Source organism: Olsenella urininfantis (assembly GCF_900155635.1).
GTDB lineage: Bacteria > Actinomycetota > Coriobacteriia > Coriobacteriales > Atopobiaceae > Olsenella_G > Olsenella_G urininfantis.
Genome location: NZ_LT732540.1, coordinates 1,067,733 through 1,122,333, shown reverse-complemented (window position 1 = coordinate 1,122,333; position 54,601 = coordinate 1,067,733). Strand labels below are relative to the sequence as shown.

Annotated in this window: 56 protein-coding genes and 1 pseudogene (2 of these 57 only partly in view); 38 read left to right on the top strand and 19 right to left on the bottom strand. The window is 66.1% G+C overall.

Annotated elements, in window-relative coordinates; genetic code table 11:
* The 9 genes from CZ375_RS05220 to CZ375_RS05180 all read left to right on the top strand — a co-directional run.
* On the top strand, positions 1-44 hold the 3' portion of the coding sequence (locus CZ375_RS05220) for an SGNH/GDSL hydrolase family protein (RefSeq protein WP_077598217.1). 775 nt of this gene lie to the left of the window's left edge; 44 of the gene's 819 nt are visible here — the last part of the coding sequence; its start codon lies off the left edge, out of view; its stop codon occupies positions 42-44.
* 521 nt (positions 45-565) lie between these two features.
* Positions 566-1,525, top strand: coding sequence for an endonuclease domain-containing protein (locus tag CZ375_RS05215; RefSeq protein ID WP_159438374.1), 960 nt, complete (start codon positions 566-568; stop codon positions 1,523-1,525).
* A 362-nt stretch (positions 1,526-1,887) separates the two neighbouring features.
* Entirely contained in the window at positions 1,888-2,685 is a 798-nt protein-coding gene (locus tag CZ375_RS05210; protein ID WP_077598215.1) for a YebC/PmpR family DNA-binding transcriptional regulator, read from the top strand.
* 73 nt (positions 2,686-2,758) lie between these two features.
* Positions 2,759-3,775 carry a J domain-containing protein gene (locus CZ375_RS05205; RefSeq protein ID WP_234966889.1) on the top strand — a complete coding sequence of 339 codons (1,017 nt, stop codon included), beginning with the start codon at positions 2,759-2,761 and terminating at the stop codon, positions 3,773-3,775.
* 126 nt (positions 3,776-3,901) lie between these two features.
* Positions 3,902-4,618 carry an alkaline shock response membrane anchor protein AmaP gene (gene amaP / locus CZ375_RS05200; RefSeq protein ID WP_077598214.1) on the top strand — a complete coding sequence of 239 codons (717 nt, stop codon included), beginning with the start codon at positions 3,902-3,904 and terminating at the stop codon, positions 4,616-4,618.
* 2 nt (positions 4,619-4,620) lie between these two features.
* A complete protein-coding gene (locus CZ375_RS05195; protein ID WP_077598213.1) occupies positions 4,621-4,980 on the top strand; it encodes a DUF2273 domain-containing protein in 360 nt (119 codons plus the stop codon).
* Between the two features lie 63 nt (positions 4,981-5,043).
* Positions 5,044-5,628: an Asp23/Gls24 family envelope stress response protein gene (locus tag CZ375_RS05190; RefSeq protein WP_077598212.1), complete on the top strand. Its 585-nt coding sequence runs from the start codon at positions 5,044-5,046 to the stop codon at positions 5,626-5,628.
* A gap of 34 nt (positions 5,629-5,662) precedes the next feature.
* Complete coding sequence (locus CZ375_RS05185; protein WP_234966887.1) at positions 5,663-6,628, top strand: ribokinase; 966 nt, start codon at positions 5,663-5,665, stop codon at positions 6,626-6,628.
* The gene (locus CZ375_RS05180; RefSeq protein ID WP_077598211.1) at positions 6,621-7,715 is read left to right on the top strand and encodes an acyltransferase; all 1,095 of its coding nucleotides are present in this window, start codon (positions 6,621-6,623) and stop codon (positions 7,713-7,715) included. Before CZ375_RS05185 ends, CZ375_RS05180 begins: the two co-directional genes overlap by 8 nt.
* On the opposite strand, the gene CZ375_RS05175 is transcribed toward CZ375_RS05180, so the two are convergent.
* Entirely contained in the window at positions 7,712-8,281 is a 570-nt protein-coding gene (locus CZ375_RS05175; protein ID WP_077598210.1) for a DUF454 family protein, read from the bottom strand. The two genes, CZ375_RS05180 and CZ375_RS05175, sit on opposite strands and share 4 nt — an antisense overlap.
* A gap of 181 nt (positions 8,282-8,462) precedes the next feature.
* Between CZ375_RS05175 and CZ375_RS05170 the strand changes: the two genes are divergently transcribed.
* Both CZ375_RS05170 and CZ375_RS05165 read left to right on the top strand, forming a co-directional pair.
* Entirely contained in the window at positions 8,463-9,491 is a 1,029-nt protein-coding gene (locus tag CZ375_RS05170) for an ABC transporter substrate-binding protein (protein WP_077598209.1), read from the top strand.
* Positions 9,492-9,495: 4 nt separating this feature from the next.
* Entirely contained in the window at positions 9,496-10,917 is a 1,422-nt protein-coding gene (locus CZ375_RS05165) for an ATP-binding cassette domain-containing protein (RefSeq protein ID WP_159438373.1), read from the top strand.
* Here CZ375_RS05165 and CZ375_RS05160 read toward each other — a convergent pair.
* A complete protein-coding gene (locus CZ375_RS05160) occupies positions 10,890-11,147 on the bottom strand; it encodes a TM1266 family iron-only hydrogenase system putative regulator (protein WP_077598207.1) in 258 nt (85 codons plus the stop codon). The genes CZ375_RS05165 and CZ375_RS05160 overlap by 28 nt on opposite strands.
* Before the next feature lie 61 nt (positions 11,148-11,208).
* On the opposite strand from CZ375_RS05160, the gene CZ375_RS05155 reads away from it, so the two are divergent.
* A complete protein-coding gene (locus CZ375_RS05155; protein ID WP_077598206.1) occupies positions 11,209-11,874 on the top strand; it encodes a class I SAM-dependent methyltransferase in 666 nt (221 codons plus the stop codon).
* A 146-nt stretch (positions 11,875-12,020) separates the two neighbouring features.
* Positions 12,021-13,988 (top strand): molecular chaperone HtpG, encoded by a 1,968-nt coding sequence (gene htpG, locus CZ375_RS05150; protein WP_077598205.1) that lies wholly within the window; start codon positions 12,021-12,023, stop codon positions 13,986-13,988.
* Between the two features lie 130 nt (positions 13,989-14,118).
* On the opposite strand, the gene CZ375_RS05145 is transcribed toward htpG, so the two are convergent.
* Positions 14,119-15,087 (bottom strand): 3'-5' exonuclease, encoded by a 969-nt coding sequence (locus tag CZ375_RS05145; protein ID WP_077598204.1) that lies wholly within the window; start codon positions 15,085-15,087, stop codon positions 14,119-14,121.
* Positions 15,088-15,220: 133 nt separating this feature from the next.
* Between CZ375_RS05145 and CZ375_RS05140 the strand changes: the two genes are divergently transcribed.
* Positions 15,221-16,546, top strand: coding sequence for a M18 family aminopeptidase (locus tag CZ375_RS05140; RefSeq protein ID WP_077598203.1), 1,326 nt, complete (start codon positions 15,221-15,223; stop codon positions 16,544-16,546).
* Between the two features lie 21 nt (positions 16,547-16,567).
* On the opposite strand, the gene CZ375_RS05135 is transcribed toward CZ375_RS05140, so the two are convergent.
* A complete protein-coding gene (locus CZ375_RS05135; RefSeq protein WP_077598202.1) occupies positions 16,568-17,263 on the bottom strand; it encodes an MgtC/SapB family protein in 696 nt (231 codons plus the stop codon).
* Positions 17,264-17,741: 478 nt separating this feature from the next.
* Between CZ375_RS05135 and CZ375_RS05130 the strand changes: the two are divergent.
* The 6 genes and pseudogenes from CZ375_RS05130 to CZ375_RS05105 all read left to right on the top strand — a co-directional run.
* Positions 17,742-18,281 (top strand): annotated as a pseudogene (locus tag CZ375_RS05130) (PLP-dependent cysteine synthase family protein); the annotation flags it as partial.
* A gap of 73 nt (positions 18,282-18,354) precedes the next feature.
* A complete protein-coding gene (locus CZ375_RS05125; protein ID WP_077598760.1) occupies positions 18,355-18,906 on the top strand; it encodes a PLP-dependent cysteine synthase family protein in 552 nt (183 codons plus the stop codon).
* A gap of 38 nt (positions 18,907-18,944) precedes the next feature.
* Positions 18,945-19,523 (top strand): serine O-acetyltransferase, encoded by a 579-nt coding sequence (gene cysE / locus CZ375_RS05120; RefSeq protein ID WP_077598201.1) that lies wholly within the window; start codon positions 18,945-18,947, stop codon positions 19,521-19,523.
* A 276-nt stretch (positions 19,524-19,799) separates the two neighbouring features.
* Complete coding sequence (locus tag CZ375_RS05115) at positions 19,800-20,342, top strand: glutathione peroxidase (RefSeq protein ID WP_077598200.1); 543 nt, start codon at positions 19,800-19,802, stop codon at positions 20,340-20,342.
* A 22-nt stretch (positions 20,343-20,364) separates the two neighbouring features.
* Positions 20,365-21,141 carry a radical SAM protein gene (locus CZ375_RS05110; protein ID WP_077598199.1) on the top strand — a complete coding sequence of 259 codons (777 nt, stop codon included), beginning with the start codon at positions 20,365-20,367 and terminating at the stop codon, positions 21,139-21,141.
* A gap of 88 nt (positions 21,142-21,229) precedes the next feature.
* Positions 21,230-21,658 carry a hypothetical protein gene (locus CZ375_RS05105; RefSeq protein ID WP_077598198.1) on the top strand — a complete coding sequence of 143 codons (429 nt, stop codon included), beginning with the start codon at positions 21,230-21,232 and terminating at the stop codon, positions 21,656-21,658.
* Positions 21,659-21,688: 30 nt separating this feature from the next.
* Here CZ375_RS05105 and CZ375_RS05100 read toward each other — a convergent pair whose 3' ends face one another.
* Positions 21,689-23,101, bottom strand: coding sequence for a L,D-transpeptidase (locus CZ375_RS05100; RefSeq protein ID WP_077598197.1), 1,413 nt, complete (start codon positions 23,099-23,101; stop codon positions 21,689-21,691).
* 188 nt (positions 23,102-23,289) lie between these two features.
* On the opposite strand from CZ375_RS05100, the gene CZ375_RS05095 reads away from it, so the two are divergent.
* The 5 genes from CZ375_RS05095 to CZ375_RS05075 all read left to right on the top strand — a co-directional run bounded on the left by CZ375_RS05095 (position 23,290) and on the right by CZ375_RS05075 (position 28,877).
* Complete coding sequence (locus CZ375_RS05095; RefSeq protein ID WP_077598196.1) at positions 23,290-23,733, top strand: MarR family winged helix-turn-helix transcriptional regulator; 444 nt, start codon at positions 23,290-23,292, stop codon at positions 23,731-23,733.
* 19 nt (positions 23,734-23,752) lie between these two features.
* Positions 23,753-24,607 carry a DegV family protein gene (locus CZ375_RS05090; RefSeq protein WP_077598195.1) on the top strand — a complete coding sequence of 285 codons (855 nt, stop codon included), beginning with the start codon at positions 23,753-23,755 and terminating at the stop codon, positions 24,605-24,607.
* Between the two features lie 182 nt (positions 24,608-24,789).
* Positions 24,790-25,947: an extracellular solute-binding protein gene (locus tag CZ375_RS05085; protein WP_077598194.1), complete on the top strand. Its 1,158-nt coding sequence runs from the start codon at positions 24,790-24,792 to the stop codon at positions 25,945-25,947.
* Positions 25,948-26,078: 131 nt separating this feature from the next.
* The gene (locus tag CZ375_RS05080; RefSeq protein WP_077598193.1) at positions 26,079-27,797 is read left to right on the top strand and encodes an ABC transporter permease; all 1,719 of its coding nucleotides are present in this window, start codon (positions 26,079-26,081) and stop codon (positions 27,795-27,797) included.
* Between the two features lie 3 nt (positions 27,798-27,800).
* Entirely contained in the window at positions 27,801-28,877 is a 1,077-nt protein-coding gene (locus tag CZ375_RS05075) for an ABC transporter ATP-binding protein (protein ID WP_077598192.1), read from the top strand.
* 210 nt (positions 28,878-29,087) lie between these two features.
* On the opposite strand, the gene CZ375_RS05070 is transcribed toward CZ375_RS05075, so the two are convergent.
* Positions 29,088-30,569: a DUF1846 domain-containing protein gene (locus tag CZ375_RS05070; RefSeq protein WP_077598191.1), complete on the bottom strand. Its 1,482-nt coding sequence runs from the start codon at positions 30,567-30,569 to the stop codon at positions 29,088-29,090.
* A gap of 338 nt (positions 30,570-30,907) precedes the next feature.
* On the opposite strand from CZ375_RS05070, the gene CZ375_RS05065 reads away from it, so the two are divergent.
* The 3 genes from CZ375_RS05065 (at position 30,908) to CZ375_RS05055 (ending at position 33,468) form a co-directional block, all read left to right on the top strand.
* On the top strand, positions 30,908-31,552 hold the full coding sequence (locus CZ375_RS05065) for a GNAT family N-acetyltransferase (protein WP_077598190.1): 645 nt from the start codon (positions 30,908-30,910) through the stop codon (positions 31,550-31,552).
* Between the two features lie 95 nt (positions 31,553-31,647).
* Positions 31,648-32,214: a PTS sugar transporter subunit IIA gene (locus CZ375_RS05060; protein ID WP_077598189.1), complete on the top strand. Its 567-nt coding sequence runs from the start codon at positions 31,648-31,650 to the stop codon at positions 32,212-32,214.
* 93 nt (positions 32,215-32,307) lie between these two features.
* A complete protein-coding gene (locus CZ375_RS05055; protein WP_234966886.1) occupies positions 32,308-33,468 on the top strand; it encodes a nucleoid-associated protein in 1,161 nt (386 codons plus the stop codon).
* Positions 33,469-33,480: 12 nt separating this feature from the next.
* Here the strand turns inward: CZ375_RS05055 and CZ375_RS05050 are convergent, their stop codons facing one another.
* From CZ375_RS05050 to CZ375_RS05025, 6 genes are all read right to left on the bottom strand, one after another.
* The gene (locus CZ375_RS05050) at positions 33,481-34,260 is read right to left on the bottom strand and encodes a YaaA family protein (protein WP_077598188.1); all 780 of its coding nucleotides are present in this window, start codon (positions 34,258-34,260) and stop codon (positions 33,481-33,483) included.
* Positions 34,261-34,500: 240 nt separating this feature from the next.
* Positions 34,501-36,249: an ABC transporter ATP-binding protein gene (locus CZ375_RS05045; protein ID WP_200799696.1), complete on the bottom strand. Its 1,749-nt coding sequence runs from the start codon at positions 36,247-36,249 to the stop codon at positions 34,501-34,503.
* On the bottom strand, positions 36,242-38,041 hold the full coding sequence (locus CZ375_RS05040; RefSeq protein WP_077598187.1) for an ABC transporter ATP-binding protein: 1,800 nt from the start codon (positions 38,039-38,041) through the stop codon (positions 36,242-36,244). Before CZ375_RS05040 ends, CZ375_RS05045 begins: the two co-directional genes overlap by 8 nt.
* A 2-nt stretch (positions 38,042-38,043) precedes the next feature.
* Positions 38,044-38,667, bottom strand: a complete 624-nt coding sequence (locus CZ375_RS05035; RefSeq protein ID WP_077598186.1) for an MptD family putative ECF transporter S component — start codon at positions 38,665-38,667, stop codon at positions 38,044-38,046.
* A gap of 12 nt (positions 38,668-38,679) precedes the next feature.
* Positions 38,680-40,236, bottom strand: a complete 1,557-nt coding sequence (locus tag CZ375_RS05030; RefSeq protein WP_077598185.1) for an ABC transporter ATP-binding protein — start codon at positions 40,234-40,236, stop codon at positions 38,680-38,682.
* The gene (locus CZ375_RS05025; RefSeq protein WP_077598184.1) at positions 40,233-40,985 is read right to left on the bottom strand and encodes an energy-coupling factor transporter transmembrane component T; all 753 of its coding nucleotides are present in this window, start codon (positions 40,983-40,985) and stop codon (positions 40,233-40,235) included. The genes CZ375_RS05030 and CZ375_RS05025 overlap by 4 nt, the downstream gene beginning before the upstream one ends.
* A 185-nt stretch (positions 40,986-41,170) precedes the next feature.
* Between CZ375_RS05025 and CZ375_RS05020 the strand changes: the two genes are divergently transcribed.
* On the top strand, positions 41,171-42,217 hold the full coding sequence (locus CZ375_RS05020; RefSeq protein WP_143803079.1) for a helix-turn-helix transcriptional regulator: 1,047 nt from the start codon (positions 41,171-41,173) through the stop codon (positions 42,215-42,217).
* A 52-nt stretch (positions 42,218-42,269) separates the two neighbouring features.
* Here CZ375_RS05020 and CZ375_RS05015 read toward each other — a convergent pair whose 3' ends face one another.
* Positions 42,270-42,884 carry a class I SAM-dependent methyltransferase gene (locus CZ375_RS05015; protein WP_077598182.1) on the bottom strand — a complete coding sequence of 205 codons (615 nt, stop codon included), beginning with the start codon at positions 42,882-42,884 and terminating at the stop codon, positions 42,270-42,272.
* A 303-nt stretch (positions 42,885-43,187) separates the two neighbouring features.
* Positions 43,188-44,393 (bottom strand): iron-containing alcohol dehydrogenase, encoded by a 1,206-nt coding sequence (locus CZ375_RS05010; protein WP_077598181.1) that lies wholly within the window; start codon positions 44,391-44,393, stop codon positions 43,188-43,190.
* A gap of 234 nt (positions 44,394-44,627) precedes the next feature.
* On the opposite strand from CZ375_RS05010, the gene CZ375_RS05005 reads away from it, so the two are divergent.
* The 5 genes from CZ375_RS05005 to CZ375_RS04985 all read left to right on the top strand — a co-directional run bounded on the left by CZ375_RS05005 (position 44,628) and on the right by CZ375_RS04985 (position 48,421).
* Positions 44,628-45,191: a type IV toxin-antitoxin system AbiEi family antitoxin domain-containing protein gene (locus CZ375_RS05005; protein WP_268794216.1), complete on the top strand. Its 564-nt coding sequence runs from the start codon at positions 44,628-44,630 to the stop codon at positions 45,189-45,191.
* A gap of 298 nt (positions 45,192-45,489) precedes the next feature.
* Positions 45,490-45,831, top strand: coding sequence for a thiamine-binding protein (locus tag CZ375_RS05000; RefSeq protein ID WP_077598179.1), 342 nt, complete (start codon positions 45,490-45,492; stop codon positions 45,829-45,831).
* A gap of 21 nt (positions 45,832-45,852) precedes the next feature.
* Complete coding sequence (locus CZ375_RS04995) at positions 45,853-46,593, top strand: ABC transporter permease (protein ID WP_077598178.1); 741 nt, start codon at positions 45,853-45,855, stop codon at positions 46,591-46,593.
* Positions 46,590-47,624, top strand: a complete 1,035-nt coding sequence (locus tag CZ375_RS04990) for an ABC transporter substrate-binding protein (RefSeq protein WP_077598177.1) — start codon at positions 46,590-46,592, stop codon at positions 47,622-47,624. The genes CZ375_RS04995 and CZ375_RS04990 overlap by 4 nt, the downstream gene beginning before the upstream one ends.
* Positions 47,624-48,421 (top strand): ABC transporter ATP-binding protein, encoded by a 798-nt coding sequence (locus tag CZ375_RS04985; RefSeq protein ID WP_200799695.1) that lies wholly within the window; start codon positions 47,624-47,626, stop codon positions 48,419-48,421. The genes CZ375_RS04990 and CZ375_RS04985 overlap by 1 nt, the downstream gene beginning before the upstream one ends.
* Positions 48,422-48,581: 160 nt before the next feature.
* Here the strand turns inward: CZ375_RS04985 and CZ375_RS04980 are convergent, their stop codons facing one another.
* Positions 48,582-49,028, bottom strand: coding sequence for a hypothetical protein (locus CZ375_RS04980; protein WP_077598175.1), 447 nt, complete (start codon positions 49,026-49,028; stop codon positions 48,582-48,584).
* Between the two features lie 100 nt (positions 49,029-49,128).
* Positions 49,129-49,854 (bottom strand): hypothetical protein, encoded by a 726-nt coding sequence (locus tag CZ375_RS04975; RefSeq protein WP_077598174.1) that lies wholly within the window; start codon positions 49,852-49,854, stop codon positions 49,129-49,131.
* Between the two features lie 152 nt (positions 49,855-50,006).
* Here CZ375_RS04975 and fba point away from each other — a divergent pair, with 152 nt between their 5' ends.
* A complete protein-coding gene (gene fba, locus CZ375_RS04970) occupies positions 50,007-50,879 on the top strand; it encodes a class II fructose-1,6-bisphosphate aldolase (RefSeq protein ID WP_077598173.1) in 873 nt (290 codons plus the stop codon).
* A gap of 157 nt (positions 50,880-51,036) precedes the next feature.
* Here fba and CZ375_RS04965 read toward each other — a convergent pair whose 3' ends face one another.
* The 3 genes from CZ375_RS04965 to CZ375_RS04955 form a co-directional block, all read right to left on the bottom strand.
* Positions 51,037-51,666 carry a Crp/Fnr family transcriptional regulator gene (locus CZ375_RS04965; protein WP_234966884.1) on the bottom strand — a complete coding sequence of 210 codons (630 nt, stop codon included), beginning with the start codon at positions 51,664-51,666 and terminating at the stop codon, positions 51,037-51,039.
* A gap of 91 nt (positions 51,667-51,757) precedes the next feature.
* Complete coding sequence (locus CZ375_RS04960; RefSeq protein WP_077598171.1) at positions 51,758-52,051, bottom strand: hypothetical protein; 294 nt, start codon at positions 52,049-52,051, stop codon at positions 51,758-51,760.
* A gap of 8 nt (positions 52,052-52,059) precedes the next feature.
* Positions 52,060-52,275 (bottom strand): hypothetical protein, encoded by a 216-nt coding sequence (locus tag CZ375_RS04955; RefSeq protein WP_200799694.1) that lies wholly within the window; start codon positions 52,273-52,275, stop codon positions 52,060-52,062.
* A 196-nt stretch (positions 52,276-52,471) separates the two neighbouring features.
* Between CZ375_RS04955 and CZ375_RS04950 the strand changes: the two genes are divergently transcribed.
* From CZ375_RS04950 to CZ375_RS04940, 3 genes are all read left to right on the top strand, one after another.
* The gene (locus tag CZ375_RS04950; protein ID WP_234966931.1) at positions 52,472-53,083 is read left to right on the top strand and encodes a prepilin peptidase; all 612 of its coding nucleotides are present in this window, start codon (positions 52,472-52,474) and stop codon (positions 53,081-53,083) included.
* 111 nt (positions 53,084-53,194) lie between these two features.
* On the top strand, positions 53,195-53,986 hold the full coding sequence (locus CZ375_RS04945; protein WP_077598169.1) for a zinc ribbon domain-containing protein: 792 nt from the start codon (positions 53,195-53,197) through the stop codon (positions 53,984-53,986).
* A gap of 133 nt (positions 53,987-54,119) precedes the next feature.
* Positions 54,120-54,601: the 5' portion of a coiled-coil domain-containing protein gene (locus tag CZ375_RS04940; RefSeq protein WP_077598168.1), read on the top strand. Its footprint extends 697 nt past the window's final position; only the first 482 of its 1,179 coding nucleotides appear in the window; it begins with the start codon at positions 54,120-54,122; its stop codon lies beyond the right edge, outside the window.

Here is a 54,601-nt window from a genome sequence, read left to right as displayed (position 1 = left end):
ACAAGCTCTGGCGGGCATTTTGCGAGCGGCTCGGCCTGGTGTAGCCGAGCGGGCGCGCGGGCGGCTTGCTGTCGCATGTGGCCTCCATCTGACGACAAGATTGCCCCGAGGGGGGCGCAACAGGGCGTTCCCGGCGCCGTCCGGGTCTTGTTGTCGGAAACGGGCCGCATCTGACAACAAGTTCTCAGCTGGCGCCGCTCATCTGGTCCTCTAAGCCAGGATGGGAATCTTGTTGTCACTATCCCTGCACCAGCGACAACAAGATGTGCCAGGTCTGTACGTATCTGCACGCCAGATGTATCAAAGTCGTCTTGTTGTCACCTGCATGGGGTTTTGGTCCGCTCGGACGCCGATTCGCCCCTCTCAGGGAAGCGTCTCAGCATCGCCCTATCGGAATCGTCTTAGACGACCTGCCTCCGCGCCGTCCCTGTGCTGCTGATTCCTTGCCCCTGTGCCAGCTGGCTGTCAGCTATGCGCAACAGAGCAAGCCCAGAAGATCAGCCCATTGCCCATGTGCCCCAAGGCCAAGGATACATTTCTCGTAATCGGTCGTTTGGGAGGGCGCATGACCATCTACCTCAGCCATCACAGCGCGTATCGCTTCTGGGTGGGACGCAGCGTCCCCATCCGGCAGCTGAGGTGTCTGGGTGAGCTGAGCCTTGCCGATGCGCAGTGGTCGCGCGGCGCGCTGCGTGGGTGCGGGCTGCAGTCCGCAGGCCAGCACGTCCTGGTCCCAAGGGGCTGCGCCCAAAGCTCGAGGGAGCCTCAGCGTCATGGCTGGTCGGGATCGCTTCCCTCGGGCTCTGCGTACGAGGTTCAAGAGGGCCTTGTCGTCTGTGGGCCGGAGCTCTGCCTGGTGCAGCTGGCAGACCGCTTGACCCTCCCTCAGTTGGTCATCGCCGTCACCCGGCTTCTGAGCAGATTTCGCCTGGAGGACAGCTCGATCGGCGAGAGGGGCGTGCTGCGAGCCGACCCCATAACAGGCAGGAGGGCCATCCTTGACCTTCTCGGCCGTTGTGGGCGGCATCGGGGCGTGCGCATCCTGGAGCTAGCGCTTACCTGGGCACCCGAGCGCTGCGCCTCCCCAATGGAGGAAATCACGGGGCTGCTGCTGGGCATGCCTCTCGAGTTGGGCGGATATGGGCTTGGCCCTCTGGAGTCCAATGCCCGGATCGACTGCCGCGGCCTGGACGTCCTCCTGCTTGACCGCACCTCGCGCGGGTACTTCGAGCCTGACTTCCTCTGGAGGGAGGAGCGCGTGTGCCTCGAGTACGAGGGCGCGGTGCATGCGGAAGCAGACCAGCTCAAGCGTGACAGAAGGCGCTGCAATGCGCTGGCCTCCCTGGGGTATCGCATGCTTCGGGTCTCGTACGAGGACATCGCCTGGCATGAGGAGTGCGAGACCCTGGTAAGCCAGCTTGCCCAGCTGCTGGGCAGGGAGCTTGGGGAACCATCGGACGAGGAGTGGGCCGCGCGGAAGAGGCTACGTGACATGCTTCTGGGCCCGCATCCCTTCTCGGTGTGACAACAAAACCGGTGCTGGCTGAGAGGTGCCAGGTAACGTGGGCGGCAGGACGATCTTGTTGTCGGATACGGCCCGTTTCCGACAACAAGACCCGAACGGCGCCGGGAACGCCCTGTTGCACCCCCCCTCGGGGCGATCTTGTTGTCAGATGGGGGCCACATGCGACAGCAAGCCGCCCGCGCGCCCGAGTACGCCCAGGCTGCCGAGAGGCGCTGGCACCTTGTAGTCAGGGCGGCTGGGGAGGCGCCGGCGGCGCGCCCGTCCTGTGTCGCGCTTTTGTAATCGCGGGCTCCTCCCTTGTGCAACGGCCCTGATGACCGCTATCATTCATATGTTTTTGCCGAAGTCAGAAGGAGATCTGCATGTCCGGACACTCTAAGTGGGCTACCACCAAGCACAAGAAGGCCGCAATCGACGCAAAGCGCTCCGCGCTCTTCTCCAAGCACTCCCGCAACATCACCGTTGCCGCCCGCAACGGCGGAGACCCCAACCCGGACAACAACGCCTCCCTCGCGGCGGCCGTCGCCCGCGCCCGCATGGTCTCCATGCCCAACGCCAAGATCCAGGCCGCAATCGACAAGGCCTTTGGCACCGGCGCTGACGCCGTGGTCTACAAGGAGGTCACCTACGAGGGCTACGGCCCCGCCGGCGTAGCCGTCTACGTTGAGTGTCTGACGGACAACCTCAACCGCACCGCCGCGGACGTGCGCTCCGCCTTCTCCCACGCGGGCGGAAACCTCGGCACCACCGGCTCGGTCGCCTTCCAGTTCACCCGCAAGGGCTCCATCGCCATCGACAAGGTCATCGTCAGCGAGGAAAAGAAGGTCGCCGACAAGGAGAACGCCGTGGACGAGGACGAGTTCATGCTCGCCGTCGCCGAGGCCGAGGGCGATGACTACGAGGACGCCGGCGACCAGTGGATCGTCTACACCGCCTACGACAAGATGCAGGCCGTCGAGGCCGCCCTCAAGGAGCAGGGCATCGAGGTCAAGGGCTCCGAGCTCACCATGGTTCCCAACACCCCCAACGAGCTCGAGCTCAACGACGCCAAGAAGGTTCAGCGCCTGGTCGACCACCTTGAGGAGCTCGACGACGTGCAGAGCGTCTACACGTCCATGAGCGTCTCCGATGAGGTTGCCGAGCAGCTCGACGAGGACTAGTCCTTTCACGGTTCCAAAATCGCATGCGCATGGGCGGCGGCCTTCGGGTCGCCGCCTTTTGCAAGGAAGAGGGGTGAGCGTGAGGCAGGAGATGACGCAGGCGCAGGCGGAGGAGGTCCTGCAGCTGCCCGAGAGGTACGGCAAGGCGGAGCTGCGCAGGCAGTTCAAGGCGTTCGCGCAGGAGTACCACCCTGACAACGCGGCCAGGAACGGCATCTCCGAGAAATTCGCCCAGACGCGCATGACCGAGGTCAACAAGGCCTACGCCACCTTGAAGCCTCTGGTGGACGCCGCGGGCCCGCGCGTCAGCATACATCGCGACCTCGTGGGCGGCTCTCGGGGTCACAACGGTGTGGGCGTGCATCACAACCCCGATGGCAGCGCGTCCGTGAGGACCCAGGTGGACGACTCCCTCTTCTGGGACGAGGAGGGAAATCCCCGCAGCGCCGTGGCGGAGTCCGAGGCGAACGCTGCTGCCGACGCCCCCGGGCATGCGCTCAGGCGCTTCCTTTTGGGCCCCTGGTTCCTGCGCCTGATTCTGGTGGCGCTCTTCGCGCTCGTCTGGTGGCTCAACTTCCCGCTGCTTCCTCGGAATGCGGCTCGCTTCGACACGTCGGCCACCGCAAGCCTCTCAAGCTGGGCGTCCGTCGTCGCCTCTGCGGTCTACCCCAGCTACCTCCTGCTCTTTGAGCTCTTCGCCGGCCATATCTCCGGCGCCCTGCGCGAGGTCCTGAACGGCATCGTCTCGAACCTCACCCGCGTGCACGTGGAGGTGCGCAGGAAGGGCAGCTACCAGTCAAGCGTCTCGTCTCTCCTTGAGAAGCAGGTGTACGGCATCCTTGAGCTGCCCGTCTCGCTTGCGCTTCTGGCACGCGGCCTTGCCGAGGCGGACGCAGGCTGGCACCTGGCCTACCTGGTGCTGGCGGGAATCTTCCTGGTGGACCTGCTGATCGGCTTCTTCGGGGCGGGCATCGCAAACGGCCTGGCCCGCTGGCTTGCCGAGAGGGCCGAGAAGCGCTACGTGACGCTGCGCATGGACATGCTCAAGCGCTGCGGCCAGTGGGCCGGTGGCCGTCACGCTCGCAGCTAGCGCACCGTCCGCTCTCCGTGACGTTTGGGCTGCGTGCCGTGCGGATGGCGTTAGCGTCCGGCGTCTGCGCTATTCTCTTAAGGTGAAACCTCGTCACGGCTCTCGTCTGCCGGAAGGGACGTGCACATGGGCATGTTGAAGCGCATCTGCCTGTTCGTCTTTGGCCTGTCGGGACTTCTCGTCCTGGCAGCCCTGGCCCTGCCATGGTTTGGCCCCTGGTCGCAGGAGGCGCAGGCCCTCATGGGCGTTGACATCTACTACATGGTTGTGGAGTGCCTGATCGCCTTGGTTGTTCTGGGGCACCTGGCCTGCCTCCTGCGCTCCATCCTCACGCGCAACCGCAAGGTGGTCGTGGTGAGCAGGGTCGATGCGGACCAGATTACCGTTACCCGCTCTGCCATCTCCAGCCAGGTGACGCATGTGATCGAGGAGGACGGGCGCTTCCGTGCTCGTCGCGTGAGCGTCTCGAGCAGGACGCGAGGTCATGTGCGCGTGTACGCCCGCGTCCAGCCCACCCAGACGGTTGACGTGGTCGAGGAGGGTCGCGCCCTGCACGATCGCCTGCTCGCCGGCCTCGCCGTGGTGGTGGGGGACAACGTGGACGGCGTGGAGCTGGAGTTCCTGAACGCGGAGGAGTATCTGCCGGAGCCCGCGGAGGCATCCCAGGCGGTGGCTGAGGGGGAGCCTGACCTTGGGCCGGAGCCCGTGGCTGACGAGGCGGGCGGCACCCAGGACGCTGGTTCGGAGTCCCCGTCCCAGCGCCTCTCGCCCTCTGATACCTCAGAGATAACCGTCTCCATGGGCAAGGCGCCCCACGCCTCCGAGAGCGCAGAGGAGGAGTAGCCATGTCAGAAGCCAAGCCCAGGCTCAGCATAGAGAACGACGAGAGGGATCAGGTGCCGGCCCAGGACGGCTCGCCCGTCCCGCAGGGGGGCGAGCCAGAGGGGCCCGTCCGCAAGAGGCTCTTCTTCGCGACCCTCGGCAGCTGGCTGCACGAGAGCTTCCCAGGGCACGAGAACGCGGTCCTCGGTGGCGCCGCGGGCCTTGCGGCTGCCCTGCTGGTCTTCGCCCTGGGCCTCCTGCGCACGATCTTCGTGCTCGTCTGCGTGCTGCTCGGCACGCTAGTGGGCCAGTGGGCAGACGGCAACCCACGCATCGTCAGGCTCGTGCGCAGGCTGCTCTCAGACGGCAGCAACGAGCGCTAGCCAACCCAAACAACCACCTTCCTTGCCGGTGCGCCCGGTAAGGGCCACCCGAGAGGAGCTCGCATGACCGACAAGACCACTTCCCAGCCAGAGGAGCAGCAGACCGCGGTGGAGGACGCGTCCGTCGTGGACGTCCAGGGCCAGGTCCCTGCCGTCGAGGCGGATGCCGGGCCAGTGGCGGCCGTCGAGGACGCCCTCGCTCCCCTTGGCGCGGAGGAGGACGAGGACTCCGAGGACTCCCTCACCTTCTCGAACGGCGTCATCGAGAAGATCGTGGCCATCGCCATGCGCGAGGTCCCAGGCGTCATTGGCATGAAGGGAAGCTGGTTCAACCGCGTGCAGGACGTGCTTGGCGCCAGCGACTCGCGCAAGGGCGTGAGCGTGGAGGTGACCCCGGACGCTGCCGTGCGTGTGAACATCAGCGTGCTGATCGAGTACGGAGCCTATGCGCCCCAGGTCTTCGAGGATGTCAAGAGGACCGTGGTTAAGCAGGTCAGCGGCATGACCGGGCTGCAGGTCGCCGGCGTGAACCTGCGCATCGAGGACGTGCTCACGCCTGAGGAGTACGCCGCGGGAAAGGCCTCTAAAGACGAGCCCGAGGACGAGGGGGGCGACCTTGCCGAGGTGCTCGAGGAGACGGACGAGTAGGTTGCGCGCTGTGACATCGAGAGGAGCGTGTGCGTTGGCAGACACAGACATCAAGAAGGTCATCGTCTTCGGCAGCCTGAACATGGACATGTCCGTCGAGTGCGCGCGCGTGCCGCGCAGGGGCGAGACGGTCAGGGGCGACTCCTACGTCACCACCCCGGGTGGCAAGGGTGGCAACCAGGCGGTTGCCTGTGCTCGCATGGGCGTGGACACCTTCATGGTTGGCAAGGTGGGCAACGACGCCTTCGGCCGCGTCCTCGTCGCCAACCTCACGAGGCATGGCGTGTCCACGGCAAACGTGAGCGTCACTGCCCGAGAGGAGACCGGTGCCGCCGTCATCCTGCGGGCCGCCGGTGACGCGCGAATCGTTTTTGACCCCGGTGCCAACCAGGCCATCAGCTACGACGAGGTGCGTGCGGCGATCCACGGCTTCAAGCAGAACGGCAACATCTTCCTCACCCAGCTCGAGTGCGACCCAGAGGTCACGATGCAGGCCCTGCTCTGCGCGAAGCGCAACGGCCTCTACACCGTGCTGAACGCCGCCCCTGCCGTTCCCATTCCCGACGAGGTGGCGTCGTCCCTTGACCTGCTCTGCGTCAACTCCATCGAGTGCGAGGAGCTCAGCGGGATCTCCCTGGCTGTGGAGGACGGCGCCTTTGACTACGCCGCCATACAGAGGGCGCTGGAGCACTTCGCCTCCCGCGGCATTGGCGCCACCATCATCACCCTGGGCAAGCAGGGCTCAGTCACGCTCGGCGAGGACGGTCGCATGCTCTCGGTTGCCGCCTACGGCGTGGACGCCGTTGACTCCACGGGTGCCGGCGACGCCTATCTGGGAGGGCTCGTGGCAAGCCTTGCGCTGGGCAAGGACCGCTTCCAGGGGATGCGCGTGGGAACCGCAGCCGCCGCCCTGTGCGTCACCAGGCTTGGGGCGCAGAAGGCCATGCCCAGCTGGGATGAGGTGACGGAATTCATCGCCGACAGCGAGCGGGATGAGTAGCGACGCGAACGGCATGGACGCCGCCTCGGACGGTGCCGCGTTGGCCCAGGGTGCCCCAGGGCGCAAGACCGTCTGGTTCTACCAGTGGCTGCGCGCCCTGGGGGCCCTGGCGGTCGTCGCCCTGCACGTGGTGCGGGAGTGCGAGCTGAGCGAGCCGCTCGCCGCTGCCGCGGGAGGTCTCATCTCTGCCGAGTCGCTGCTGGCGGTGCCCCTGGCGCGCTGGGCCGTGCCCGTCTTCTTCATGGTGAGCGGTGCCCTCATGCTGGACCCTCGTCGAGATGTGGACGCAGCCAAGGTCGCCCGCCATCTGTGGCGCATCGCCTTCGTGCTCCTGACGCTGGGATACGCCTTCGCCCTCATGGAGCTGGCCTATGCCGGCTCGTTACCGCTTCCGGAGCTGCTGGCCGCCGCGCTGTCACGCGTCCTGCTCGCTCAGTCCTGGGACCATCTCTGGTACCTCTACGCCACCTTGGGCCTCTACGCGCTCACCCTGCCCCTCAGGGCGCTCCTTGGCCGGCTGGAACGGCGCGGGAAGCTGCTCCTGCTGCTTGCGCTCTGGGGATGCCTCTGCGTCCTGCCCGCCCTTGCGCCGGAGGGCCACCTGTCCGCGTGGGCGTCCTGGGGCTTTCCCCTGCCGTACTACCTGGCTGGTAACGTCCTTTCCGAGCTTCCCGCAGACGACGTGCGCACCTATCGCACCGTGCTGGCGCTCGGCGCCCTCGCGCTTGCGGCAATGCTGGCGCTGAGCTGGCAGGATGTGGTTGATGCGGCGCTCCCGGAGAGGGGCCTCGCGCTGCCCTTCGGGGCGGCTGCCTTCGTTCTGGCAAGCCGGCGCCTGGACCTTCCGGCCCAGGGCGGCCTCTCCTGGGTGGGCTGGCTTGCCGGCTACAGCTTCGGCATCTACCTGCTGCACCCCCTCTTCGCGCACCTCCTGGTGCGTGTGGGGCCGCTTGCGGGCGTCGCGGCGGGCGCGGGCGCGGCTGGCGTGCTGGCCCTGCAGCTGTTGGTGTTTGCGTTGGGGGTCCTTGGCTCCGTGGCCCTGGTCCGCCTCCTGCGCCAACTTCCTGGATTTGCCGGCAAGGTCTAGCGGCCGGGCCTGATGGTCGCCTCGGGCTCGCGCACGTAGAGGTAGAGGCAGAACCAGCTGGCAACCCACACGACGGACGCGAGCGCGCCCACGGCCCACTTCACGAGCCTGGGCACCGCCACAAGATGGCTTATCCCGAGGTTTGCGGCAATCAGCACGAGGACCGCCACGGACACCCTGGTCATGATGGAGTCCTTCTCGGCACGTCTCATGACGGGCCGCCTCGCCTTCTTCTCGGGCTCGTTGAGCTTGGCGATGAGCCACTTGTAGAGCCGGCTTTCGCGCACGAAGCGCCCGAAGCCTGGGAAGCTGTGGGAGAGGCAGATGACGGCCAGGATCCAGAAGGGGATTGCCGGGAGCACCGGGAAGATCGCGCCGATGATGGCAAGGACCACGCATCCCATGGCGCCCAGGCCGTAGAGGATTCTCTCGCGCAGGCCCAGGGGCTCCTCATCCACGAAGTCCAGGTCCAGGAAGGGGTACTTGTTGTTCGATCGCTTCCGTGCCCGCTTGGCCTCCACGCGTGTACGCAGCTTGTTCCGCCTGTGCTCTCCGACCGCCCTCATGCGTGCCTTACCCCCCGTTCCAGAAGCCTGACAGGGGGCAAGTGTAAACGAGGCTTGTGAGGGAATTACGGTTGCCTGCGCCCTTGATGGCGCGTCTAAGTTCTGTCATCTTTGACATCGTACGCCTGATTTTGGAAGGCGCCGGTCGTGTCTCCGGCGCATGACAGGAAGGTGTTGTCACATGACGCACGAGAACTCCCCGCTCATCAGCCGCCGCAGCCTCCTCTTCTCAGGCCTTGGCCTTGGCCTGGGCCTTGCTGGCTGCGCCATCACTGGCTCCGGGCAGCCCCCCACCTCCACCCGGGACGAGGGGAGGGCGAGCCTGAAGGTCGCCTCCCTCAAGGGCCCCACCTCCATGGGCATCGCCTCCCTCATGGACAAGGCGCAGAAGGGCATGCTGCGAAACGATCTCGAGTTCACCGTTGCCGGCTCTCCCGACGAGGTCATCCCCGCCATAGCCCAGGGCGGCTTCGACATCGCGCTCGTGCCAGCCAACGCCGCCGCGGTGCTCTATGCCAAGACCAACGCCTCCGTCTCCGTCATCAACATCAACACCCTGGGCGTGCTCTCGGTTGTCACGGCCGACGATTCGGTCAATGACCTGACGGACCTTGCGGGCCGCACGGTGTACCTGGCGGGCAAGGGCGCAAGCCCCGAGTTCGCCATGAACTACCTGCTGGGCAAGGCAGGCGTCGCCAATGACGTCACCCTGGAGTTCCTGAGCGAGGCAACCGAGGTGGTGGCCACCCTGGCCGCGGATTCCACGGGATCTGCCGTGGCGGTCCTCCCTCAGCCCTTCGTCACCGTGGCCCTGTCAAAGTTTCCCTCCCTGCGCGCGGCCGTTGACCTGAGCGAGGCCTGGGACAAGCTCTCGGACGACGGGTCCCAGCTGGTGCAGGGCGTCACCATCGTGCGCAACGAGGTGCTCTCCGCGCATCCCTCGGCAGTCCGGGAGTTCATGGACGAGCAGGCCCTCTCCGTCGAGGCGGCCAACGCCCACCCGAGGGACGTGGCGCCCCTGGTGGTCTCGGCAGGCATCCTGGACAGCGAGGACATCGCCGCCGCGGCGATTCCGGCCTGCCATCTGGTCTGCGTCGAGGGCAGGGAGATGAAGGACGCCCTCTCGGGCTACCTTCAGACGCTCCTTGATGCCAACGCGGCCTCCGTGGGCGGCTCGCTTCCCGGCGACGACTTCTACCACCAGGGCTAGCCCCTTGCCGGTTCTTTCTCTCCAAGGGGGGCGTCCTGTCCTGGGGGCGCTTGCGCCCGCCTGCGTCTGGCTGCTGCTCTGGCAGCTCGCAAGCGTGGCGCTTGGAAGCACGCTCCTGCTCCCGGCGCCTCTTGCGGTACTTGTGCGCGCTGGCCAGCTCGCTCTTGCCCCCGGCTTCTGGCCTCTTGCGTCGTTCTCTCTCGTCCGCGTTGCGGGGGGGTTTGCGCTCTCCTTCCTGCTCGCTCTCGCACTGGGGCTTGCGGCTCACCGCAGCCGCATGCTTCGCACGCTGCTGGAGCCCCTGCTGGTCGCCCTCAAGGGCGTGCCCATCGTCTGCGTCATCGTCCTCCTGCTCATCTGGGTGGGCTCGCGCGCGGTCTCGGGCATCGCCGTCCTCCTCGCGGTCTTCCCACCCCTCTACTTCGCCCTGCTCGAGGGGCTGGACAACGTGGATGCGCGCACGGACGAGATGCTGCGCGGCTTTGGCGTGGGGCCGTTTCGCCGGCTGCTGCTCCAGCAGTGGGGAGAGTCCCTGCCGTACCTGCTGGCGGCCTCCCGCAGCGCCTGCGGTATGGCATGGAAGGCGGGTGTTGCCGCAGAGCTGGTGGGGACGCCCGTCGGAAGCATAGGGGAGCGCATCTACCAGGCCAAGCTCCTGCTCGAGACCACTGACGTCTTTGCCTGGACGCTGGTGGTGGTCCTGCTCTCGCTTGCCTGCGAGAGGGCCTTCCTCCTGGCGCTGGAGGCGACGGGCCGGCTGGCGCCGAGGCTCGCCCTGCGCCTCGGCCCAAGGTGTGCGGAGGCGCCCTCCTGCGCGCCCTGCGAGCTCTCGCTCGATGGGGCCACCCTCGCGTACGACGGCGCGGTGGTGTTGGAGGGCGTGTCCCTCGACCTTTCCGCGGGCTCGCGCACGGTGGTCATGGGGCCATCCGGTGTGGGCAAGACCACGCTGCTCTCGGCGCTGGCGGGTGCCTTGCCGCCCCTTTCGGGCAGCGTGCAGGCGGGCCCTGGCGCATCGGCGGTCTACCAGGACGTGCGCCTGCTGGAGCAGCTCACGGCCGAGGAGAACGTCCGTCTTGCGGCGCCCTGGCTCGCAAGGGACGCGGTGCGGGCCCTGCTGCTGGAGCTCCTTGCCCCGGAGGCCCTTGCGCTGCGCGCGTCCGAGCTTTCGGGAGGACAGCGCCGCCGCATCGAGCTGGCGCGCGCCCTGGCCCATCCCTCAGCCGCAGTCATCCTGGACGAGCCGTTCTCGGCGCTGGACGAGGAGGCGCACCGCCGCGCTGCGGCGTTCGTGCTGGACCACCTGGGAGGGCGCACCCTGCTTGTGGCCTCCCACCTTCCCCAGGACCCGGCACTGCTCTCTGCGCGCGTTCTGCGTCTGCGGGAGGGCCCGCCGGCTCACTCCTCAGAGAAGAGCTTGGAGTAGGCGGTCTTTGCGCTCACGCCCTCTATGCTGCCCAGCCGGCCCGCCAGGGCGGATATCACGTCCTGCGGGGCATCCACGGCCACGCTTATGATGGATACGGCGCGCTTGGGGTAGGGGAGGCCCATCCTTCCCACGATGTAGGGCGCGTGCTCGTGCAGGAGCCCGTTGAGCTCTTCCACGGACTCGGGACGTTCCACGATTATTGCGATGAGTGCCACGCGCGTGGGCATCAGGACCTCCTTCTCTGGGGTATCACTGAACAGAAGCGTAGCAGCACAGAGAGGATTAGCCATGACCGATTCCGCCAACACCAGGCCGTTGAGCGAGGCCCAGATCACCGAGGCGGGAAACCCCGCCAAGCCCCAGGGGGAGTGCGGGGCGCTCATGCTGGAGCGCATGAACCGCAGCCACGAGGAGGTCACCAACTGGGCTCTTGACCTGCTGAGCTTCTCACCAGACCAGAGGGTTCTGGATGTGGGCTGCGGAGGAGGGGCCACCATGGGGCGCATCTCCCAGCGCATGGGCAAGGGCTCTGGCACCGTTGTGGGCGTGGACTACTCAGAGGTCTCCTGCGCGCAGTCGCGCGAGCTCAACGCCGCAGGCATCGCCTCCGGGCGCATGGAGGTGCGGCAGGCCTCGGTCGAGGCCCTGCCCTTCGCCGACGCCAGCTTCGACGTGGTGACCACGGTGGAGAGCTTCTACTTCTGGCCCGACCCCGTGGCAAACCTGGCCGAGGTCGCCCGCGTGCTCAAGCCGGGCGGGCGCTTCCTGCTCGTTGCGGACGTCTACCAGAAGGACGGCCTTGCCCAGGAGGTGCTCGACAACATCAGGAGGCGCAGCCTCACGGTGCTCACCCCGTCACAGCACGAGGACCTGCTCCTGGAGGCGGGCTTCTCGCTCGCCCGCGCCCATCTCAAGGAGGGCACCGACTGGATCGCCGTGGAGGGGCTGCGCTAGGTCCGCTCTGGAAATCTAAGCGTCTAAGTAGTAGGTTTTCTCTGCTGCGGCGTTTGTCCGCGCGCCTCTCGGGTACAACGAGGGGCATAGGGTCGTGTCTGCGGGCCATGTGCCCGCCTGAATTGGGAAGGTGACGGTTCAAACCCATGAAGCAGTTCAAGACCGAGAGCAAGAAGCTCCTGGACCTCATGATCAACTCGATCTACACCAACAAGGAGATCTTCCTGCGCGAGCTCGTCTCAAACGCCTCGGATGCCATCGACAAGCTCAGCTTTCAGAGCCTGACCAACCCCGAGCTTGCGCCCGGCGCAGACGAGCTGGCCATTCGCCTGTCCTTCGACAAGGACGCGCGCACCATCACGGTGAGCGACAACGGCATCGGTATGGGCGAGCAGGAGCTGGACCAGAACCTGGGAACCATCGCGCACTCCGGCTCCGAGCAGTTCAAGGCGGAGAACGCCGGCTCCCAGCCCGGTGACATCGACATCATCGGCCAGTTTGGCGTGGGCTTCTACTCCGCCTTCATGGTGGCGGGGCGCGTGCGTGTGGTGAGCCGCGCCCTGGGGGCCAGCTCCGCCTTCGTCTGGGAGTCCGACGGCGTGAGCGGCTACAGCATCGAGCCCGCATCGGACGAGGACTGCGCGGCCGTGGGAGAGCACGGCACCGCGGTCACGCTCTTCCTGCGCCCCAGTGACGAGGACGAGGACACGGATCGCTTCCTCTCGGAGTGGGGACTCAAGGAGCTGGTGCGCCAGTACTCCAACTATGTTCGTCACCCCGTCCAGATGATGGTCACCAAGAGCCGCCAGAAGCCCAGGCCGGAGGATGCGCCCGAGGACTACAAGCCCGAGTACGAGGACTACGAGGAGCTCGAGACCATCAACTCCATGACCCCCATCTGGAAGAGGCGCGCAAGCGAGGTCGAGCAGAAGGACTACGACGAGTTCTACCAGTCGAGCTTCCATGACTGGGTGGCGCCCGCGCGCACCATCGGCTTTCATGCGGAGGGCGCCCTCTCCTACGACGCCCTGCTCTTCATTCCCGCTCAGCAGCCGTTCGACCTCTACAGCAAGGACTTCGAGAAGGGCCTTGCGCTCTACTCCTCGAACGTCCTCATCCAGGAGAAGTGCGCAGACCTCCTGCCCGACTACCTCAGCTTCGTGCGCGGCGTGGTGGACAGCCCCGACGTCACGCTCAACATCAGCCGAGAGACCCTGCAGCAGAACTCCCAGCTGCGCGCCATTGCCCGTCGTGTGGAGAAGAAGGTCCTCTCGGAGCTCAAGTCCATGCGCGACAACGACCGCGACGCCTTCGAGAGGTTCTTCGAGAACTTCGGTCGCGTGCTCAAGTTTGGCATCTACAACTCCTTTGGCTCCAAGTCCGACCTTGCGGACCTGCTGCTCTTCTGGTCGGCGCGCGAGGGCAGGATGCTGACCCTCGCCGAGTACGCCCAGGGCATGCCCGAGGGCCAGGACAAGATCTACTACGCCGCCGGCGAGTCGCGCGAGCGCATGGAGCAGGTCCCGGCGGTCCGCGCCGCGCTCGACCATGGCTTCGACGTGCTTCTCTGCACCCAGGACGTGGACGAGTTCATGCTCCAGGCCCTGCGCAGCTGGCACGACGAGGGCACGTCGGGAGACTCCGAGGGCGATGGCCGCGAGCCTCGCGACCTGGAGCTCCAGAACGTCTCGTCCGCAGACCTCGACCTGGCGAGCGACGAGGAGAAGAAGGAGGCGGAGCGGGCGACGGCCGACCACAGGGAGCTCTTCGAGGCCCTCAAGTCCTCCCTAGGCGAGAAGGTGGGCTCCGTGCGCGTTGCCGCAGGGCTGGGAGACGCCCCCGCCTCACTCGCTGCCGAGGGTCCGGTCTCGCTCGAGATGGAGCGCGTCATGAGCCAGGGCCCCGAGGCGGACCGCGCCCCCAAGGCCCAGCGCGTGCTGCAGCTCAACGCGGCGCACCCCGTCTTCGCGAAGCTGGTGGCCGCACAGGAGGCGGGAGACGAGGAGCGCCTGGACCTCTACGCCTCGCTGCTCTTCGACCAGGCGCTTCTGGTGGAGGGGCTGCAGGTCGATGACCCCATCGCGTTTGCCAGGAACGTCACGAGGCTCATGTAGGGCAAAGGGTGCGTTGCGGTGCGGGGAGAGACTCCCCTGCGCCGCGCGCACGACAAGGCACCAAGGCCGGGGGCCGGGGGCGAAACGTCGCCCCCGGCCCCTCTCGCGTGCGCCTGGTGCCGCCTCGGCCCTACGCCGAGAACATGTTCCTCTCGGCAAACTCGGCCTGGACGGTACGGAACATGAGGTCGACGTCCTCAAGGCCCAGGTGCCGCTCCTTCTCGTTCGCGGCAAGCGTGGCGCGCCTCCTGGCCCAGCTCTCGAGCGCGGCGGGGCGCGAGTCATGGGGGAGGGTGCGATACTCCGGGTCTATGCGGCGGCAGATCTCGCGGGTGTCAACCACCACGATCCTGCCGGCCTTGCGCGCCTCGGCATACCCGTCCAGGTGCAGCATGAACCAGGAGTCCTCGAAGGCCGCGTTGTGCGCCATGAAGGGGCAGAGCTCGAGGGCCGCCAGGATCGCCTTCTGCATCTGCGGGTTCTCGCGCAGAGGCGTCTTCCCCTCAAGGTCGGACCAGCTGATGTGGTGCACGAAGTCAAGGGGAACGCCCTTCTCGGCGTACATCTGGGGAATGCCGCAGTAGCCGCTGTAGGGATGCTGGGGCTTCGATGTGGGGCCCAGCTCCAGAAACTCCAGGCCCACGTTGATGATGTAGCCGCGCGCGGGGTCTCGGTCGGTGGTCTCGATGTCGATGCCCACCACCATGCCGGACACGGGTGCCTCCACGTATGCGATGCCCAGGTCCGTGCAGGTGGGGCCCGCGGTCTTGGCAACCTCCTCGTAGCTGCGGTGCTGAAGCGCCGCCACGGCCCGGATGTGGTCCTCGTCCGAGAGCCTGCGCGCGAGCGTGGTGGGAGGGAGGTCCCTCAGGCGCTCGGTGCCGTAGCTGTCGCAGCTGCTGCGGTTGCGGTCGGCAAGGTTTCGCACCAAATCGAAGGAGAAGGGGGCGCTTCCCGCGGGGGCGCTTGACCATGCGTCCAGAAGCAGGCTGATGGCCTCCTCGTTCTTCTCGCGCTCGGCCTTGAGGGTTGCGTCGTCCGCGATGAAGCCAGGGAAGACGAAGGCGCTTGCGTGCTCAAGGGCCTGGGCAAGGTTCATGGGGGCTTTCCTCCAAACGGGAACGTCGTTGGTGAGAGACAGTGTAGGGCTTCAGGCGGCCAAGGCCGCCTGCGCGCACGATTATCCCCCGATGCTCTACCATCGGTGTGCACCCCAGACGGAGGAGGAGTCCATGGACGACCTAAGGATTTCGGGCGAGCTGCTCGACTTCATTGGCGAGAGCCCCAGCATGTTTCACACGGCGCACAATCTTTCCCAGCGGCTTGAGGCCGCGGGCTTCACGCGCCTGAGGGAGTCCGAGGGTTGGCGGCTTGAGCCAGGACGCTCCTACTATGTGCTGCGCAACAACTCCAGCACCCTTGCCTTCAGGATCGGCGAGGAGGTGGATGCGCGCTCCTGCCATTTCCAGATCTGTGCCTCTCACGGAGACTCGCCGAGCTTCAAGGTGAAGAGCGTGGGGGAGCTTGCTGGCCCGGGAGGGTACCTGAGGCTCAACGTGGAGGCCTACGGGGGAGGGATAGACGGCAGCTGGCTGGACAGGCCCCTCTCGCTGGCGGGCCGCGTCCTGGTGCGCGAGGGCTCGCGCGTCGTCAGCCGCCTGTTTGCCCCAGACCGTGACCTTCTTCTCATCCCCAGCGTTGCCATACACATGAACCGCGATGTCAACAAGGGCATGGCGTTCAACCGTCAGGTGGACCTCTGCCCACTCCTCTCGGCGGGCGAGCTCAAGAGGGGCGCCTTGGACGCTCTAATTGCCGACGATCTGGGCGTTTCTCCCGAGCAGGTCCTTGGTCGCGACCTCTTCCTCACCAACCGACAGCCCGGTCTGGTCTGGGGAGCCGAGAGGGAGTTCGTCTCCTCCCCGAAGCTGGACGACCTCCAGTGCGCCTTCGTCTCCCTTGAGGCCCTGCTCGCGTCCGAGAACCCCAGGACCGTCTCCGTGCTTGCCTGCTTCGACAACGAGGAGGTGGGCTCGGGCACCAAGCAGGGCGCGCTCTCCACCTTCCTGCGTGACGTCCTGCTGCGCGTCTGCCTGGGGCTGGGGGGCGGCAACGAGGACTACCTGCGCGCTCAGGCGCGCTCCTTCATGGTGAGCTGCGACAACGCCCATGCCGTGCACCCAAACCACCCAGAGCTCACCGACGACGAGAACCATGCTTGGCTCAACCAGGGCATCGTGGTGAAGGAGGCCGCCAACCAGGCGTATACCACCGATGCCTTCAGCCGCTCCTTGTTCGCGGCCATCTGCGCGGACGCGGGCGTGCCCGTGCAGGCCTTTGCCAATCGCAGCGACTCTGCGGGCGGCTCCACCTTGGGCAACCTCTCCAACATGCAGATGAGCATGCATGCGGTGGACATGGGGCTCCCGCAGCTTGCCATGCACAGCTCCTTCGAGACCGCAGGCGTGCGGGACACCGCCTGGGCGCTTCAGGCCCTTGCGGCCTTCTACGGCACGAACGTCCAGATAGACGAGGCGGACGCCGTCACGCTGGGCTAGGCGCCTCGGCCCTGGGCCGCGTCACATCTCGTCCACGAAGCTCACGAAGTCCAGCGCCTGTATCGCCTCGATGAAGGGCGTCTTGTGCAGCGTGGCCGGGATCTCTATGGTCAGCGTGGCCGCCGTGCCCATCTCGGACGCCTCGCCCTTCATGAGGACGAAGCTGTGGTAGCTGCACTCCCAGGTGTGCAGGACCTTGAGCAGCTGCTTCACGCCCGACCGGTCCTCGAACTCTATGTAGAGGTCGAAGGACTTGGCGTTGTGGCGCACGTAGTGGTCGATGCGCGAGAGCACCATGAAGGTGAAGACCACGAAGATCATGGCCAGGACGGTCCCCTCGACGAAGCCCGCCCCTGCCGCAAGCCCTATGCAGGCGCAGGCCCAAAGCCCCGCGGCGGTGGTGAGGCCGCGCACCTCGTTCTTTCCCGTTACCAGGATGGTTCCCACGCCCAAGAAGCCAACGCCGCTCACCACCTGCGCGCCGATGCGCGTGATGTCGATGTTGCTGTTGGGGTAGAGCTGGAAGATGTACTCGTTGACTATGACGGTCATGGCGGCGCCGATGCAGACCAGCACGTGGGTCTTCACGCCGGCATCCTTGTTGCGGTACTCGCGCTCCATGCCGATGATGGTTCCCACCAGGGTCGCAAGGACCAGCCTGAAGAACACGGCGTGGATGCTCCACTCATGGGCTATGGACAAGAACGATCTGAGCATGGTGTGACGCCTCTCTTGCAGCGAGCTTTTCTCAATGTGACACACGAGCATAGCCCATGGAATGCAGCCGGGCCCGGCGCGACCGCTGGCGGAGCAATGGCATCCCTTGATGGAAGCGCGCCATATTCTCATTTTTTTGGATTCTGCCTTGACTCCCAGGCCCAGAGTGCTTGAATACCTACAAGCAAGCTAGGAATTTGCCACGCCAGCGACTCGGCGGTGGCACTCAAGGAAGAGGGGAGGGGCAATGCCTGAGATGACGCACAGGAACGCATGCGCGTGCTGTTGCTGTCTGGGCAAGCTGTCCCTCTCGACCTGCTGTTGGGATGATTGCGCCTAGGCGCATGCCCATCAGCCGAAATCTCTGATTTCGGGCTTTGCAGACAGTCGGGCGGGGACGCAGGAGCGTTCCCGCCCGTTTTTTCATGCGCCGAGAGAATCGCGCGTCCATGTAGAAAGACATCCTGAGGAGGAAGAAATGAACTACGCACAGAAGACCGAGGCCCTCATTGGCAACACTCCCCTCGTCGACCTCTCTGGCCTGGTGGGTGGCAGCACCCGCATCCTGGGCAAGTACGAGGCGCACAATCCAGGCGGTTCGGTGAAGGACCGCGTGGCGCGATCCATGCTGGACGCGGCCGAGGCCGATGGCAGCCTCAGGCCTGGCGGCACGGTCATAGAGCCCACCTCCGGAAACACCGGGGTGGGACTGGCCATGCTCAGCGCGGCCCGCGGCTATCGCATGATCCTCGTGATGCCCGAGACCATGTCCGTCGAGAGGCGCCGCCTTGCCGCGAGCTACGGGGCTCAGATCGAGCTCACGGACGGCAGCGGGGGCATGAGGGGCGCCATCGCGCGGGCGGAGGAGCTTCATGTCCAGCTTTCGGGGTCCATCATCGCCGGGCAGTTCGAGAACCCCGCCAACCCCCTCGCGCACTACCGGACCACAGGCCCCGAGATCTGGTCTGCCAGCGAGGGGGGCGTGGACGCCATCGTTGCCGGCGTGGGCACGGGTGGCACCATATCGGGCACGGCACGCTACCTCAAGGAGCGCAAGCCTGGCGTCCGCGCGGTTGNACGGCAGCGGGGGCATGAGGGGCGCCATCGCGCGGGCGGAGGAGCTTCATGTCCAGCTTTCGGGGTCCATCATCGCCGGGCAGTTCGAGAACCCCGCCAACCCCCTCGCGCACTACCGGACCACAGGCCCCGAGATCTGGTCTGCCAGCGAGGGGGGCGTGGACGCCATCGTTGCCGGCGTGGGCACGGGTGGCACCATATCGGGCACGGCACGCTACCTCAAGGAGCGCAAGCCTGGCGTCCGCGCGGTTGCCGTCGAGCCCGCCGAGAGCCCGGTCCTCTCGGGCGGCGCCAGCGGCTCGCACGGCATCCAGGGCATAGGGGCAGGATTTGTGCCCAAGAACTACGACGCGCGCGTGGTGGACGAGGTGCTGACGGTGACCACCCGCGAGAGCGTTGACGTCAAGAAGAGGCTGGCACGGGAGTTTGGCCTGCTGGTCGGCATCTCCTCTGGCGCCGCGGTGGCGGCCGCCATGGCGCTGGCCCGACGTGCCGAGTACGCGGGCAAGATCATTGTGGCGGTGCTCCCCGACACGGGAGAGCGCTACCTCTCGCTGGAGCTCTAGGGCCCGGCAAGACCTGCGAAGCGCGGAGGGCCTCACGGATGGAGATGAAGATGACCCCCACGGACGACGACGCCCCAAACCCCCTGACGCGCATGCGCGAGGATGCCCATGCCCTGCTCGAGCGCGACCCCAGCGCCAGCAGCGCGCGAGAGCTGGCGCTCTTCTCGCCGGGGCTCCATGCCGTCTGGGCCTTCCGCGCGTCCCACTGGCTCTGGCTCAAGGGCCGCCGGCAGCTGGCGCTGTGGGTCTCTCGCCGCGCACGCAGGCGCTATGGGGTAGAGATACACCCCGCCGCCGCCATTGGCAGGCGCTTCGTGATAGACCACGGCATGGGGGTGGTCATCGGCGCCACCTCCGTGATCGGCGACGATTGCATGGTCTACCAGGGGGTAACCCTGGGAATGACCGGGCATCATGGGGGCAAGAGGCATCCCAGCCTAGGCAATGGCGTGATGGTGGGCGCCCGTGCCGTGCTGCTGGGGGACATCTTCGTGGGTGACGGCGCAAAGGTGGGCGCAGGCGCCGTGGTGGTCGGCGACGTCCCCGCGGGTGCCACGGTGGTGGGGGTGCCCGCGCGTGTGGTCACGCCCGGCTCCTCTCGGTCCGCGCGGCCATAGGCCGCACGCCCTGCCCTTGTCGCGAGAAGCGAGTTCGGGGTGCCTTTCTCGGCATCTTCGATCCGCTTTCACCCCGAACCCTGCTCTCGCGATGGAAATACCACCCCGGCCTCTGCTCCAGCGGGGAGGCCTTGCTCCGGCGGCGGGGCACCGGGAGACGCCCTCGCCGCGCCTCTTTCGTGAAGTCTCTGTGCCGGCTATAAAAGTTGCTTACAATAAAATAGTGCGCTATTTAAATACGGCCAAGGGACCGTACGCACCCAAGAGGAGGACGACATGGGCTTTTACGACTACAGCGTCAGGGACCCGCAGGGCAACGACATCAAGATGGACAGCTTCAGGGGCAAGGTCGTCGTGGTGGTGAACACCGCCACGGGCTGCGGCTTCACCCCCCACTACGAGCCGCTCGAGAAGATGTACGAGAGCTACCATGAGCAGGGTCTCGAGATCCTGGACATTCCCTGCAACCAGTTCAAGGGCCAGACCCCCGGCACCGACGACGAGATTCATGAGTTCTGCACCCTCAACTACGGCACGCAGTTCCCCCAGATGACCAAGTCCGAGGTCAACGGAGAGAACGAGCTGCCCCTCTACGCCTGGCTCAAGAGCCAGAGGGGCTTCGAGGGCTTCGGCCACGGCCCCAAGGCGCTGGCTATGTCCGCCCTGCTCAAGTCCATCGACTCCGACTACAAGAGCAACCCCGACATCAAGTGGAACTTCACCAAGTTCGTCATCGACCGTTCCGGCAACGTGGTTGCGCGCTTCGAGCCCACGGCTAACATGGACAAGGTGGAGGAGTGCGTCAAGTCCCTGCTCTAAGGGCAGGCGTGGGGGAGGCCGCGTGTCTACGTTTCTCAATCCGGCGTATGTGTTCGGGCCCGTGCGCAGCCGCCGCCTGGGCGTCTCTCTGGGCGTGAACCTGAACCCTGCCGACGGCAAGCGCTGCAGCTTCGACTGCATCTACTGCGAGAACGGCAGGAACGCCGAGAGGCGCACGGCCTCCCCCTTCCCACGCGCCAGCGACATCCGCTTAGCCCTCGAGCAGAAGCTTGCCCAGATGGCCGAGGAGGGCGAGGAGCCCGACTCGATCACGCTCGCCGGTAACGGGGAGCCCACCTTGAACCCTGAGTTTCCCCAGGTGGTCGATGACGTTCTGGAACTTCGGGAGCGCATGTGCCCCCAGGCGCGCGTGGCAGTCCTCTCAAACGGGACCAGGGCGCACGTGCGGGAGGTCCGCGATGCCCTGCTGCGCCTGGACGACAACATCCAGAAGCTTGACGCGGCCGACCCCCACCTGGTGGAGCTCATAGACCAGCCTGCCGCTGGGTACGACCTCGAGCGGACCATAGAGGGCCTGTCCTCCTTCGGCGGCAAGGTCATCGTGCAGACCCTCTTTTTGCGCGGCGAGCTCCCCGAAGGGCGCTTCGACAACTCTCGGGAGCCTTACCTGGGACTTTGGGTCGATGCGCTCAGACGCATCTCCCCGCGCTCCGTCATGGTCTACACCCTTGCCCGAGACGTTCCCACCCAGGGGCTGCAGAAGCTTGCGCCCGTCGAGCTGGACGCCATCTGCGCTCGCGTTCGTGGGCTGGGCATGGAGTGCAGCGTCTCCTATTAGCGCGGGTGCCGGTAACGGTCGCGCATCGCCTATCCTTCTTGCAAGCGTTAAGACGGGGAATGCGTCCCCATGGCACAGGGAGGGGCTCATGGCAGGTTATGCCTATGACAGCAGGCGTGAGGTGGAGGAGGCCCTGCGGGCGGGCGAGAAGGCCCTCTCGAGCCTCTTGGAGGCCCAGTCCTGCCTGAAGAGCGCGAGCAACTGGGGCATGTTCGACATCCTGGGCGGCGGGCTCATCACCACCATGATCAAGCACTCGCGCCTGGACGACGCGCGCTCGCAGCTGAGGCGCGCTGCCCAGGACCTGTCCGTCTTTGCCCGCGAGGTCAGGGACGTCCGCGGCTTCCTTCTGCCGCAGGTGGAGATAGACGGCTGGCTGAGCTTCGCCGACTTCTTCCTTGACAACGCCATTGCGGACATCTTCGTGCAGAAGAAGATCATGGACGCCCGCGATGAGGTGGAGGAGGCCGTCGGTCAGGTGGAGTGTGCGCTCAGGGACCTGAGGGCGCTGCTCTAGGCGGGGCCCTCCCCGCCGCCTGCGGGTCTCCTACCAGTGGATGTGGACCTTGTCTCCCACGTTCACCAGGCCAAAGAGCTCCTCTGCCTTCTCGCTGGGAAGGTTCACGCAGCCATGGCTGCCGTTGTAGTAGTAGATGCTGCCACCAAAGTAGGCGCGCCAGCTGGCGTCGTGCAGGCCGTACTCGCCTCCCAGGAAGGGCATCCAATACCTCACGGGACTGACGTAGTCGGGCTTGCCGTCCTCGTCCTCGTCCGCGCCCACCAGCCTTTGGTCGGTCTGCTTGGCGTTGATGCTGAAGGTGCCCGTGGGGGTGGAGCGTCCCTCGGCAACCTTGCCCGAGACGATGTAGCTGCGCCAGATCACCTTTCCGTCGCCGTCATAGAAGCGGGCGTACTGGGTGTCCAGGTTTATGTCGATGTGGCGGCCAAGCTCGCGTGCGCCCTCAGACTCCGGGGGCCTCTCGTCCACCACTTCCATGGGCAGCTCCACCGGCGCGGCGCTCACGTTCGAGATGGCGCCCGCGAGCTGCTGGGCGCAGGCCGGCACGTCCAGCTCCCAGTCGTAGACCTCGTTCGAGTGGGCGGCGCTTGCGGCAAGCGAGCCCTCCGCCCACCGCTCTATTGCGGTCCCATCCACGTTGACCTGCTGGGACGAATCGATGCTCACCCACTTCGCGAGCGTCTCGCCGCCCACGCGCGCCACCTCAGACCCCTCGCGCACGAGGGGGATCTCAAGGGCGAGCATGCTGTTCGCGCGCTCTATCGCCGCCAGGAGCTCCGGGCTATCTACCCTTGTCGCTGGCTGCACCAGCTCCGCATCGCCCAGCTCGCAGCTGGCGGAGAGCCTGCGTGCGCCCTCGGAGACGCGTGCCTCCACGGCGGAGGGCTCGACGGCGCTTCCCAGCTGGCTCTCCCGGGCGACGAAGCGTCCCGTCTGGGCGTCCAGGCTTGCGTAGGCGTCCTGGGGCTGCGTGGCCTCCGCGTTTGCCTTGGCGCAGGCGGAGGCCACCAGGGCAGAGAGTTTCTCGGCGTCGAAGCTTGCCAGCTCGAGCTCCCTCCTGGTGGGGGAGACGAGGTCGAGCGGCCAGCGGGCTGGCTCCGCCTCCTGGCGCAGCTGCCTGGCGGCCCCGGCGGCATCCACCGTGAGGTCCACGTCCGACGAGCTCACGCTGAGGTCCAACCCGTCGCCGCTCACCTTGCAGCTCCACGCGGCGGCGGCCTCCTGCAGGCGCAGGGAGAGGTCCTCCTCGCTGAGTCCCGAGGCGTCCACCCCGTTGACGCTGGTGCCGGGGACGAAGTGGTGCGCGTAGTGCAGGCAGCCCACGCCATAGCAGGCAAGCAGGAGCGCAAGCGCAGCCACTGCGGCGATGGCCGTGCGCCTCCTGGCCGCAACGGAGCTCTTCTCGGTCTCTTCGATCTTTGCGTGGGCGCGCGTGGTCAAGGTGATTTCCTCGCTCGTGAAGGGGGGATTGTCGCTGAGGGCAAGTGTAGTGCATGCCCCAGCTTGTCCGACTGGTCAAAATGCATGCATTTCCGCCCGCTCTTGTTGACCAATCAACAAGATTTCGGCTATTGTTGATTGGTCAACAACTTGCGCCAGCAATCCTTTGAGGGGAGCCATCGCGGCACATGGGCAGCCAGTTCGAGAACTTCGTCTCCGCCATCGCGGCGGTGGGCAAGGAGGTGCGTCGCATCAAGGCCCAGGAGATGCGCCGCTTTGGGCTCAAGGGCACTGACGTGATGTGCCTCCACTACCTGGAGGGAGCCGTGGGCCAGGGCGGGCTCACCGCGTCGGAGCTCTCGCGTCAGGTGGGCATAGACCGCGCGGCCGTCTCTCGCTGCGTGGCACGCCTCGAGCGCCAGGGCCTCGTCGGCCCCGAGGGGGAGGGCGCCCAGCGCTGGGGCAGGAGGCTCTCCCTCACGGACAAGGGCCTTGCCGTGACCCGAGAGGCCAACCAGGTCATCCTCGAGGTGGTGGGTCGGGCCTGCGAGGGCGTCTCGGCACAGGACCGTGCGGCCATGTACCGGGCGCTGTGGGCAATACACGCCAACCTAGAGGGCATCACCAGCTAGGAGCCAGGAAGGAATCCCCATGGCAGTCAAGATCATCACCGACTCCGCGTCGGACATAGCCCAGGGCGAGATCGAGGGCGTGAGCGTCGCGCCCATGTCCATCAGCTTCGGCGAGAGGACCTATCACGATGGCGTGGACCTCTCCCACCAGCGCTTCTACGAGATGCTGGTGGAATCCGACGCCCTGCCCTCCACGGGTCAGGTGACGCCCTTCGTCTACTCCAAGATCCTGGATGAGGTTCTGGAACCGGACGACGAGGCGGTGATCGTCTCCATCTCGGGAGAGCTCTCGGGCAGCCACCAGAGCGCCTGCGCCGCCGCCAAGGCCTTCGGCGGGCGCGTCAGGGTGGTGGACACGCGCAGCGTGAGCATGGGGGAGCGCATCCTGGTGCAGTACGCCGCCAGGCTCCTCTCTGCTGGCGCGAGCGCAGGCGACCTGGTGGCCGCCCTCGAGGAAAAGAAGGACGACGTGGTGCTCATAGCGTTGCTGGACACCCTCGAGTACCTGAGGCGTGGCGGACGCATCTCGTCTGTGTCGGCGGGCATAGGCGCCATGCTCTCCGTCAAGCCGGTCATTGCCGCCCAGGATGGCAGGGTGGTCCTGCTTGGCAAGGCGCGCGGGTCCAGGAACGGGCGCAACCTCCTCAACGAGCAGATCGAGCATTCCGGGGGCATCGACTTCACGATGCCCATCGGGGTCGGCTACACGGGGCTCAGCTCGGCGCTGCTGCAGAAGTACCTGAGGGACAGCCGCGAGGTCTGGGAGGGCAAGGTGGAAGACCTTCCCGTGGTCTCCATGGGCTCGACCGTGGGGACCCATGCGGGGCCAGGGGCCATAGCGCTCGCCTACTTCAGCCGCCCTGCTCAGGAATAAGGCGCAGTTCCCCAACTGAATGAAAATGTCAACCCAAACCCTCCGAGATACCGTCTGTCGATTACTTGTGCAAGGCATTCGCTCTTTGCATAAATTTGAGGAAATTGTTGCAGGCAGATGACCTGTGACGATGCAGCTTTATGTGCGGGTGCACCCCGCTTCGTGGAGAAAGGGAAGTAGACATGGCAAGCATTACTCGTAGGGGCTTTCTTGGTACCAGCGCCGCCCTGGCCGCGACCATAGGCCTGGCAGGCTGCTCGGGCAAGGGTTCCGAGTCCGCGACGACCGAGGGCAGCGGAGACAGCGGCCTCGAGCGCGTCGCGTCCCAGGAGATCATCGACGCAGCAAAGGAGGACGGCGAGCTCGTCGTCTACGGTTCCTGCGAGGAGGCCCACGTGGCCGCTTGCTGCGAGAACTTCCAGAAGCTCTTCGGCATCAAGACCTCCTTCCAGCGCCTCTCCACCGGCGAGGTCGAGTCCAAGGTCGAGGAGGAGGCGGGCAACCCCTCCGCCGACGTCTGGTTCGGTGGCACCACCGACCCCTACAACGTCGCGGTCACCAAGGGCATCCTGGAGCCCTACGAGGCAAAGAACGCATCTCACCTGGTTGCGCCCGAGTTCAAGGACGCGAGCGGCCAGTGGTACGGCATCTACAAGGGCATCCTGGGCTTCTTCTTCAACAAGGACGACCTCGAGCGCAAGGGCCTCGAGGCCCCCAAGGACTGGAACGACCTCACCGATCCCAAGTACCGGGGCCTGATCTGGCTCTCCAACTACAACACGGCAGGCACCGCCAAGCTCGTGCTGAACACCGTCATTCAGATGCGCGGTCACGACGAGGGCCTCAAGTACCTCGTCGACCTCGACAAGAACATCTCCGTCTACACCAAGAGCGGCTCCGGCCCCTCCAAGAACGTGGGCACCGGCGAGTGCACCGTCGGCATCGGCTTCCTGCATGACGCCATCTTCCAGATCGAGGACAACGGCTACGGCAACATCGGCATGGCCATTCCTTCCTCCGGCACCTCCTACGAGGTTGGCGCCACCGCCATCTTCAAGGGTGCCAAGCACCCCAAGGCCGCCAAGCTCTGGGTCGAGTATGCCCTGTCTCCCGCCTGCGTCGAGCGCGCGCAGGAGGTTGGTGCCTACCAGTTCCTGGTCCTCGACGACGCCAAGCAGCCCGAGGTTGCCACCGAGTACGGCCTTGATCCCAACAACGTGATCAAGTACGACTTCGAGGACGCAAAGGCCAACACCGAGACCTACGTCAAGGACGTCATGGAGGCCCTTGCCAGCTCCGGCGCCAACACTGGCGACTCCAGCCGCTTCCAGACCGAGTAGCCCCTCGCGTAGGCTAAAATTGGCGGGTCCATCGACGGACCGCCTCAAGTTCTGACCCAAGGCCGGGTGGATGGGCGTTCCATCCACCCGGTTTGATGTGAGATGTGGTGCATGCAGTAGGGAGGGGAGATATGGCAAAGAACCAAAGCGCCCAGCTCGATCGCAAGAAGCTGATGGCCGACCCCATTCTTGTGGGGACCATCGCCGTGCTGATCGCGTTCCTGACGCTGTTCATCCTGTATCCGCTGGCCATCCTGATGGTGGACAGCATCGTGGGCGAGCATGGCCCGACGCTCGACATCTTCAAGCGCGTCCTTTCCATGCCTTCCTTCGACAAGGCCATCGGCAACACGCTCAAGGTGGGCTTCTTCGTAGGCGTCGTCGCGGCCCTCATCGGCCTTCTGTTCGCATACGTGGAGGAGTACGTCCAGCTCAGGACGGGCTTCATGAGCGGCCTGTTCAAGCTGGTCTCCATGCTGCCCGTGGTCTCGCCCCCGTTCGTCCTGTCCCTCTCGGTCATCATGCTCTTCGGCAAGTCGGGCATCGTCACGCGCTACCTCCTGGGCATATACGACAACAACGTCTATGGCTTCTGGGGCATCGCCCTGGTGCAGACGCTGACCTTCTTCCCGGTGTGCTACATGATGTTCAAGGGCCTGCTCAAGAACATCGACCCCTCGCTGGAGGAGGCCGCGCGCGACATGGGAGCCTCTCGCTGGAAGGTCTTCACCAGCGTCACCCTGCCCCTGATCCTGCCCGGCCTGGGTAATGCGTTTCTGGTCACCTTCATCGAGTCCATCGCCGACTTCGCCAACCCCATGCTGATCGGCGGCTCCTACGACACGCTGGCAACCTCCATCTACCTGCAGATCACGGGTGCCTATGACAAGCAGGGCGCCGCTGCCATGGCAGTGGTGCTGCTCTTCATCACGCTGCTCATGTTCGTGGTCCAGAAGTACGTGCTGGAGGCGAAGTCCACGGCGACGCTCACGGGCAAGGCCAGCCGTGCGCGCATGCTGATCACGGACAACTCCGTGCGCATACCGCTCTCCGTGCTCTGCACCGCCATCGCGCTCTTCGTCGTGATGATGTACATCTGCGTGCCCTTTGGAGCCCTCTTCAAGACCTGGGGCTATGACTTCAGCCTCACCACCAAGTGGTTCAAGCAGATGTTCACCATGCACCATGGCTTCCAGGCCTTCCGCGACTCCTTCCTGTTGTCGCTTGTGGCCAGCCCCATCACGGCGCTGCTGTCCATGATCATCTCCTATCTTGTGGTCAAGCGCAGCTTCCGCAGCAAGGGCTTCATCGAGGCCGTCTCCATGCTTGCCATGGCCGTCCCCGGCACCGTCCTGGGCGTTGGCTACATCCGCGGCTTCTCCGGCGGACTCTTCCACTCGGGCCTGCTGCAGGGCCTCTACGGCACCGGCGCCATCCTGATCATCGTCTTCATCGTGCGCTCGCTGCCCACAGGCACTCGCTCGGGCGTCTCGGCCCTGCGCCAGATAGACAAGTCCATCGAGGAGTCCGCCTACGACATGGGCGCCAACTCCTTCGAGGTCTTCATGACGGTCACTCTGCCCCTGATCAAGGACTCGTTCCTCTCGGGGCTCGTGACGGCGTTCGTCCGCTCCATCACGGCCATCTCCGCCATCATCCTGCTCGTGACGCCGCAGTTCCTGCTCATCACGGTGCAGATCAACGAGTTCGCCGAGAAGGGCGCCTATGGCGTCGCCTGCGCGTTCGCGACCGTCCTGATTGCCATAACCTACGGTGCCGTTCTGCTCATGAACGTTGCCATCAAGCACTTTGGTACCAGCGCAAAGATCACGTCTGCTGAGGAGGACTAGACGATGGCCAAGGAGAAGAAGGGCGTCCGCCTGGAGCACATCTCCAAGATCTACCAGGACCCCAAGACCGGCAAGGACTTCTATGCGGTCCATGACGCCAACATCAACATCGAGCCAGGCGAGTTCGTGACGCTGCTGGGCCCCTCGGGCTGTGGCAAGACCACCATCCTGCGCATGATCGCCGGCTTCGAGAGCCCCGACGAGGGCGACATCTACCTGGGCAACGAGGCCATCAACGCCCTCACGCCCAACAAGCGCGACACGGCCATGGTCTTCCAGAGCTACGCGCTGCTCCCGCACTACAACATCTTCGACAACGTCGCCTACGGCCTGAAGCTGCGCAAGCTTGACAAGCAGACGATCAAGGAGAAGGTCACCCACATCCTGGGCCTGGTGGGCCTGGAGGGCATGGAGGACCGCATGACCAACCAGCTCTCCGGTGGCCAGCAGCAGCGCGTCGCCCTGGCGCGCGCCCTTGTGCTGGAGCCCGGCGTGCTGCTCTTCGACGAGCCCCTCTCCAACCTGGACGCCAAGCTGCGCGTGGACATGCGCACCGAGATTCGCCGCATCCAGCAGGAGGCGGGCATCACGGCCGTCTACGTCACGCACGACCAGTCCGAGGCTATGGCGCTCTCCGACCGCATCATCGTCATGAAGAAGGGCCTGGTCGACCAGATCGGCAGTCCCAAGGAGATCTACTACCGTCCGGTGGACGAGTTCGTCGCCGACTTCATCGGCGAGTCCAACTTCCTGCGCGGCAAGCTCGCCGAGGTTGACGGGCAGGCGGGCACCGTGGTGATCGAGGGGCAGCGCATCCGCGTGGGTGACGTCAACGGGCACGTCGCCGGCGATGACGTCACGCTGGTGCTGAGGCCCGAGTCCGTGCACGTCGAGGACGAAGGCGTCATTCCCTGCGAGGTGACCCTCTCGCGCTTCATGGGCCACTACCAGAACTACCAGGCCCAGTGCGGCGGGCACCTGGTCAAGATCACCGAGTTCAACCCCAAGAACAAGAAGGTCTACGAGGCCGGCGCAAGGGCGTTCATCAACTTCAGCTCCGAGGACGTCCACGTGCTCTAGGGGCAGCTGATGCTCGGGGCGATGTGACGCCCACAATGCACCTAGCGAGTTTGATGCTCTACAGCAGGAGGCTCTGCTGTAGAGCATCCTTGCGTTTTCGCAGGTAAAACGAAGGCGCTCTACGGCGGAAGTCTCTGCTGTAGGGCGCCTGCTTGACTTGGCGCATTGTTGTGGGCGACGCGGTGTGCCCCCGGCCGCCAGCTGGTGTCCCTATCGGTGGTAGAAGGTTCCCCGCTCGAACTTGGGCTCGCAGCACACGTTGATTCCCAGCTTGCGGTACACGCGCTCGTCCGTGGGCGAAATGATCACCGAGAAGTACGCAGTGCAGCCGCGCAGCGCCCTTGTGGAGTCGATCACGCGCTTGGCCTCCGGGTTTGTGGCGCTCGAGATGGAGAGCGCAATGAGGGTCTCGTCAGAGTGCAGGCGAGGGTTGCGGCTCTTGAGGTGCTCGGTCTTGAGGCGCGAGATGGGCGCAAGCGCCTCGTCGGAGACCACCCAGCGGTCCTTCTCGACGCCCGCCACGCGCTTGAGCGCAACCAGCAGCAGCGATGCCGCCGCCCCCAGAAGGTCGCTCGTCTTGCCTGTCACCACCGAGCCGTCCGGGAGGCGCATGGCGCCGGCGGGCTTGCCCGTGACCTCCTCCTTGAGCAGGGCCGCGGCATGGGCGGGGTCGTAGTTCTCATCCACGCCCACCTCCTTCATGAGCAGGCCGATCCTGGAGAGCTCCTCCTCGCCCTGGCCCGTGCGCGCGATCGCCTCGGCGCAGCTGTAGTGTCGCCTCACGATCTCCTCGCGCGCGGCGTTCTGGCACGCCTCGTCGTCGCTGATGCAAAGTCCCACCATGTTGACGCCCATGTCGGTGGGGGACTGGTAGGGGCTCGACCCCAAGATCTTCTCCATCATGGCCTTGAGCACAGGGAAGGTCTCCACGTCGCGGTTGTAGTTGACGGTGACCTCCCCGTAGGCCTCCAGGTGGTACGGGTCGATGATGTTGTTGTCGTCCAGATCAGCGGTCGCCGCCTCGTACGCCACGTTGACGGGGTGCTTCAGGGGCAGGTTCCACACGGGGAAGGTCTCGAACTTGGCGTATCCCGCGCCAACCCCGTGCGCGTGCTCGTTGTAGAGCTGCGAGAGGCACACGGCAAGCTTGCCGGAGCCAGGTCCCGGGGCGGTGACCACAACCAGCGGCTTGTGGGTCTTCACGTACTCGTTGCGCCCGAAGCCCTCGTCGCTCACGATGAGGTCGATGTTGGAGGGGTAGCCCGAGATGGGGTAGTGGCGGTACACGGCGATGCCCATCTGGGCCAGGCGCGCCTGGTATGCTTCCGCCTTCGGCTGCCCCGAGAAGCGCGTGATGACGACGCCGCCGATGGCGAGGCCGCGGCTTCGGAACACGTCCATGAGGCGCAGGACGTCCTCGTCGTAGCTGATGCCAATGTCGCTGCGGCGCTTGCCCTGCTCGATGTCGTTGGCGTTGATGGCAAAGACCACCTCGGCCTCGTCGGCCAGCTCCTGGAGCATGCGCGCCTTTGAGTCTGGCGCAAAGCCGGGCAGCACGCGGCTTGCGTGGTAGTCGTCCAGCAGCTTGCCGCCAAACTCGAGGTAGAGCTTGCCGCCAAACTGGTTGATGCGCTCGCGGATGCGCATCGCCTGCAACTCGATGTACCTGTCGTTGTCAAAGCCCATCTGCATGGGAGCCCCCCTTGGCCCTCGTGGCGTGTCATCAGGAAGATGGTACGATAGGAGCGCCCGCGTCCAGCGGATGTTGCCCAATCACATCCAAAAGGCCAAGCGTCTTCGTCCGCAGGACCCCTTTTGCGTGTCCCTTGTCGTGGTCAGGGTACCGTTTGCGCAAAGGAGACTCGCGGACAGCGGCGACCCACGTCTACAATGTCATTGGATAAAGCTCTGGTTAGGCTTGACTTGGTTATATCCAATAAGGGCCTTTCACAGCAGAAAGAACGATGGCATCTCGCCCGCTGCAGCATAAATATTGCATAGTGAGAGATGCCAGGCCCAGGAGGACCAGCATGTGTGCCGCAAGTGAAGATATCGTCTACCGGCCCTTTTGTGACAGCGACTTCGGGGCCGTCACCGACCTCTGCTCCCGCGTGTGGTGCGTGGGCGTGGAGGGCGTGTACGACAGGTCGGTCTTCGGCCGCGTCATGACCGCCGGGGCCCTGCGCCGATCGCAGGTGACGCTGGTGGCGCAGCGCGCGGGGGTCGTGGTGGGGGCCATCTTCGGTGGCTTCTGCCCCAACGAGAGCGTTCAGGTGAACGAGAGCTGGGAGGAGCGCTTCCAGGAGCTCATGGTCATCGCGCGCAAGCGCGCCAAGAACGGAGGCATCCTCGTCGAGGAGCGCCTCTTCAGCAAGCTGCGCATGTTCACCATGGCGGACGTCTTCATCTCTCGTGGCTACACCAACTCGCAGTCCGAGATAAACCTTCTGGTGGTGCACCCCAAGGCGCAGGGACAGGGCATAGGCAACAGGCTCCTCGAGGAGATGCTCGCGAGCTTCTCCTCCAAGGGCGCCCAGGGCAGCTTCATCGTGATCGACGAGGACTCCGACAGGGAGTTCCTGGAGAGGCGCGGCTTCAACTGCGTGCAGGAGCGTCAGGGAGCTGGCGGCGACTCCGGCCGCCGCACCATTTACCTCTACGGGCGCAGACTTTAGCTACGGGCTGTCCCAGACGTGCCATACTGGGATGGGTCTTGAGTTTGTAAACACAAATGGCGCCGCGCCCTGCGGAGGCCAGAAGGAGGGGCACCATGGGTCTCATCGACAAGATCAAGTCCACGCTCTTCGACGCCGGGGGCGACACGCCCCAGCCCAACGCGGCAAGCTTCCATGTTGCCCCGGGCACCGTCTACGCGCCCGTGACGGGCATGGTGGTGAGCCTGGACGAGGTTCGCGATGAGGTCATCGCAGGGGGGCTCTTCGGCAAGGGCTGTGGCATCGTCCCTCAGGTGGGTGTCGTGTACGCCCCCGCGAACGGCCGCGTGAAGGCAACCACCGTCACCAACCATGCCATCGGCATGACCATGGCGGGTGGCGTCGACATCCTCATCCACGTGGGCATCGACACCATCAAGATGAACGGCCATGGCTTCTCCCGCTTCGTGGAGGACGGCCAGGAGGTTGTGGCGGGCACGCCCCTCATGACCTTTGACATCGAGGCCATCAAGGAGGCTGGCCTGGACGACGTTGTTACCTGCGTGGTCACCAACCACGACAGCTTTGCCGGCGTGAAGAACGTCGCCACCAGCGGGACGCTTATCGGCGGGCGCCCCCTCGTCAAGGTGGGAGATCCCCTGCTGCAGGTCAGCGCCCTGTAAGGGACGAAGTCCGACCATGCCTGGAAGGCCATCGCCACCTGTCTGGAGCGGTGGCCTTCTCCTTTGGCCGCCCCGCCTTCGGGACTCTGCGCTATGCTGGTCTGCCGCAGGCCCAGCCTCTCCGCCCGTACCAACGCATGCAAGCCGGTGATTCCCATGATGCACGTCTCCCATGCCATCCTGCACGCCTTCGACTTCGAGAGCGGATCCGCCTACCCCAGCGAGCGCGAGCTGGACATGGGGGGTCGTTCGGTAAAGTCATACGTGCAGCGTCAGCTGCGCAAGACCATCTCGTCAGCCGAGAGCAAGCACGGTGAGTTCTCCGAGGCCAGCGTGCTGCGCGAGGCTCTCGAGAGCTACGCGGCAGGCGCGGGCGTGGGCTTTGTGGAGCTCTCGCAGCAGCTTGCGCGCATGCTCTGGGAGGAGCTGAGGCGCTGCGACGAGCTCGAGCAGGCGGACCTTCTGGTCTGCGACTTCACGGACACGCGCGACCTCAAGGCCCGCGCGCAGGACGCGGGCGGGCAGGTGGCGGATGCCATGGCGGCACCTGCCGAGGACGTTGACCTCGAGGACCTCTCCGTGCGCTACTTTGCCGCCATCCTCCTGCCGCGCAAGCAGGCCTTCGTGCACGAGCTTGGGGCCGACGGGGCCGGCGCCGCGGCCAACGACATCCTGCGCCAGGACTCGACCCTTCCCAACCCCACCCAGAAGGCGGACACCTACCTCCTGGTCAACATGGCCAATGGGGCCATAGACTTCCATGACAAGCGGCGCACCCAGGGCAGCCAGGAGGTCAGCGTGGTTGCCGACAAGCTCCTGCGGTGCGTGGCCCAAGCCTCGAGCAAGGAGGTCGTCGAGCGCGTGGAGCAGATCGTGCGGGAGGTCGCCGAGGAGGCAGGCGAGAACGTCACGCGTGCCGTTGCCCAGGCCAAGCACGTGGTGGCCCAGGAGGCAGAGAGGGCAGAGTCCTTCTCGCCGGGCGAGGTTGGCCGACGCGTCTTCGAGGAGAGGCCCGAGCTGCAGGAGCGCTACGAGCGCGCGGCCCAGGAGAGCGACCTGCCCGAGGAGGTTCCCGTAAGGCGCGGGGTGGCCAACCGCATGGCCAAGAGCCACAAGATCAAGACGGACACGGGCATAGAGATCACCTTTCCCAGCGAGTACGCAGCGGACGCCAACTACATAGAGTTCACGAGCGACGCCGAGGGCTATGTGTCCATCGTCATCAAGAACGTGGGGCGCATAGAGAACAGGTAGGCGCCCTCTCACTCACGCGCGCACGAAGCTCCAGGCCTTCTCGCCCGAGCGCTCGGGCGAGAAGGCATAGCCCCTCTCGGCGAAGCCCTGGAGCTCCTGCACGTCCTCCACCTGGCGCTCCGCCGCCCAGCGCACGAAGCTGCCGCGCGCCGCCTTGGCCTCGGTGGAGGGCTGTGTGAGCCTACCGTCTTTGGCACGTGGAATCATGAAGCTGCAGGTCACGATTTTGGGCCCGTCGGGAAGCGCCCAGGGCAGCACCGCCTTGGCGTACTCCTGGGAGGCCACGTTGACGATATGGGTGATGCCCCTCTCGCAGGCAAGGGCGTCGTAGATGCGGCTGTCCCAGAACTCGTACAGGCTCTTCGAGCCGCCAACGGAGAGCCTCGCCTGCATCTCCAGGCGGTAGGGCGCGATGGCGTCGAAGGGCCTGAGCAGGCCGTAGAGTCCCGAGACGATGCGCAGGTGGCGTGAAAGCCACGAGAGCTGCGCGCCGTCCATCACCTCGGGTGCCAGGTGGGTGTACTGGATGCCGCGATACGAGCTGACGGCGGCGGTGAGGGCCGAGACGCCCAGGCGCAGGTCCTCGGGGAGGGTGCGCACGCGATCCCAGTTCTCCTCGGCCAGCCTGTCCGAGCACCGCCAGACCTCCTGGGCGCCCGCAGGGCCCAGGCGGCGCAGCTCCTCGGCAAGCTCCTGAGCCTCGTCCAGGAAGCGGGGCGCCTGGCGTGCGGCGGGCTCTCCCTCGTTGACCACCATCTTCTTGGCCGGCGAGACGATCATGCAGAAGCTCATGTGCCCTCCTCGGTGTCGCGTGCGGGTCCCATTCTAGTGCCCGCTTGCGTGTTGTGCCGCCGTCCGCCTCGCCTCGCCGGCCAGCCCCTCTCGGCGATTGTGCATTTGCGGGCACCCTTTCACCAAAAGGGGCTCAGGATTGTCCGGGAAGGCACAAACGCCGTGCCGCCACGACAAAAAGGGGCCTGGCGAGAGGGGTATCCTCCCGCCAGGCCCGGCCAAACGCTGCCGTCTCGGCACCTACGCCAGACGCCACCGGGCGCTGGCGCAGCGCTTGTTCCAGAAGTCGCGGTAGCTGCCACCTGCCGCCAGGAGCTCCTCATGGCTGCCGCGCTCCACGACCCGGCCGGAGGCGTTGAGCACCACTATCTGGTCGGCCATCTTGATGGTCTCCAGCTTGTGGGCCACGACCACCAGCGTGGAACGCTGCCTGAGCGCTGCCATGGAGCGCGTGATGTTGGCCTCGTTCTCGGCGTCGAGCGCCGAGGTCGCCTCGTCGAAGAGCACGATGGGCGCCTGTTTCAGCAGCGCGCGTGCAATGGACACGCGCTGCCTCTCGCCACCCGAGAGGGCCCGGCCCCCCTCGCCGCAGGCGGTGTCCCAGCCCTCGGGCAGCCTCTGCACTATCTCGCTCACGCCGGCGAGCTCGGCGGCCCGCTCGAGCTCCTCCTCGCTTGCCTGCGGACGCGCTATCAGCACGTTGTTGCGCAGGCTGTCATTGAAGAGGTAGACGTCCTGGAAGACGAAGGAGACCTGCCGGAACAGCTCCTCGCAGCCCAGCTCGCGCACGTCCACCCCACCCACGCGCACGCTGCCTGCGCATGCGTCGTAGAAGCGGGCGACGAGCTTGACGATGGTGGTCTTCCCGCAGCCGGAGGGCCCCACTATGGCCAGCATGGAGCGCGCCGGAGCCTTGAGGCTGATGCCGCTCAGCACCTGCGTGCCCCTCACATAGGAGAAGTCCACGCCCTCGAGCTCCACGCTGGAGTCCTGGGGCTGGCGGCTCTGCTCGGGCATGTCCATCTCGGGCGCGTCCATGACCTCGTCGAGCGCGTCCAGCATCTGCCGGCGCTCCTCCATGCCGAACACGGCGGGGCCTATGTCGTTCAGGAGGGTCGCGAAGCGCAGGCTGCAGCCGATCATGACCACGCTCTCGAGCGGGCCGGCCGTCCCCGTCAGGCCCAGGCGGCAGACCAGGGTGACCATGGCGACCAGCACGAGCTGCACGCTCATGCCCGAGATGGCGTTTCCCAGCACGCCCCACCAGAGGCCGCGGTGTCCGGCGCGGTAGCAGCTGTCGAAGCCGTCCCTGAGCTCGCGGTAGTCAGAGCCGGCGTGGCAAGCGCGCAGGGCGGCCTGGCACTGGGCAAACTCCACCACGCGCGAGGCGAGCTCCTGCTCGGCGGGGCTTTCGATGGCAGAGCACCTGCCGATGCAGGCCTGCGCCAACTTCAGCAGGAGGAAGACCGCGGGAATGGCTGCGGTGAGCACGAGTCCCAGCTGCCAGCTCCACAGCCAGCCGCCAAGGCAGAAAACCAGCGCGGCGCTGCTGCTCTTGGCAAGCCCGCCGATGAAGTATGCCACGGCCTGCCCGGTGCTGAGCATCTCTTGCGTGACCATGCGGCTCAGACGTCCGGCGCTCTTGGCCCCAAACCAACCCAGCGGCAGGCGAGACACCTTGTTGCCGACGAGGACCTGCATGTTGCGCATGAAGCCGAGGCCAGCCGTGTATCCCAGTTTGGTGCCAAAGAACGAGAGCGTGCAGGAGGACAGCGCGATGGCGGCCAGCACCGCCATCCATGCGGGGAAGTCCAGCCCCCACTGGGGAGATCCGCTCTGCAGCGCTGCCGCGGCAGGCATCATGACGGAGAGGCTCACGCCCGCCAGCGCTCCCGACAGCACGCAGCAGGCCATGCCGCTGCGGTTCATGGCGCGGTCCCGCTCGGTCATGAACCGGCGGAAGCGCTCGAGAAGTCCCGTGCTACGCATCGGGGGCCTCCTTTCCGTGGGTGTCCAGAGGGAAGTCACCCTGCCTGAGAAGCGCCTGGTAGTGAGCATTGTTCTGAAGGGTCTCATGCGTGCCCAGGGCCACGATGCGCCCACGCTCCATGACTGCGATCTGGTCGGCGCCGATGATGGAGTTCAGTCGGTGGGCTATCACCAGCACGGTGCGGCCCCTCACGAGGCCCATCAGGGCTCTCTGTATCTCCAGCTCGGAGTCCGGGTCGGCGAAGGCGGTGGCCTCGTCCATGATCAGGACGGGCGCGTCGGACAGGATCGCGCGGGCGATGGAGAGTCGCTGCCCCTCCCCGCCGGAGGGCGACCAGTCGCTTCCCAGCACGGTGTCATAGCCCTTGGGCAGGGACATGACGAGGTCGTCGATCTGCGCCAGGCGCGCCGCCTCACGGACCTGGTCCAGGCTTGCGTCAGGCCGTCCCAGCGCAATGTTCCTCCTGACGCTGGCGTTGAGCAGCATGCTGTCCTGCAGGACGAAGGAGACCCTGTCGTAGAGCGCGTCCGACGAGAGCTCGCGCAGGTCGACACCACCCAGCTTGACGCTGCCGGAGTCCGGGTCGTCGAAGCGTGCCACCAGGGACGCTAGGGTTGACTTGCCGGACCCGGAGGGGCCGATCAGCGCCGTCAGGCTGTTGGGCCTCAGCTCGAGCGACACCCCGTCCAGGGCCTGCGTGCCACCGTAGGAATAGGAGACGTCCTCCAAGCTGACGCTTGCCTCGCCCGGGGCTGGCGCGGGATGCGCGGCCTCGGGCAGTATGGGCGTGTCCAGGAGCGCCACCAGGCGCTCCGCGGCAGAGCCTGCCAGCTGGTAGGACCAGGTGATGTTTGCCACCGTCATCATGGCCCCCGGAAGCACGATGGCGATCAGCGTGCAGGCGAGGATCTGCGGCAGCGTGGCCAGGTCGGCCCAGAGCAGCAGTCCGCCCCCGCAGAGGTTCACCAGCAGGAGCAGGGGCATGGAGACGAACTCGGCGGCGACGGAGCAGAGCCCGATCATGGGCGCGCACCACTCCCAGTAGGTGTCGGCGAAGGTGGTGGCGGCACGCGTGTACCTCTCGTGCGCCTCGCCCGTCTTCGCGAAGGCCTTGACCACCTTGATGCCCGCCACCAGCTCCACCATGGTGGACGAGACGGCCGCGAGCTGGGCGTTCATCTCGGCGGTCTTGGGCCCCATGTCCTTCATGGACGAGCCGTACAGCAGCACGTAGATGGGCACGGTGGCGATGCCCACCAGCGCCAGCCTCCAGTTGAGCGCAAACATGAACAACAGCAGCACCAAGGGGGAGACCAGGCCGTTCAGCAGGTCGACCGGGGCGTGGGCGATGACGGTGTGCACGGTCTTGGTGTCGTCCTGGATGGCGCTGCGCAGGCTGCCCGAGTCGTTCCTGCCAAACCACGCCAGGGGGGCCTGGCCAAGGCGCTCCACGATGCCGCGGCGGATGGTCAGGCGCAGTCGCAGGTCGGCGAAGTGGGTGATTGCCAGCGCCACGGCATGAAAGGTGAGCTTCAGGACGAAGCCGGCAAGGAGCAGTCGCAGCACCTCGTCGGCGTGGCGGGCGTCTGCCGCGACGCCCGCCTCCTGCGCCTGGAGGAAGATGTCTCCCAGCCAGACCAGCGCCAGGTAGGGCACGAACGACAGGCCGGCGGAGAGCAGCACGAACAGCTGGGCGGCCAGCGTGCGCCCTCGGATGGGCTTGGAGAGCCGCGCTATGGCCGCGCGTCCGGCCTGGTCCCTCCTGCGGTCCTCGTTGCTGACCTTGGGCATCCCTATACCCCCATCTTCTCGAAATGCTTCTTGAACACGCGCAGGCCAATGAGCGCGCCCACGTACGCGCAGGCCGCCGTCGCCACGCCGATGCCCACCATCCAGGGGGTGAACATGACGGCGACCAGGCCGCTCGCGAACTCCATCGTGACGCCCAACTTGACGCACTGGTCAATGTAGGCATCGGCGCCGATGAGATAGACAAGCGAGATGTGCCCCAGCCAGAAGATGGTCATGAAGGCCGAGAAGGAGAGGGCTCGCCTGACGTTGGTGCGACTCTCTGGGGCACCGGCCACCAGCTCCGCCACCGCAGAGCCCACCAGGATGCCGGCAGGGCCCGTCCAGAGCATGCCCATGAAGTATCCGGCGATGGCCGTGACCACGCCCATGACGAGCAACGCACCGCGCTTGGGGACCTTGTGCATGAGGTAGATCCAGGCCATGCCGGCGACGAGCGACGAGAGGGCGTGAGCGAGCCAGGAGGTCTGGTAGCTGAGGCTGCAGATGCCTGCGAAAACCAGGGTTATCGCAAAGACCAGCATGCCAAAGAGGGCGCAGAAGACGAAGTCCTTGGCGGTGAGGGAGCCAGAGCCCTGCGCCTGAGACCCTATCGTGTTACGAGACATGTTCGTTCCTTTCTATAGACTCTCGTGAGACTGAAACCCAAGTGCTTCCCTGAGCTGGGGAAGGGTGGAGGAACAGACGGCAAGGGGCGGCCCCGCGCGTCCCGCGGACATACGGACCACCTCATCGCAGACGAGCGAGAGGAACTCCAGGTCATGCGAGATGACCGCCACGCTCTTGCCTGAGGCGCGAATCATCTCCAGCTGGCTTGCCATACGCCGCATGCCGTCCGCGTCGAGGCCGCTGGTGGGCTCGTCCAGCACCATGGCCTCGCTGGAGAAGAGCATGCCTGCGGCCACGGAGACGCGCTGCCGCTGCCCGCCTGAGAGCGAGAGGGGATGGCGCTTGGCGAGCGGGCCGATGCCCAGCGCCCCCATCAGCCGCTGCACGTCGTCGTCCGCTTCGTTGGGTGCGTGTCCGCCCGCAAGCGCCTGTCCCTGCATCCGCGCCTGGACGAGCTCGGCCATGACGCTGTCCTCGAAGAGCTGGTAGCCGGGCTCCTGCATCACCAGGTAGCTCCTGCCGAGGCGCATGCGCGGGGAGAGGGGCCGGCCGTCCAGCAGCACCTGGCCCTCCTGCTCGCGCTCGAGCCCGCAGAGGCAGCGCGCGAGCGTGGTCTTGCCCGAGCCGTTCCTGCCCACGATTCCCAGGATGTGCCCGCGCCCCATCTGGAGGCCCACGTCTGCCAGGACCTGTGCGCCGCCCTGGAAGCGCAGGGCCAGCCCCCTGGCCTCGAGCCCTCCATCCTCGCGCGGGGACGGTGACGCCTCGGGCGTCCTCCACCCGCGCTGTCGCAGCTGCGCCGTTAGGTCGTCCTCGCCAAAGGCCCTGAGCCCCCAGCAGGCGCGCGTCTCGCGGGGAATGCGGGCGAACTCGTCCGCGCCCCAGCTACCGGCGACGAGCCCGTCCTCCATGCGGATGACGCGGTCCGCAAGCCCTCTCAGCCACCACAGGCGATGCTCCGAGACGATCAGGGTCTTGCCGGCCGCCTTGAGCCGGGCCAGCGCACGCGCCAGCAGGCGCATCGAGGGGATGTCCAGCGCTGCGGTGGGCTCGTCGAGCACGTAGACGTCAGCCTGCGCGACGTGGGCCGCCGCCAGCATGACCAGCTGTCTCTGCCCGCCGGAGAGCTCCTGTGCCCTGCGGCCGAGCAGCGGGCATATTCCCAGGTCGGATGCTGCGTCATGAATGCGGGATACCATCTCGTCCCTGCTCGTGCCCTGGTTCTCGCAGGCAAAGGCAAGCTCTGCCACCACCTCCGAGTTGACGAACTGGCTGCGAGGGTTCTGGAAGACCGACCCCACACGCGCCGCCAGTTCGCTCGAGCTGTGCTCCTCAAGGGGCTTGCCCCCTATGCGCACCTGGCCGCTCCTCTCGCCGCGGTAGGCAAGGGGGATGAGCCCGTTGACGGCACGGGTGAGGGTGGTCTTCCCGCAGCCCGAGCGCCCGCAGAGCACCACGCACTCGCCGGGACTGAAGCGAAGGCTGACGTCCCTGAGCGCCGGAGCTTCCGCTCCCTGGTAGCGGAAGCTGAAGCGCTCCAGCTCTACGCTGGCCGCGGCGGCGCTCATGACATACTGCCCTGCGCGAGGACGGAGTGTGCGACCAGGAGCAGGAGGGCCACGCAGAGAAGGGCATCAGCGCCCCGCCATTGCAGGAGGAAGAGGGAGCTGCGCCGCTCGCTCGTCTCGCCGCCGCGTGCCACCACGGCGTTTCCCAGCTCGTCGGCGATGGTTCCCACTCGCCCGATCAGGGGGACCATGAAGCGCTCGACGCTGCGCACGGGATGGCCCAGGACGCTGGCGGGGGTGCCCAGGATGCCGCGGATGCGCATGGCCTCCGCGATGGAGCGGGACTCGTGCGCCAACGTGGGCGGAAAGCGCAGGGCCACGCAGAGGGCCACGATGAGGCGGGGCGGCGCCCCAAGCGACTGCAGAACCTGCGCCAGCTCGCCCGTGCGCGTGGTTGCGATCAGATTCGATGCCAGCACGAAGACGGGCATGACGCGCAGGAACATGATGAGCGTCGAGGCGGGGCCCGCCATCATCAAGAGGTCGAGCTGTGCTATTGCCCGCACGGCCAGATAGAAGCCCAGATAAAGAAGGACCCAGGTGATGGCCGCGCGCCCACGGCCGGCGAAGAGGGTCGCCGCGACGGCAAGTGCCATGGCTGATGCCTGGTGCCAGGGGTCCGGGCCAAGCGCCACCTCGAGGTTGAGCAGGGTGACTGCGAGCAGCTGCGCGCGCGGGTCGAGGCTGCGCGTTCCTCTCGCGCACAGCTCCCTTACCGTGATGTCCCCCTCAGTGCCTCCTGCCGCCATTGGCTCCTCCACAGGGCTCTGTGTTAGTCTCAATTAACAAATAGATAGCCCTGCGATCTCGAGGAGGGGGGAACGTGCCGAAAATGGGGAATCGCACCGAAACCAATCTGCGTTTCACCGAAAGCCAGTTTTCCTCGCAGTGGTACAAGCGTCTGCCATATGACGAGGAGAAGGCTCCCTTCTGGGTGACGTCTGAGCTTGGGCGTGGGGGAAGGGGAGAGTACGCCATCCGCCAGACCTTCGAGTCCATGCTGGGCACGCTGCACGCGCTTCCCGTGGACGAGGCCCACCGCAAGGGAGTGAGGCTTCCGCGCGACCTCAGGGCGTACGGCCGCAGCTTCCTGATCGACCCGGAGTTTGGTGACGGAATCTACTGGTACACCATCGTGGACGCGGATGCCGTGCTGGTCTCCATGGAGCTCTCGATGCGCGAGAGGGCGGTCCATCGTGGGTACTCCATAGAGCTGGTCGGCTTCGGATCCTACGAGTTCGACATGCCCTCGTACTTCGTGGACGGCCTGAGGCCGCGCCACCCCGCGCTCATCGGATACCGTTGGGGAAGGCAGAGCTACCAGCAGGTGATCTGCGAGGACCACCGCTTCAAGTCCTGCTCCGTCTCCCTTCGGCCCTGCGCCCTTCCCCGCTATGCCCGACTTCTGGGGGTTGGCGTGCCGGTGCTGGTCGATGCCATGGGAATGCTCGACGGCAGTCACGAGCTGCCCGAGCTCTCCCGCGTGCTGGAGGAGCTCTCTGGCGCCCGGCCGAGCGCCACCGTCGCACCGGCGTACTATCGCGCAAAGGTCGTCGAGGCTCTGACCCAGCTTGTGGATGGCTGTGCCCGCCTGCGGGAGGGCTGGGAGGGCCTGGCGTCGAAGGAGCGCGACCTCTGCAGCCTCGTGGAGCGCCTGATGAGGTCAAACGTTGCCGGCGACCTCTCCACGCGCGCGCTTGCCCAGGCCCTGCACGTGGGGGAGGGCCAGCTGATCGAGGCATTCAAGCGCGTGCATGGGCATACGCCCCAGGAGCACGTGCGCTCCTGGCGCATGGCCACGGCGGCGCGACTCCTGCGCGAGGACGTCCGCAGCGTGCGCGAGATCGCGAGACTTGTGGGCTATTCCAACCAAGGCGCCTTCACGGATGCCTTCAAGGCGCGCATGGGGGTCACCCCCAGCGCCTATCGCTCGGCGCGACTCCGCCCGCAATCTGCTCTACGGCAACGCCACCCTCTGTAGGGCAGCCTTAATCTACCTGCGCAAATGTTACGTCGCCCTACAGGCAACGGTGTCACTGTAGAGTCTGGCCGCGCTCGCACTCAACGTACAGAAGGGGTATGCGCAGGGGGAGAAGCTCGCGGTAGTGTGGCTTCCAGCCGCATCTGGCAAGGAACGCCAGATAGCCGTCTGCGTCCCACTCGCTTTCGAAGCGTACGCCCAACAGCTCGAGGAACCTGGCCCACAGGTTTTTCCCCGAGGACCCCTGGAGCATCACGAAGTTGGGTGCCACCAGGGTGCCACCGGGCGTGAGCACGCGCCCTATCTCTGCGAGGGCCCTTTCGGGCGCGGGCATGATGTGCAGGGCGTTGGCGATGATCACCACGTCGAAGGATGAGTCTGCGTAGGGAAGGTCTGTGGCGTCGGCCACCTCGAAGCGCAGCTTGTCCGAGTGGGCCTGCCTCCTAGCCTCGGCGACCATGCCCTCCGAGTAGTCCGTGGCGACCATGCTCTGCGTGGCCTCGGCCACGTTGAGGGCGATGAGGCCCGGGCCCGAGGCGAGCTCGAGAACGCGACGGCCGCGCACCACCTCCGCGATGCGGTGGTACATCCACTGGTAGCCGCCCTTGTCGGCGCGCATGGCCCAGACATAGATGGGTGCGGACCAGTCCCAGAACCTCTTTCTCATGGCTCCTCCGCAGGTCTCTCTGAAAGTTCTTCAAGGATAACTTATGTCGTGGCCGCGACTCCCGACAGGGGCGTGCTGCCGCAGCCAGGCAACGAGTGGCCTGAGCCGGCGGAGGACGACATGACGGGCTTCGAGAAAAGAACCAACGAGGTGCCTTTCTCGGGCGCCAGCCCTACAGCAACGACTCTGTCTGTAGAGCGCCTTTGATCTACCTGCGCAACTGCGGCCCTGCTCTACGGTAACAACGTTACATGCAGAGCAGGGCCGCAGTATGGGCGGAGCGCGAGGACAGTGCCGGGGTCCCTAGAACGCGGAGAGGTAGATGGCGCGGGCGTCGTCCATGGTGAGCGTCTGCAGCTCCCCAAAGCTCTCTCCCTTGTTCTGCGAGAGGGTCTCTATCCACGCGTCCACGTCGGCGGGCGAGAGGCCCAGGTCGGTCAGGGTGGCTGGCATGCCCATTCCCACGAGGAAGGCCTGCAGGCAGTCTATGGCACGCTCGACGCAGCGCTCGGCCTCCTCGTTCGTCTCGTCCGCAGGCGCGAGGCCAAAGACGCCCTCGGCGAAGGAGAGGAAGCGCTCCACGTCGGAGCGCCAGACGTGGCGCATCCAGGCGGGAAGGATCACGGCCAGGCCCGCGCCATGGGCCACCTGGGGATGGTGGGCAGATATCTCGTGTTCCAGGCCGTGGCTCTCCCAGCCGCCCGCCCGCTTGCCATAGCTGGCGCTGCGACCGCAGCTGCAGAGGTCGTTGTGCGCCAGGGTGCCTGCCCACATGATGTTGGCGCGTGCGTCGTAGTCATCGGGATTCTCGAGGGCTGCGGACGCTGCGTCCATCACCGTGCGGATGAGCGCGCAGGAGATGGAGTCCGTCACGGGGACGGGGCCGGCAGAGCTGAAGAAGCGCTCGCAGATGTGGCAGATGATGTCGGTGGCGCCGGCCGCGGTCTGGTAGGCGGGCAGGGTGAAGGTGAGCTCGGGGTCCATGATGGCCAGCTTGGGGCGGAAGACCTCGCCGGCGCAGCCCCGCTTGAGGCTAAGGGCGTCGTTGCTGATGACGCAGGATGCGCTGGCCTCGGATCCGGCGGCGGGGATGGTGAGCACGGAGGCGATGGGCAGGCAGCTGGTGATGCTGGCCTTGCCCGAGAAGAAGTCCCACACGTCGCCCTCGTAGGGGACGCCGAAGGCGATGGCCTTGGCGCAGTCGATGACGGAGCCTCCGCCGACGGCCAGGACGAGGTCCACGTCCCTCTCGCGGGCGAGCGAGACGCCCTTGCGCACCAGGCCGAGCTCGGGGTTGGGGCGCACGCCGCCCAGCTCGACGCACTCGATGCCAGCGGCGGCAAGGGAGGCCTCCACGCGAGCGAGCGTGCCCGCGTGCCTTACGGAGCCGCCGCCAAAGACGAGGAGGACGCGCTTGGCGCCGAGAGTTGCGAGCTCATCTCCGCAGCGGTCGCAGAAGCCGCGGCCAAAGACGAAGCGGGTGGGGGACTGGAAGCTGAAGTCGTTCATTGCGGCCTCTCCTTTGTGGTTGCGCGCCTGGGAACAGGCTAGCGCAACGGGAGGGCGAGAAGATGCGGCATCAAAGGCGAGGTGGCACATGATTGTCATGAGTTCGGAGGCATTCGAAGAGCTTGAGAGGTAGGTTCGCGCTGGCCAAGTTGTGTCCCTGGTTCAGGAGGGCATCTCCGCGGTTCAGCGGGGGGTGCAGGGATGCGTTTGAGGCCGTTGCTTCCATGAGGCTACCTGACTGCCGCCCAGGCTCTGGGTGCCGGTGTGGGAAGGATGGAGCTCACGCGCCTTGCTGCCAACGGGCATCTGGAGAGGGTGGCGCGTGGAATCTATCGTGCCTCGGGCGCGCCATCGGTCCATGACGAGGCGGTATGGGTGGCGTGGCGCTCGCTTGATCCGTCCGCACCAGCATGGTCAAGGGACTTGTGCTCGTGTGCGGCATCTCACAACACCGCTGCGTGGCTGCTGGGGCTTGGCGAGCTCAACCCTGAGCCGCTCACCTTCACGTCGCCCATCCGCAGACAGGTCTCGCGGGAGGGGTTGAGAATCGTGCACGGTCCCCTCCTGGTGGGCAATGTCAGGCTCGTAGAGGGGCTTCCCGGCACGACGGCCGCCCGCACGGTCTGTGACCTCGCTCGTGATGGGGAGGACCTGAGCCTGGTCGCGTTGGTGCTTGAGGATGCGCTCTCCGAAGGGGCTGTGAGAGATGCGCGCGCTCTAAAAGCGAGGGTGGACGAGCTGTGCGCTGGGCGGGACGTGCCCAAGGGGACGTCACTCTATGGGATGCCGAGGGGGTAGCGGTATGGCCAGGTCCGTACTGAGGTACCCGTTAAAGCCGCGACATTACGCGATGCCATAAGTTCATCTGCCCCTGGCACCCCACTCGGGTCCAGTGTCTGTCCACATGCACCTCCAAGCGCTACAATGTCCCTCGTAACAGGGGGAGCTGGCGCACGCCGGCTGAGATTGGGCCCAGGGCGGCCCTGACCCGCATACCTGATCTGGGTAATGCCAGCGTAGGGACCAAGGCACACGCATGCGCGCGGGTCCCGATCAAGGCGGGCCGCCGCACGTCGGCCCGCAGAGGGGAGTGCCTATGAACTGTTCCGTTGCCCTGCAATACCTGCCCATGAACGCGGGCTCAGACGAAGAGGTCTGCCGCATCGTGGACGAGGTCATCGCCGTGATCGACGCCTCGGGCCTCGACTACTACGTCGGTCCCTTCGAGACGGCCATCGAGGGCGACTTCGATGCCTGCATGGAGCTCGTGAAGCGCTGCATCGAGGCCGGTGCCAAGGCGGGCTGCGCCGAGAGCGCCAGCTACGTGAAGATCTCCTACCGTCCCGGCGGAGACGTGATGACCACCGAGCACAAGATCGGCAAGTACCACCAGACGGACTCCGAGTTCGCCCCCGCCGCAGAGGACGCGGTGGCCTAGGTGCCCTCTCGCGCAAAAAGGATGCTGGTACCTCTGGGCACGCTCCTGGGCCTGCTGCTGCTCTGGCAGCTCTCGGTCCAGCTGGGCCTGGTGCCCAACTTCCTCTTGCCCGCGCCCACGCAGGTGCTGGCCGCCCTCGTGCGAGAGGCGCCCCTCCTTGCGTCCCACGCCCTCACCACGCTGGTGGAGAGCGCCCTGGGCCTTGCAATAGGCTGCGCCGTGGGCTTCGTGGCCGCCGTGCTGATGGATCGCTTCGAGCCTCTCTACCTGGCCTTCAGTCCGCTCATCACCATCTCGCAGACCATCCCCACGGTGGCAGTGGCGCCCCTTCTGGTCCTGTGGTTCGGCTACGGCCTGGCGCCCAAGGTGGTGCTCATCGTGCTCACCACCTTCTTTCCCGTCACGGTCTCGCTCGTCTCGGGATTTCGCTCCGTTGACCCGGACCTGCTCGACCTCATGCGCGTGATGCGCGCCAGCGGCCTGCAGGTCTTCTGGCAGGTCAAGATGCCGGCCGCAGCCGAGCATCTCTTCAGCGGCCTGCGCATCAGCGCCACCTACGCCATCGTGGGAGCCGTGATCGCGGAGTGGCTGGGCGGCTTCTCGGGCCTGGGCGTGTACATGACGCGCGTGCGCAAGTCCTTCTCGTACGACAAGATGTTCGCGGTGATATTCCTGATCTCCGCGCTGTCCCTGGCGCTGATGGCAGCGGTTGACCTGCTGCAGCGCCTCTGCTTGCCCTGGAAGAGGGCAGAAAGGAAATGACCAACATGACCTCTCTTAACAGCTCCATCTCCCGCCGCTCCTTCGTGGCCACCGCAGGCCTCGCCGCGAGCGGGCTGCTCGCCGGCTGCGACTCTGCACCTTCCGCCAAGCCCAAGTCCGCCGACAAGGCCAAGATCACCTTCTGCCTGGACTACACCCCCAACACCAACCACACGGGCGTGTACGTGGCCAAGCACGAGGGCTACTTTGCCGAGGAGGGCCTGGACGTCGAGATAGTCCAGCCCGCCGAGGACAGCGCTGAGGCGCTCATCGGCTCCGGCCAGGCTCAGCTGGGCGTGAGCTACCAGGACTTCGTCGCCAATGTCCTCAGCAACTCTCCCGAGCTTCCCATCGTGGCCGTTGCGGCTCTCATCCAGCACAACACCTCCGGCATCATGAGCCGCAAGGAGGACGGCATCACCTCTGCGCGCGGCATGGAGGACCATGTCTACGCCACCTGGGAGATGCCCGTCGAGCAGGCCACCATCAAGGACGTGATGGAGGCCGACGGTGGGGACTACTCCAAGGTCGAGATGGTTCCCTACGCCGTGGATGACGAGGTCAGCGGCCTGAAGGCCAAGATGTTCGACACCGTGTGGGTCTACGAGGGTTGGGCGGTGCAGAACGCGGCCGTCCAGGGGTACGAGGTGAACTACTTCAGCTTCAAGGACATGGACGAGGTCTTCGACTTCTACACGCCGGTCATCGCCGCCAACCCCGAGTTCGCCGAGAAGAGCCCTGAGGTGGTGAAGGCATTCCTGCGCGCGGTGCAGAAGGGCTACCAGCTGGCCATAGACGACCCCGAGGCTGCCGCCTCCATCCTCTGCGAGGAGGTGCCCGAGTTGGACGCGGCGCTGGTCTCCCAGAGTCAGGCGTACCTCTCCAAGCAGTACGTGGCCGACGCCTCCTCCTGGGGTGTCATAGACAAGGTGCGCTGGGCCCGCTACTTCGCCTGGCTCAACGAGAGGGGCCTGGTGGAGAACAAGATAGACGTCAACGCCGGTTGGACCAACGAGTACCTGGGAGCCTAGTGGAGGCCTGCGGCAACAGGCCCCCGGCCACCGTGCCTGCCCTTGAGGCCCGCCGTCTCACGCTCTCGTGGGACGGCGGCTCCCACGTGGTGGCACGGGACGTGTCCCTTGTGGTGGGAAAGGGCGAGCTGGTGTGCCTCCTCGGCCGTTCCGGCTGCGGCAAGACCACCATCCTGCACGCTCTGGCGGGCCTCTCGCGCCCCCTTGGGGGACAGGTGCTGCTGCGCGGCCAGGACGTGACGGGCAAGGCCGGCAACGTGAGCTACATGCTGCAGAAGGACCTGCTCCTGCCCAGCAAGCGCATCATCGACAACGTCTGCCTGCCCCTGGTGCTTGCGGGCGTGCCGACCGCGGAGGCGCACGAGAGGGCCAAGCCCCTCTTCGAGCGCTTTGGCCTGGCTGGCTGCGAGAGGCTCTGGCCCTCGGAGCTCTCGGGCGGCATGCGCCAGAGGGCAGCCTTCCTGCGCACCTACCTCATGGGCCACGACGTGGTGCTCCTGGACGAGCCCTTCAGCGCGTTGGACGCCCTAACACGTGCGGACATGCGCAGCTGGTACTGCCAGATGTCTGCCCGCCTGGGCATCTCGAGCCTGGCCATCACGCATGACGTGGACGAGGCCGTGATGATGGCAAGCCGCATTTACGTGCTGGAGGGGAACCCCGCGGCGGGCGTGCCCAGCCGCGTTGCGGCCGAGGTCAAGGTCCCTGTCGCGCGGGAGGGTCTCTCGGCGGCCGAGTTCGCCCTCATGCCGGAGTTCCTCGCCTGCAAGCGAGAGGTGCTGTCCCACCTGGGGTAGCTTCTTCCCCCCTCCCAACCTGACATGTGGCCCGTAAGACCGCCGCTTGGTGACGGTCTTACGGGCCGTTCGTGCCAGAATCCGAGAGAGCCGTCCGTATATCCGCCGCCAGGTGACGGGCTGGGCGGCCGTCTCCACGGGGTGGAGACGTGCGGTCCCGCTACGCCAGCAGGAAGGCCATGCCGCTCAGAAGCCAGCTGACGATTCCCAGCACGATGGCCCCCATGAGGGACATCACGGCGTGGGGGGCCAGCTCCCGCGCCATGCGGCGTCGCACGGCAAGGGACACGCGCCCGGGCTCGAGCAGGGTGCAGCTGCGCCACTCCCGGCAGCCCCTGCAGAAGATCTGGCTTCCGGACGAGAGGGTCTTGTCCAGCCTGGCCAGCGCCGCCAGGCAGGGGAGGAGGCGGTCGACGCCGCCTTCGTCCTTGCCGCGCACGCCCTTGAACGCCTGCAGGGCACCGAGGGGAGCCCTGAGGTCGTGGCCGCACCCCTCGCAGCGTACGCGTATGGGCACGCGGGCCAGCATGCGGCGAAAGCTGATCTGCGTCTGCCTGAGCATCCAGGCGAGGCTGAGGGCGACCCAGAGGATGACGGGAAGGTTCATGGGCTATCCGACTTTTGGCTGGAACTAAAAGAACCCGCATACTATAACGCATTGGTCTAGCTGCGATAACGCAAGACCCTTGCCAATCGACTGAGAGAGGCTATTGCTTGCCTCCCGATGGGGAGTTGCTGCTCTCGGCCGCGCCCGCACTGGCCCCTGCGCTGGCCTCGGCATTGCCGTCAGGCACCGGCTCCTTTTTGGCAGTTCCCGTTGCCTGCGCGCCCTCGTCTTCCTTGGGTGCCTGAGGATCGGCCTTGGGAGCGGCCTCGGGGTCTCCCTTGGGCGCGGACGTCTCGCTGGGAGGCACTTGCTCCGGCTCTGCCTGCGTGTCCCACTCGGGCGCGTTCTCTGACGTGGCGCCGCCTGTCTGCTCGGCGGGGGTCGAGCTCAGCTCGGGCGCGCTTGCCCCGATGCCCCTGCCGGACGTCGCAAGCACCACCACTCCCGCGTAGATCAGCACGGCCCCGATGGCCACGCCCGCCACGAAGGCAACGGCTCGCCTGAGCGCGCGCCTCTCGCTGCGCCGTGCCGCGGCGGCACGCAGCTCTGCCGGAGCCACGCGGGCTCCCTCGCCAAGGGGTGCTGGGCTGGGACCACCCTCGCCAAGCTCGTCCTTGATCTTCTGGGCGGATGCCTTTATCAGGGCCTTGTAGAGCTGGGAGGCGACGGCGGATGCCGCGGCGGCAACGGCAACGCCAATGAGAGACCCCGCCAGGCCGATCTTGGAAGAGAGCAGAAACGAGGTGACGGCCGCAAGCGAGCTGGCCACTACGGTGGAGAGGGAGAAGTCTCCCAGGGCACCCTTCTTCTCTTCCTGCTCTGCCATGCCGTCCCCTTCCTCTGCCATGCGATTGCACATTCATATCCTGTACCCATGCTCCGCGGATGCAAATCTGCCGCTCACGGGATGAAATGCCACCGCTTGAGGGTATGATTATGCCCGTAGGCTGTCTTGCACGACGTTCATTGGAGGCACGTATGCTAGTCAATGCCAGCGCTATGCTTCAGAGCGCCGAGAGGGGCCATTATGCCCTGGGCGCGTTCAACACCAACAACCTTGAGTGGGCCTCTTCCATCCTGGACGCGGCCGAGGAGCTTCAGTCCCCGGTCATCATCCAGTGCACGGGAGGCGCCGCCAAGTGGCAGACCTCCTTCAAGCTCGTCGCCGACCTGGTGAAGAACCTCGTCGAGGACAAGAACATCAGCGTTCCCGTTGCCCTTCACCTTGACCACGGCTCCTACGAGGACGTCTTCAAGTGCATCGAGGCCGGCTTCACCTCCGTCATGTACGACGGCTCCCATGAGGCAGACTTCGAGACCAACCTCAAGCGCACCGAGGAGGTCGTGAAGGCCGCCCACGCCAAGGGCATCTCGGTCGAGGCCGAGGTCGGTGGCATCGGCGGCACCGAGGACGGCATCACCGCCAAGGGCGAGCTGGCAGACCCCAGGCAGTGCAAGCAGATCGCGGATTTGGGCGTTGACTTCCTGGCCTGCGGCATCGGCAACATCCACGGCATCTACCCCGAGAACTGGGAGGGCCTGTCCTTCGAGCAGCTCGAGGCCATCAAGGCCGAGACGGGCAGCCTGCCCCTCGTGCTCCATGGCGGCACCGGCATCCCCGTCGACCAGATCAAGAAGGCCATCGACCTGGGAATCTGCAAGATCAACGTCAACACCGACCTCCAGCTCGTCTTCGCGGCCGCCACGCGCAAGTACATCGAGGAGGGCAAGGACACGAGCGGTAAGGGCTACGACCCCCGCAAGCTCCTCAAGCCCGGCCGCGACGCCATCAAGACCCGCACCATGGAGCTCATCCAGGAGTTCGGCTCCGCCGGCAAGGGCTGGGCGTAGGCCTCAGGCACAGGCACGCACGCATGCATGACGGGGTGGCCCCGGGTTCGGACTCATGTCCGCCCGGGGCCACTTTTTTGCCACGGGAGGGACCTTCCGCGAGAGAAGAGCTCGGGGCGGTTTTGCCCTCGGATTCGGCAGACGCCAGGTGGGCCTGTCACCTCCCCCGGGGTGGCTCCAGCAGGGTGAAGCGGCTGCGCTCGAAGTCTATGATGCCCTCGTCGCGCATGCGGCCGAGCTCGGCCGAGAGGGCGCTGCGGTTGACCGAGAGGAAGTCGGCCAACTGCTGGCGCTTGAAGGGAATGCTGAAGCTGCGCGAGCCCCGCCTTTGGCACTCGTCGCTCAGGTAGGCGAGGATCTTCTCTCGGGTGCTTCGCTGCGAAAGGTAGGAGAGCTTGCCATTGAGCCTGAGGTTGGCTTCGGCGATGGTCGCCACCAGGTTCTCCATGAGCCTGCCGTGGTAGCTGCAGGCGGCGTTGCAGCTGCGGAGCATGGACTGCGCGTCGAGGGCGAGCAACATCGTGGGGCGAGTGGTCACCACGGAGACCGAGAGCCTGGAGCCCGGCGTGCAGGCGTAGGCCTCTGCGAAGGAGCCCGAGGGTCCCACCTCGGTCACGATGTTGCGGTTGCCCCACCAGTCCTCGCGCACGACGCTGACGCCGCCCTCGAGCACCACGTATACGCGGCCGCAGCTGTCGCCAGCGCGCAGCACGTACTCGCCCTGCGAGCACCCCTGCACTCGAGCCCTGAGGCAGGGGAGGATGGCCAAGATCTCGTCTTCTGCCATGCCCGAGAATATTCCGCAGCGTCCAAGCGTGCCGATGTGCCCAGATTGCAGGGACGGGCCCGCAGAGGCCCGTCTCCCTTGGTCGCTCATGCTAGGCCGCAACCCGTTGTGGGCGCACTCTGCCTGCGACGGCCCAGACAGCCAGGCCCAAGGCTATGACGCAGGCGCCCAGAAGCGCGTCGTCGGCCATGGCCGCCTGGTCGGCAAGCTCCACGAAGGGCTCGCCGGAAAGCACGTTGGCGATGCCGTCCACGCACCACATGAGGCCGGCTGCCCAGTACATGAGGGCCAGCATGCCCAGCCTGTGCGCGCGTGCGCAGGCGGGACGGGCGAGAAGGATGGCCGTGGCCACTGTTGCGGCCGCGAAGGTGAGGATGAGCGTCATGTCGCCTCCTAGGCGGTCTCGCCGAGCAGTGCCTTGCGCATGCCCGCCGCGTGGTCTATGGCCAGGCAGCCCAGCGCCCAGACGCAGGTGACCAGCACGGCCATGCCCACGCCCACGGTGGACATCTCGTGCAGCATCTCGACGGTGTCCTCGGCGTTGCTCATGGCGGTCAGGAAGGGCGGGGTGAAGATGACCTCGCCGGCGGGAACCACAAAGCATGCCATGCGCCTCTCCCTTTCCCCTTGTGCGGCCAGCTGGCCGCCAGTTTTGGTCAATGAGAGCAAGTATAGGCCCCACAGGCACATTTTTGCCCCTTGTTGCGCGGGTGTTGTCAACCGAAAGCGCCCCTGAGCCCCCAGGGCCCTCCTTGGCCCTCATAGGATGTTGGGAGGGACGAAGGGGGGCAGCGACTTGTTGCTGGTGGTAGTTGGTGGGGCGGCCCTGGGTCTGGCTGCCATGCGCCTGGCCGGCGTGCTTTTGGGACCGCGCGTGTCGAGAGGACCGTGGCGCCTCCTCGCGTGCGCCTCCCTTGGCGCGGCAACGCTGGGAAGGCTGTCCTGGCTGCGGCTTGCGGGCGTTGACGCCGCAGAGCTGGCGCTCCTCTTCCTGCTGCTCCTGACGGTCTCGCTCACGGACCTGGACGCCCGGGTCATCCCCAACCCCTGCGTTGGCGCGGTTGTGCTCCTGCGGGCGGGCGCGCTGGCCGCGCGCGTGCCGGAGGGGGCCGCGGGCGTTGCCAACGCTGCGGGGAGCCTCGCCAGTGGGGTAGCCATGCTGGCGCTGCTGCTCGTCTCGACACGCGTGGCGAGGCGCCTCCTGGGAGAGGCTGGCATGGGCGCGGGAGACCTCAAGCTCCTCTCGGCGCTTGCCCTGTTCACGGGCTTCGAGAGGGGGCTTCTGCTGCTTGCTCTCGCCAGCGCTTTGGGACTTGCGCATGGGCTCTGCCTGCGTGCCCGATTGGGAGAGAGGGGCTTTCCCTGGGGGCCTGGCATCGCGCTTGCCGCCTGGCTGGTGCTGCTTTGGGTTCCGTAGGGTCCCGGCATCTCTGAGGCCGAGAAAAAAACTTCGGCTTTCTTGCAACGCTCGCGTCTATCGAGGCGCCCTGTGTATGTGGCGAAGGACCAACTGTCAGGAGGAAGCACTATGAGCAACAACGAGTCTCGGAACGGCGTCGTCGGGGAATTCCCTGCGAGGATTGGCTTTCTGAAGCCGCTTGCCCAGTGGGGACGCGAGGACCGCAGGCAGGCGATCGTCATCCTGGGCCTGACCTTGTGCGTGGGCTTCGTGGCTCCCATCTACTACTTCGAGCTCACGTCCACTACCAGGCTGACCTTCTCGCTCTTCCAACTTCTCACCGAGTCGGAAACGTATCGCGTCAGTTCTGATGGGTCTGCCGCCTACATCATCTACCTGCTTCTCCCTGCCCTCACGGTGTTCCTGGCCCAGCACGGTGGCGGCAAATGGCTGAGTCGGGCCCTCATCCCCTCCTCGCTCTACCTGCTGCTGTTCTTTGCCAGCAGGCACGTCACCTTGGAGGAGGGCTACGCTAAGTACTTCGGCCTCTCCGTGCTGGGCTGGGCCTACCTCCTGGTTCTCGTTGCGGTGACGCTGGCCTGCGCCTGGGAGCTGCTCGAGAGCCGTGGCAGGCACGTGCCCGTGGAGAAGGTCAAGTTGGGCGAGGTTGTGGAGGGGGCCCTGCCCAGGGAGAGGCGCGAGGAGTACGTGCGCACCGCCACCGAGGCGGCGCGTGGAGCCGCACGGCAGGTTCGAGGCATCCTGGATGCCAGCCTTGGGGAGCATGCTCAACTTGAGACGGTTTCCCCAGCTCATGAGATTGCGCCTGAGGAGAGTGATGCTCGCTTCTGCTCCCGGTGCGGCATGCCCCTGAAGCCGGGCGCCCACTTCTGCGGTGAGTGCGGCTCGCCTGTGAAGTAGCGCTTTGGTCTCGTCTAAGGCATGTGAAGGCCACTGGTGGCGTTTGGACGCAAGGGCTTCGAGCGAGTACTATGCTAAGGAACGCTCCTGCGCCCGCGCACTCGCAGCGCATTCGGACCGAACAGGGGATATCGTGCCTCATACAGACAGCATCTCGCGCCGCAACGCGCTCAAGCTCATGTTTGGCGGCCTTTCCGTGGCCATGGCGGGTCTTGGCCTGAGCCCCCGCTCCACCTGGGCAGACACGGCGCAGGACGTGGCGAAGGCAGAGGCGGACCTTGCGGCCGCCCAGTCCGAGCTCGACTCCGTCCAGGCCCAGCTCGACCAGATCGCCAAGGACTACTCAGCGCTTGCCGCCGAGCACGCCAAGACGCTCGACGAGGTCGAGTCCACCCAGGGCAAGATCGACAAGACCCAGGCCCAGATCGACAAGACCCAGGCCGACCTGGAGGAGAAGCAGGGCCTTCTCTCGAAGCGCATGTCCAGCGCCTACAAGACCGGTGGAAACGACATGCTCTCCATCCTGCTCAACTCCACCAGCCTGGAGGAGCTCAGCTCGAGCATCTACTACCTTGACAAGGTCTCCGAGAGGGACCGCTCCATGATCGATGAGGT

What these genes read in the sequence shown, in the direction of transcription:
- CZ375_RS05000 (WP_077598179.1), top strand. Translation starts at nt 45,490, where the DNA reads ATGAACTGTTCCGTTGCCCTGCAATACCTGCCCATGAACGCGGGCTCA.
- CZ375_RS05015 (WP_077598182.1), bottom strand. Translation starts at nt 42,884, where the DNA reads ATGAGAAAGAGGTTCTGGGACTGGTCCGCACCCATCTATGTCTGGGCC.
- CZ375_RS05055 (WP_234966886.1), top strand. Translation starts at nt 32,308, where the DNA reads ATGCTGGTCTGCCGCAGGCCCAGCCTCTCCGCCCGTACCAACGCATGC.
- CZ375_RS05145 (WP_077598204.1), bottom strand. Translation starts at nt 15,087, where the DNA reads ATGAACCTTGCCCAGGCCCTTGAGCACGCAAGCGCCTTCGTCTTCCCT.
- CZ375_RS05095 (WP_077598196.1), top strand. Translation starts at nt 23,290, where the DNA reads ATGGGCAGCCAGTTCGAGAACTTCGTCTCCGCCATCGCGGCGGTGGGC.
- CZ375_RS05160 (WP_077598207.1), bottom strand. Translation starts at nt 11,147, where the DNA reads ATGCCCACGCGCGTGGCACTCATCGCAATAATCGTGGAACGTCCCGAG.
- CZ375_RS04955 (WP_200799694.1), bottom strand. Translation starts at nt 52,275, where the DNA reads ATGGCATGCTTTGTGGTTCCCGCCGGCGAGGTCATCTTCACCCCGCCC.
- fba (WP_077598173.1), top strand. Translation starts at nt 50,007, where the DNA reads ATGCTAGTCAATGCCAGCGCTATGCTTCAGAGCGCCGAGAGGGGCCAT.
- CZ375_RS05155 (WP_077598206.1), top strand. Translation starts at nt 11,209, where the DNA reads ATGACCGATTCCGCCAACACCAGGCCGTTGAGCGAGGCCCAGATCACC.
- CZ375_RS05010 (WP_077598181.1), bottom strand. Translation starts at nt 44,393, where the DNA reads ATGAACGACTTCAGCTTCCAGTCCCCCACCCGCTTCGTCTTTGGCCGC.
- CZ375_RS05065 (WP_077598190.1), top strand. Translation starts at nt 30,908, where the DNA reads ATGTGTGCCGCAAGTGAAGATATCGTCTACCGGCCCTTTTGTGACAGC.
- CZ375_RS05070 (WP_077598191.1), bottom strand. Translation starts at nt 30,569, where the DNA reads ATGCAGATGGGCTTTGACAACGACAGGTACATCGAGTTGCAGGCGATG.
- CZ375_RS05040 (WP_077598187.1), bottom strand. Translation starts at nt 38,041, where the DNA reads ATGCCCAAGGTCAGCAACGAGGACCGCAGGAGGGACCAGGCCGGACGC.
- htpG (WP_077598205.1), top strand. Translation starts at nt 12,021, where the DNA reads ATGAAGCAGTTCAAGACCGAGAGCAAGAAGCTCCTGGACCTCATGATC.
- CZ375_RS05115 (WP_077598200.1), top strand. Translation starts at nt 19,800, where the DNA reads ATGGGCTTTTACGACTACAGCGTCAGGGACCCGCAGGGCAACGACATC.
- CZ375_RS05085 (WP_077598194.1), top strand. Translation starts at nt 24,790, where the DNA reads ATGGCAAGCATTACTCGTAGGGGCTTTCTTGGTACCAGCGCCGCCCTG.
- CZ375_RS05035 (WP_077598186.1), bottom strand. Translation starts at nt 38,667, where the DNA reads ATGTCTCGTAACACGATAGGGTCTCAGGCGCAGGGCTCTGGCTCCCTC.
- CZ375_RS05025 (WP_077598184.1), bottom strand. Translation starts at nt 40,985, where the DNA reads ATGGCGGCAGGAGGCACTGAGGGGGACATCACGGTAAGGGAGCTGTGC.
- CZ375_RS05175 (WP_077598210.1), bottom strand. Translation starts at nt 8,281, where the DNA reads ATGAGGGCGGTCGGAGAGCACAGGCGGAACAAGCTGCGTACACGCGTG.
- CZ375_RS05180 (WP_077598211.1), top strand. Translation starts at nt 6,621, where the DNA reads ATGAGTAGCGACGCGAACGGCATGGACGCCGCCTCGGACGGTGCCGCG.
- amaP (WP_077598214.1), top strand. Translation starts at nt 3,902, where the DNA reads ATGGGCATGTTGAAGCGCATCTGCCTGTTCGTCTTTGGCCTGTCGGGA.
- CZ375_RS05215 (WP_159438374.1), top strand. Translation starts at nt 566, where the DNA reads ATGACCATCTACCTCAGCCATCACAGCGCGTATCGCTTCTGGGTGGGA.
- CZ375_RS05170 (WP_077598209.1), top strand. Translation starts at nt 8,463, where the DNA reads ATGACGCACGAGAACTCCCCGCTCATCAGCCGCCGCAGCCTCCTCTTC.
- CZ375_RS05080 (WP_077598193.1), top strand. Translation starts at nt 26,079, where the DNA reads ATGGCAAAGAACCAAAGCGCCCAGCTCGATCGCAAGAAGCTGATGGCC.
- CZ375_RS05090 (WP_077598195.1), top strand. Translation starts at nt 23,753, where the DNA reads ATGGCAGTCAAGATCATCACCGACTCCGCGTCGGACATAGCCCAGGGC.
- cysE (WP_077598201.1), top strand. Translation starts at nt 18,945, where the DNA reads ATGGAGATGAAGATGACCCCCACGGACGACGACGCCCCAAACCCCCTG.
- CZ375_RS05195 (WP_077598213.1), top strand. Translation starts at nt 4,621, where the DNA reads ATGTCAGAAGCCAAGCCCAGGCTCAGCATAGAGAACGACGAGAGGGAT.
- CZ375_RS04980 (WP_077598175.1), bottom strand. Translation starts at nt 49,028, where the DNA reads ATGAACCTTCCCGTCATCCTCTGGGTCGCCCTCAGCCTCGCCTGGATG.
- CZ375_RS05210 (WP_077598215.1), top strand. Translation starts at nt 1,888, where the DNA reads ATGTCCGGACACTCTAAGTGGGCTACCACCAAGCACAAGAAGGCCGCA.
- CZ375_RS05135 (WP_077598202.1), bottom strand. Translation starts at nt 17,263, where the DNA reads ATGCTCAGATCGTTCTTGTCCATAGCCCATGAGTGGAGCATCCACGCC.
- CZ375_RS05050 (WP_077598188.1), bottom strand. Translation starts at nt 34,260, where the DNA reads ATGAGCTTCTGCATGATCGTCTCGCCGGCCAAGAAGATGGTGGTCAAC.
- CZ375_RS05075 (WP_077598192.1), top strand. Translation starts at nt 27,801, where the DNA reads ATGGCCAAGGAGAAGAAGGGCGTCCGCCTGGAGCACATCTCCAAGATC.
- CZ375_RS04965 (WP_234966884.1), bottom strand. Translation starts at nt 51,666, where the DNA reads ATGGCAGAAGACGAGATCTTGGCCATCCTCCCCTGCCTCAGGGCTCGA.
- CZ375_RS04990 (WP_077598177.1), top strand. Translation starts at nt 46,590, where the DNA reads ATGACCAACATGACCTCTCTTAACAGCTCCATCTCCCGCCGCTCCTTC.
- CZ375_RS04975 (WP_077598174.1), bottom strand. Translation starts at nt 49,854, where the DNA reads ATGGCAGAGCAGGAAGAGAAGAAGGGTGCCCTGGGAGACTTCTCCCTC.
- CZ375_RS05125 (WP_077598760.1), top strand. Translation starts at nt 18,355, where the DNA reads ATGAGGGGCGCCATCGCGCGGGCGGAGGAGCTTCATGTCCAGCTTTCG.
- CZ375_RS05045 (WP_200799696.1), bottom strand. Translation starts at nt 36,249, where the DNA reads ATGCGTAGCACGGGACTTCTCGAGCGCTTCCGCCGGTTCATGACCGAG.
- CZ375_RS04995 (WP_077598178.1), top strand. Translation starts at nt 45,853, where the DNA reads ATGCTGGTACCTCTGGGCACGCTCCTGGGCCTGCTGCTGCTCTGGCAG.
- CZ375_RS05030 (WP_077598185.1), bottom strand. Translation starts at nt 40,236, where the DNA reads ATGAGCGCCGCCGCGGCCAGCGTAGAGCTGGAGCGCTTCAGCTTCCGC.
- CZ375_RS05060 (WP_077598189.1), top strand. Translation starts at nt 31,648, where the DNA reads ATGGGTCTCATCGACAAGATCAAGTCCACGCTCTTCGACGCCGGGGGC.
- CZ375_RS05190 (WP_077598212.1), top strand. Translation starts at nt 5,044, where the DNA reads ATGACCGACAAGACCACTTCCCAGCCAGAGGAGCAGCAGACCGCGGTG.
- CZ375_RS05105 (WP_077598198.1), top strand. Translation starts at nt 21,230, where the DNA reads ATGGCAGGTTATGCCTATGACAGCAGGCGTGAGGTGGAGGAGGCCCTG.
- CZ375_RS04945 (WP_077598169.1), top strand. Translation starts at nt 53,195, where the DNA reads ATGAGCAACAACGAGTCTCGGAACGGCGTCGTCGGGGAATTCCCTGCG.
- CZ375_RS05140 (WP_077598203.1), top strand. Translation starts at nt 15,221, where the DNA reads ATGGACGACCTAAGGATTTCGGGCGAGCTGCTCGACTTCATTGGCGAG.
- CZ375_RS04960 (WP_077598171.1), bottom strand. Translation starts at nt 52,051, where the DNA reads ATGACGCTCATCCTCACCTTCGCGGCCGCAACAGTGGCCACGGCCATC.